The 56929-nt window shown below is 64.9% G+C and carries 53 protein-coding genes and 1 tRNA gene (1 of these 54 cut by a window edge); 26 read left to right on the top strand and 28 right to left on the bottom strand.

The genetic code is table 11. The features are described 5' to 3' along the window. Positions 1-38, top strand: the final stretch of a protein-coding gene (gene rfbB / locus ACYQ00_RS18555; RefSeq protein ID WP_460033556.1) for a dTDP-glucose 4,6-dehydratase. It extends 1063 nt beyond the left edge of the window; the window shows 38 of its 1101 coding nt (coding positions 1064-1101); its start codon lies off the left edge, out of view; its stop codon occupies positions 36-38. A 51-nt stretch (positions 39-89) separates the two neighbouring features. Here rfbB and ACYQ00_RS18550 read toward each other — a convergent pair whose 3' ends face one another. Next, positions 90-773 carry a metallophosphoesterase family protein gene (locus tag ACYQ00_RS18550; protein ID WP_460033555.1) on the bottom strand — a complete coding sequence of 228 codons (684 nt, stop codon included), beginning with the start codon at positions 771-773 and terminating at the stop codon, positions 90-92. A gap of 64 nt (positions 774-837) precedes the next feature. On the opposite strand from ACYQ00_RS18550, the gene ACYQ00_RS18545 reads away from it, so the two are divergent. Both ACYQ00_RS18545 and ACYQ00_RS18540 read left to right on the top strand, forming a co-directional pair. Continuing rightward, positions 838-1470 (top strand): 5-formyltetrahydrofolate cyclo-ligase, encoded by a 633-nt coding sequence (locus ACYQ00_RS18545; RefSeq protein ID WP_460033554.1) that lies wholly within the window; start codon positions 838-840, stop codon positions 1468-1470. Then, complete coding sequence (locus ACYQ00_RS18540; RefSeq protein ID WP_460033553.1) at positions 1455-2201, top strand: purine nucleoside phosphorylase YfiH/LACC1 family protein; 747 nt, start codon at positions 1455-1457, stop codon at positions 2199-2201. Before ACYQ00_RS18545 ends, ACYQ00_RS18540 begins: the two co-directional genes overlap by 16 nt. 190 nt (positions 2202-2391) lie before the next feature. Here the strand turns inward: ACYQ00_RS18540 and hisF are convergent, their stop codons facing one another. The 5 genes from hisF to rlmD all read right to left on the bottom strand — a co-directional run bounded on the left by hisF (position 2392) and on the right by rlmD (position 7425). Further along, positions 2392-3171: an imidazole glycerol phosphate synthase subunit HisF gene (hisF, locus tag ACYQ00_RS18535; protein WP_460033552.1), complete on the bottom strand. Its 780-nt coding sequence runs from the start codon at positions 3169-3171 to the stop codon at positions 2392-2394. After that, on the bottom strand, positions 3161-3802 hold the full coding sequence (gene hisH, locus ACYQ00_RS18530; RefSeq protein ID WP_460033551.1) for an imidazole glycerol phosphate synthase subunit HisH: 642 nt from the start codon (positions 3800-3802) through the stop codon (positions 3161-3163). Before hisH ends, hisF begins: the two co-directional genes overlap by 11 nt. Before the next feature lie 113 nt (positions 3803-3915). Beyond that, positions 3916-4992: a dienelactone hydrolase family protein gene (locus ACYQ00_RS18525; RefSeq protein ID WP_460033550.1), complete on the bottom strand. Its 1077-nt coding sequence runs from the start codon at positions 4990-4992 to the stop codon at positions 3916-3918. Between the two features lie 281 nt (positions 4993-5273). Further along, positions 5274-5663: a hypothetical protein gene (locus tag ACYQ00_RS18520; RefSeq protein WP_460033549.1), complete on the bottom strand. Its 390-nt coding sequence runs from the start codon at positions 5661-5663 to the stop codon at positions 5274-5276. Positions 5664-6003: 340 nt separating this feature from the next. Next, positions 6004-7425: a 23S rRNA (uracil(1939)-C(5))-methyltransferase RlmD gene (gene rlmD, locus ACYQ00_RS18515; RefSeq protein ID WP_460033548.1), complete on the bottom strand. Its 1422-nt coding sequence runs from the start codon at positions 7423-7425 to the stop codon at positions 6004-6006. Between the two features lie 143 nt (positions 7426-7568). On the opposite strand from rlmD, the gene ACYQ00_RS18510 reads away from it, so the two are divergent. Further along, positions 7569-7715 (top strand): hypothetical protein, encoded by a 147-nt coding sequence (locus ACYQ00_RS18510; RefSeq protein ID WP_460033547.1) that lies wholly within the window; start codon positions 7569-7571, stop codon positions 7713-7715. Positions 7716-8120: 405 nt separating this feature from the next. On the opposite strand, the gene rfbA is transcribed toward ACYQ00_RS18510, so the two are convergent. Further along, positions 8121-9017 (bottom strand): glucose-1-phosphate thymidylyltransferase RfbA, encoded by an 897-nt coding sequence (gene rfbA / locus ACYQ00_RS18505; RefSeq protein ID WP_460033546.1) that lies wholly within the window; start codon positions 9015-9017, stop codon positions 8121-8123. 57 nt (positions 9018-9074) lie between these two features. On the opposite strand from rfbA, the gene ACYQ00_RS18500 reads away from it, so the two are divergent. Together ACYQ00_RS18500 and ACYQ00_RS18495 are read left to right on the top strand one after the other, a co-directional pair. After that, positions 9075-9905, top strand: coding sequence for a MogA/MoaB family molybdenum cofactor biosynthesis protein (locus tag ACYQ00_RS18500; RefSeq protein WP_460033545.1), 831 nt, complete (start codon positions 9075-9077; stop codon positions 9903-9905). Positions 9906-9928: 23 nt separating this feature from the next. Further along, positions 9929-10789, top strand: a complete 861-nt coding sequence (locus ACYQ00_RS18495; RefSeq protein ID WP_460033544.1) for a 4-hydroxybenzoate octaprenyltransferase — start codon at positions 9929-9931, stop codon at positions 10787-10789. Positions 10790-10912: 123 nt separating this feature from the next. On the opposite strand, the gene ACYQ00_RS18490 is transcribed toward ACYQ00_RS18495, so the two are convergent. Further along, positions 10913-12091 carry a response regulator gene (locus tag ACYQ00_RS18490; RefSeq protein ID WP_460033543.1) on the bottom strand — a complete coding sequence of 393 codons (1179 nt, stop codon included), beginning with the start codon at positions 12089-12091 and terminating at the stop codon, positions 10913-10915. 295 nt (positions 12092-12386) lie between these two features. Here ACYQ00_RS18490 and ACYQ00_RS18485 point away from each other — a divergent pair, with 295 nt between their 5' ends. From ACYQ00_RS18485 to ACYQ00_RS18475, 3 genes are all read left to right on the top strand, one after another. Then, positions 12387-12725: a TraR/DksA family transcriptional regulator gene (locus ACYQ00_RS18485; protein WP_460033542.1), complete on the top strand. Its 339-nt coding sequence runs from the start codon at positions 12387-12389 to the stop codon at positions 12723-12725. A gap of 224 nt (positions 12726-12949) precedes the next feature. Further along, positions 12950-13291 carry a DVU0772 family protein gene (locus ACYQ00_RS18480; protein ID WP_460033541.1) on the top strand — a complete coding sequence of 114 codons (342 nt, stop codon included), beginning with the start codon at positions 12950-12952 and terminating at the stop codon, positions 13289-13291. Positions 13292-13381: 90 nt separating this feature from the next. Further along, complete coding sequence (locus ACYQ00_RS18475) at positions 13382-14071, top strand: GNAT family N-acetyltransferase (RefSeq protein ID WP_460033540.1); 690 nt, start codon at positions 13382-13384, stop codon at positions 14069-14071. Between the two features lie 16 nt (positions 14072-14087). Here the strand turns inward: ACYQ00_RS18475 and ACYQ00_RS18470 are convergent, their stop codons facing one another. From ACYQ00_RS18470 to ACYQ00_RS18455, 4 genes are all read right to left on the bottom strand, one after another. After that, complete coding sequence (locus ACYQ00_RS18470) at positions 14088-15356, bottom strand: glycosyltransferase (protein ID WP_460033539.1); 1269 nt, start codon at positions 15354-15356, stop codon at positions 14088-14090. Next, on the bottom strand, positions 15353-17356 hold the full coding sequence (gene asnB, locus ACYQ00_RS18465) for an asparagine synthase (glutamine-hydrolyzing) (protein WP_460033538.1): 2004 nt from the start codon (positions 17354-17356) through the stop codon (positions 15353-15355). Before asnB ends, ACYQ00_RS18470 begins: the two co-directional genes overlap by 4 nt. 50 nt (positions 17357-17406) lie before the next feature. Further along, entirely contained in the window at positions 17407-18306 is a 900-nt protein-coding gene (locus tag ACYQ00_RS18460) for a M23 family metallopeptidase (protein WP_460033537.1), read from the bottom strand. A 257-nt stretch (positions 18307-18563) separates the two neighbouring features. Continuing rightward, the gene (locus ACYQ00_RS18455; protein ID WP_460033536.1) at positions 18564-19337 is read right to left on the bottom strand and encodes a tRNA lysidine(34) synthetase; all 774 of its coding nucleotides are present in this window, start codon (positions 19335-19337) and stop codon (positions 18564-18566) included. Between the two features lie 212 nt (positions 19338-19549). On the opposite strand from ACYQ00_RS18455, the gene ACYQ00_RS18450 reads away from it, so the two are divergent. From ACYQ00_RS18450 to ACYQ00_RS18415, 8 genes are read left to right on the top strand one after another with little or no spacing between them, the layout of a single operon-like run. Then, positions 19550-20548, top strand: a complete 999-nt coding sequence (locus tag ACYQ00_RS18450; protein ID WP_460033535.1) for an ABC transporter ATP-binding protein — start codon at positions 19550-19552, stop codon at positions 20546-20548. Then, positions 20545-21312 (top strand): ABC transporter permease, encoded by a 768-nt coding sequence (locus tag ACYQ00_RS18445; protein WP_460033534.1) that lies wholly within the window; start codon positions 20545-20547, stop codon positions 21310-21312. The genes ACYQ00_RS18450 and ACYQ00_RS18445 overlap by 4 nt, the downstream gene beginning before the upstream one ends. A gap of 3 nt (positions 21313-21315) precedes the next feature. Next, entirely contained in the window at positions 21316-22710 is a 1395-nt protein-coding gene (locus ACYQ00_RS18440) for a GldG family protein (protein ID WP_460033533.1), read from the top strand. Positions 22711-22717: 7 nt separating this feature from the next. Beyond that, positions 22718-24151 (top strand): DUF4340 domain-containing protein, encoded by a 1434-nt coding sequence (locus tag ACYQ00_RS18435; protein ID WP_460033532.1) that lies wholly within the window; start codon positions 22718-22720, stop codon positions 24149-24151. Positions 24152-24199: 48 nt separating this feature from the next. Beyond that, a complete protein-coding gene (rpoZ, locus tag ACYQ00_RS18430) occupies positions 24200-24406 on the top strand; it encodes a DNA-directed RNA polymerase subunit omega (protein WP_460033531.1) in 207 nt (68 codons plus the stop codon). A 54-nt stretch (positions 24407-24460) separates the two neighbouring features. After that, positions 24461-25582, top strand: a complete 1122-nt coding sequence (gene dnaJ / locus ACYQ00_RS18425; RefSeq protein ID WP_460033530.1) for a molecular chaperone DnaJ — start codon at positions 24461-24463, stop codon at positions 25580-25582. A 45-nt stretch (positions 25583-25627) separates the two neighbouring features. Beyond that, positions 25628-26143, top strand: a complete 516-nt coding sequence (gene moaC, locus ACYQ00_RS18420) for a cyclic pyranopterin monophosphate synthase MoaC (RefSeq protein ID WP_460033529.1) — start codon at positions 25628-25630, stop codon at positions 26141-26143. Positions 26144-26196: 53 nt separating this feature from the next. Beyond that, positions 26197-27246 (top strand): GDP-mannose 4,6-dehydratase, encoded by a 1050-nt coding sequence (locus tag ACYQ00_RS18415; protein WP_460033528.1) that lies wholly within the window; start codon positions 26197-26199, stop codon positions 27244-27246. 52 nt (positions 27247-27298) lie between these two features. Here the strand turns inward: ACYQ00_RS18415 and ACYQ00_RS18410 are convergent, their stop codons facing one another. Further along, the gene (locus ACYQ00_RS18410; RefSeq protein ID WP_460033527.1) at positions 27299-27529 is read right to left on the bottom strand and encodes a hypothetical protein; all 231 of its coding nucleotides are present in this window, start codon (positions 27527-27529) and stop codon (positions 27299-27301) included. Positions 27530-27742: 213 nt separating this feature from the next. Here ACYQ00_RS18410 and ACYQ00_RS18405 point away from each other — a divergent pair, with 213 nt between their 5' ends. The 6 genes from ACYQ00_RS18405 (at position 27743) to ACYQ00_RS18380 (ending at position 38418) form a co-directional block, all read left to right on the top strand. Continuing rightward, positions 27743-28321, top strand: coding sequence for a hypothetical protein (locus tag ACYQ00_RS18405; protein WP_460033526.1), 579 nt, complete (start codon positions 27743-27745; stop codon positions 28319-28321). Between the two features lie 134 nt (positions 28322-28455). Next, positions 28456-30204, top strand: a complete 1749-nt coding sequence (locus ACYQ00_RS18400) for a glutamine--tRNA ligase/YqeY domain fusion protein (protein WP_460033525.1) — start codon at positions 28456-28458, stop codon at positions 30202-30204. Between the two features lie 19 nt (positions 30205-30223). Further along, positions 30224-31447 carry a glycosyltransferase family 92 protein gene (locus ACYQ00_RS18395; protein WP_460033524.1) on the top strand — a complete coding sequence of 408 codons (1224 nt, stop codon included), beginning with the start codon at positions 30224-30226 and terminating at the stop codon, positions 31445-31447. Positions 31448-31642: 195 nt separating this feature from the next. Next, a complete protein-coding gene (locus ACYQ00_RS18390; RefSeq protein ID WP_460033523.1) occupies positions 31643-34099 on the top strand; it encodes a DUF3536 domain-containing protein in 2457 nt (818 codons plus the stop codon). A 104-nt stretch (positions 34100-34203) separates the two neighbouring features. Next, positions 34204-36282: an ATP-binding protein gene (locus ACYQ00_RS18385; RefSeq protein ID WP_460033522.1), complete on the top strand. Its 2079-nt coding sequence runs from the start codon at positions 34204-34206 to the stop codon at positions 36280-36282. Between the two features lie 315 nt (positions 36283-36597). Then, complete coding sequence (locus tag ACYQ00_RS18380) at positions 36598-38418, top strand: methyl-accepting chemotaxis protein (protein ID WP_460033521.1); 1821 nt, start codon at positions 36598-36600, stop codon at positions 38416-38418. A gap of 86 nt (positions 38419-38504) precedes the next feature. On the opposite strand, the gene ACYQ00_RS18375 is transcribed toward ACYQ00_RS18380, so the two are convergent. Then, a complete protein-coding gene (locus ACYQ00_RS18375; protein WP_460033520.1) occupies positions 38505-40388 on the bottom strand; it encodes a response regulator in 1884 nt (627 codons plus the stop codon). Positions 40389-40499: 111 nt separating this feature from the next. On the opposite strand from ACYQ00_RS18375, the gene ACYQ00_RS18370 reads away from it, so the two are divergent. Together ACYQ00_RS18370 and ACYQ00_RS18365 are read left to right on the top strand one after the other, a co-directional pair. After that, entirely contained in the window at positions 40500-41681 is a 1182-nt protein-coding gene (locus ACYQ00_RS18370; RefSeq protein WP_460033519.1) for a glycosyltransferase, read from the top strand. Between the two features lie 99 nt (positions 41682-41780). Beyond that, positions 41781-42332 carry a hypothetical protein gene (locus tag ACYQ00_RS18365; protein ID WP_460033518.1) on the top strand — a complete coding sequence of 184 codons (552 nt, stop codon included), beginning with the start codon at positions 41781-41783 and terminating at the stop codon, positions 42330-42332. A 119-nt stretch (positions 42333-42451) separates the two neighbouring features. Here the strand turns inward: ACYQ00_RS18365 and thrC are convergent, their stop codons facing one another. Continuing rightward, positions 42452-43912, bottom strand: coding sequence for a threonine synthase (thrC, locus tag ACYQ00_RS18360; RefSeq protein WP_460033517.1), 1461 nt, complete (start codon positions 43910-43912; stop codon positions 42452-42454). A 148-nt stretch (positions 43913-44060) separates the two neighbouring features. Between thrC and ACYQ00_RS18355 the strand changes: the two genes are divergently transcribed. Continuing rightward, positions 44061-44136, top strand: a tRNA-Ala gene (locus tag ACYQ00_RS18355). Between the two features lie 187 nt (positions 44137-44323). Here the strand turns inward: ACYQ00_RS18355 and ACYQ00_RS18350 are convergent. The 13 genes from ACYQ00_RS18350 to ACYQ00_RS18290 form a co-directional block, all read right to left on the bottom strand. Continuing rightward, entirely contained in the window at positions 44324-45055 is a 732-nt protein-coding gene (locus tag ACYQ00_RS18350; RefSeq protein ID WP_460032469.1) for a DNA-methyltransferase, read from the bottom strand. After that, positions 45052-45216, bottom strand: a complete 165-nt coding sequence (locus ACYQ00_RS18345) for a Com family DNA-binding transcriptional regulator (RefSeq protein WP_460032546.1) — start codon at positions 45214-45216, stop codon at positions 45052-45054. The genes ACYQ00_RS18350 and ACYQ00_RS18345 overlap by 4 nt, the downstream gene beginning before the upstream one ends. Positions 45217-45413: 197 nt before the next feature. Further along, positions 45414-45893 carry a hypothetical protein gene (locus tag ACYQ00_RS18340; RefSeq protein WP_460032471.1) on the bottom strand — a complete coding sequence of 160 codons (480 nt, stop codon included), beginning with the start codon at positions 45891-45893 and terminating at the stop codon, positions 45414-45416. Positions 45894-46051: 158 nt separating this feature from the next. Continuing rightward, a complete protein-coding gene (locus tag ACYQ00_RS18335; protein ID WP_460032472.1) occupies positions 46052-47011 on the bottom strand; it encodes a tail fiber protein in 960 nt (319 codons plus the stop codon). A 9-nt stretch (positions 47012-47020) separates the two neighbouring features. After that, positions 47021-49309 (bottom strand): hypothetical protein, encoded by a 2289-nt coding sequence (locus tag ACYQ00_RS18330; RefSeq protein WP_460032544.1) that lies wholly within the window; start codon positions 49307-49309, stop codon positions 47021-47023. 1 nt (position 49310) lies between these two features. Next, positions 49311-50681 carry a phage tail protein gene (locus ACYQ00_RS18325; protein WP_460032474.1) on the bottom strand — a complete coding sequence of 457 codons (1371 nt, stop codon included), beginning with the start codon at positions 50679-50681 and terminating at the stop codon, positions 49311-49313. After that, positions 50678-51784 carry a baseplate assembly protein gene (locus ACYQ00_RS18320; RefSeq protein WP_460032475.1) on the bottom strand — a complete coding sequence of 369 codons (1107 nt, stop codon included), beginning with the start codon at positions 51782-51784 and terminating at the stop codon, positions 50678-50680. The genes ACYQ00_RS18325 and ACYQ00_RS18320 overlap by 4 nt, the downstream gene beginning before the upstream one ends. Then, entirely contained in the window at positions 51781-52119 is a 339-nt protein-coding gene (locus ACYQ00_RS18315; protein ID WP_460032476.1) for a GPW/gp25 family protein, read from the bottom strand. The genes ACYQ00_RS18320 and ACYQ00_RS18315 overlap by 4 nt, the downstream gene beginning before the upstream one ends. Position 52120: 1 nt before the next feature. Further along, positions 52121-52504 (bottom strand): phage tail protein, encoded by a 384-nt coding sequence (locus ACYQ00_RS18310; protein WP_460032477.1) that lies wholly within the window; start codon positions 52502-52504, stop codon positions 52121-52123. Beyond that, entirely contained in the window at positions 52501-53217 is a 717-nt protein-coding gene (locus ACYQ00_RS18305) for a phage baseplate assembly protein V (protein ID WP_460032478.1), read from the bottom strand. Before ACYQ00_RS18305 ends, ACYQ00_RS18310 begins: the two co-directional genes overlap by 4 nt. Positions 53218-53224: 7 nt before the next feature. Then, positions 53225-54505 (bottom strand): phage late control D family protein, encoded by a 1281-nt coding sequence (locus ACYQ00_RS18300; protein ID WP_460032479.1) that lies wholly within the window; start codon positions 54503-54505, stop codon positions 53225-53227. A 9-nt stretch (positions 54506-54514) separates the two neighbouring features. Further along, positions 54515-54730, bottom strand: coding sequence for a tail protein X (locus tag ACYQ00_RS18295; RefSeq protein ID WP_460032480.1), 216 nt, complete (start codon positions 54728-54730; stop codon positions 54515-54517). After that, the coding region (locus ACYQ00_RS18290; RefSeq protein ID WP_460033516.1) for a phage tail tape measure protein at positions 54723-56929 on the bottom strand (2207 nt) is incomplete at its 5' end. The genes ACYQ00_RS18290 and ACYQ00_RS18295, both read right to left, overlap by 8 nt.

Here is a 56929-nt window from a genome sequence, read left to right as displayed (position 1 = left end):
CCTATCGCGAGTGGATCGCCACGCAGTACGGTGCCTGAGGAGTATGGCCGGGAGGGGGGCGCATCCCAAGCCCCCCCGCCCGGTTCCGGTTACTGCTGCAACAGCCTGGCCGTAAAGCCGCCCGGGCTCAGTTCAATGCGGGCATACCCGCCGCCAGCCAGGGCGCCGGGGTTGATGAGGATGGTCCGGCCCAGGCGGTCCTCGCAGGCGCTTTCGTGGATGTGCCCGGTCAGGCAGACATCGGGCTGGACACGCTCCAGAAATTCCCGCACCGCCGGGCTGCCCACGTGCACGCCGCCCCCGAGGGAGTCGGCCAGGGTATCCTTGGGCGGATTATGAATAACCACCAGTAGATGGCGGAAGGTCTGCGCCTGGGCATACGTCGCCTCGATCCACTGCCGCAGTTTATCCTCGCTGACCTCGCTGGGCGTGCCGAAGGGCGTGAAGGTCGAGGCCCCCACCCCCATGACGCCCAGGGCCGGATACTCGGGATCCAGCATCCGCGCGGCGCAATGCAGGTTGATGCCCTCGCGCTGCAACAGGCTGGTGACCACGGGCATGTCCATGTTGCCAATCTGGGCCAGCACGTTGGGATTGGCCTTGCGGGCCGCAGCCAGAATCCTGGCCGCCTCCTTCTCGCCGCCACGGTTGGTCAGGTCGCCGCTTAAGATGATGCCCCGGGCCGCGGCCACGCCGGGAATGCTGGCCAGACGGTCGCTTTGCTGGTGAATGTCTCCCACGCCGATCCAATAGCCGTTTCCTGCTTGCTGCATGGCGCCTTGCTCCGGTATGTCTGGTGCGACTTCACCACGAGACTGTTCCAAAATAGACGCCAAGATGCAAGTGAACCCTGCCGCTCCATCCCCCGAAACCACCCTTCGTCAGGCTGCACGCAAGGCCGCCCTGCGGCGGGAGATCCTCGCACAGCGCAAGGCCCTTTCCCAAGTCGAGCACGCGACCCGCTCCCTGGACGCCCAGGCGCTTGTTCTGGCCCTGGACGCCTGGCGCAACGCCGGCGAGATCCTCTGCTACTGCGCCGTGCGCGGCGAGGTGGACACGCAACGGCTCCTGGACGACGCCTGGGCCCGCAATCTGCACCTGCTGCTGCCCCGTTGCGTGCCCGGCGCACCCGGCGTCATGGAGCTGGCCGGCGTGGCCTGCCCGGCGGAGTTGCGCCCCGGCGCCTTCAACATCCCGGAACCCGATCCCGCAACCTGCCCCATGCTCCCGGCCAGCGCGCCGGACGTGGCCGTGATTCCCGGCCTGGCCTTCGACCGCGCCGGCCACCGCCTGGGCTATGGTGGCGGGTATTACGACCGTCTCCTCGCCCCCGGCCGGGTCCAGCCCCGGCTGCGCATCGGATTGTGCTTTTCCTTTCAGCTTGTTGCAGATCCACTGCCGGCCGATCCCTGGGACGCGGCCATGGATGTTCTCGTTACCGAATCGGAGGTTGTGTGGCCATCCAGGTGATACCCTTTGCTTTCCCGAATATTCCCGGTGTGCGCTGCGCCTTTTCCACCCGCCTGGGCGGCCATTCTGCGGCCCCCTTCGACCGCGCGAACATGAGCTTTGATGTCGGCGACCATCCGGACCACGTCCGCGCCAATCGCCAGGCACTCCAGGAAACGCTGGGCTTCCGCTTCTGGACCGAATGCAGGCAGGTGCACGGCGACACCACCCTCTTTGACCCGACTTTCGGCGATGCAGCCACGCCCGGCAGCATCGAAGCCGACGGTCTGGCCACCGCCGAAGCCGGCCGGGCCCTGGTGATCAAAACCGCGGATTGCCAGCCCCTGCTCCTGGCCCATGCCAACGGCCGCCACCTCCTGGCCCTGCACGTGGGCTGGCGCGGCAACCGCATTGGCTTCATCCAGACAGCCATCCGCGAATTCTGCGAACACTACGGCCTGCTCCCGGCCGACCTCTCCGCCGTGCGCGGCCCCAGCCTGGGCCCGGCAGCCAGCGAATTCATCCACTTCGATACCGAATGGGGCGCGGCCTTCTCCTCCTGGTTCGATCCCAAGACCCGGCGCGTGGACCTCTGGCAGCTTACCCGGGACCAGCTTCAGGCCGCCGGCCTGCCCGCCAGCCAGATCTATTCCCTGGACCTCTGCACCGCCTGCCTGCCCTCCCACTTCTTCTCCTACCGCCAGTCCCGCACCTCCGGCCGCATGGCCAACGTGATCTGGAGAAAAGAATAAGATGAGGAAGAAAGAAAACGAAAAGTCCTGAGAACCAGGGGGGATAATCTCCCCTGGTTCTCCAATAGTGTTGGCCCCCTGGCCCTGTGCATACACAGGGCCAGGGGGCCAACACTATTGGAGGGGGGTTGGGGGAACTCAGTTCCCCCAATCTCTCCCTTGCCGTTTTCTTTTCTTCTCTTCTGCCTTCCTACCACACCTGGCGGACTTTCACGCCCTGGGCGGCGATGTGGTCCTTGAGCTGGCGGATGGTGTAGGTGCCGTAGTGGACGATGGAGGCGATAAGGGCGGCGGAGGCGCGGCCTTTGGTCAGGGCGTCCACCATATGGTCGGGGTTGCCGGCGCCGCCGGAGGCGATGACGGGGATGGTCACCGCGTCGCTGATCATGCGGGTCAGGGTCAGCTCGTAGCCTTCCTTGGTGCCGTCGGCGTCGATGGAGTTGAGGCAGATTTCGCCTGCGCCCAGGGCCTCGCCGGTCTTGGCCCAGTCCAGGGCGTCCAGACCGGTGTGGGTGCGGCCGCCGTGGATGACAATTTCATAGCCGCAGGGAATTTTTTCGGAAACCGGCACCTTGAGCACGTCCATACCCAGGACCACAGCCTGGGAGCCAAAGGCGGCCGCGCCCTGGGAAATGATGTCCGGATTCTTGACCGCGCCGGAGTTCACGGAGACCTTTTCCGCCCCGGCCAGCAGGCAGGCGCGCATGTCTTCCACGGTATTGATGCCGCCGCCCACGGAGAAGGGGATGAAGATCTTGGAGGCGACTTCGTTGACCACGTCCAGAAAGGCCATACGGCCTTCGTGGGAGGCGGTGATATCGTAAAAGACGATCTCGTCCGCGCCCTCTTCGTAGTAGACGCGGGCGGACTCCACGGGGTCGCCGATATCCACGTTGCCCACGAATTTGACGCCCTTGGTCAGGCGGCCGTTGCGCACGTCCAGGCAGGGGATGATGCGTTTAGAGAGCACGGCGATCCTCCAGGCAGTATTCCCAGAAATTTTTCAGGAGCTTGAGACCAGGGCGGCCGCTCTTTTCGGGATGGAACTGCACGGCCCACAGCCCCGGCGCGCCGTGTACGGAGCAGAAGGCCTGCCCGTAAGTGGTGGTGCCGATGACAAAGTCCGTCTTGGGGTTGGGATAGTAGGAGTGGACAAAGTAGAATTCGCTTTCCGGGGCAATGCCCTCGAAGAGCGGACACGGGGCATGGAGGGCGATGCGGTTCCAGCCCATGTGCGGCACGCGGATGGGCGCGCCGGTTTCATCAGTCCAGGCGCTGTTAAACAGCACGCACTCGCCGGGGATGATGTCCAGGGCCTTGGTATCGTTCTCCTGGGAATAGGAGAGCAGAATCTGGCAGCCCACGCAGATGCCCAGCAGCGGCTTGTCGGCCTGGACCATCTCCTTGAGCAGGGTGTCCAGCCCGCGGGACTGCAGCTCGCCCATGGCCTGCCCGGCCGCACCCACGCCGGGAAAAATGATGCCCTTGGCCTTGGCGATCTCGCCGGGATCATTGGTGATGGCGTTGGGGATGCCCAGGTGATCCAGGGCGCGCTTGACGCTCGTCTGATTGCCGGCTTTGTAATCTAGGATGGCAAGCATGCGGCTCCTCCCGAAATGTTAGGCCTCGTGGATAGCAGAGGAGCGCCCCATGGGCAATCCGTCAAAGCAGGATTGCTCCGGAAAACGGCCGACGCATTCACTGTCCGGCACGATCAGTCGCACATTTCCCGAGTATCCTGCAAAAAAAGCATGGCCGTGTCCGGCTCCAGCACATGGCCGCCCTCATGCAGGCGCAGGCAGAGTGTATTCTCCGCAACACCGTCATGCACACGCCAGATGCGCTTCAGTACGGCAATGTCGGCGGCAATCTCCGTGGCCATGACGGGCCGCGTCGAGCCGCTGAATGCCGAGGTAGCCTGCATCGGCGCCGGGCCCGCGAAGAACGGATCCTGCCGGCCCATCTGAAACATGACCGGCCGGGGCGCAATGAGTGCCTGAATGGCCGAATAGGAGCGCAATTGAGGGATATCCCAACAGTTTGGGTGCCCGGCAATGCGGTATTCCCGCCGCAGAAACTCCAGGGATTGCAAGGCCCCCGCAAACACGCCCCGGCTGATGTCCTGGCGATAGGCCATGAGGCAGTAGCCGATTGTTCCCCCAGCCGAAAGACCAGCCACAGCCAGACCCTGATGCGGTATGGCCGCAAGCACTGGGTCGGCAATGGCGTCCAGCGTGTCCGAGGCCAGCCGGGTCCAGGTGAGCGGGTAACTGTACTGTTCTGCAATATCGGCAATTTCTTTGTGATACATGCTTATGGGTGCGAATACCACATAGCCGGCCTCAGCCAGGGCATGCATCCATCGGTGTTCCAGGAAGTTGCTGTAGGGCAGCCGCCCCCAGGCGTACTCCTCATGCCCATGCAACGCCAGAACCACCGGGCGTTCCGGATGCACGGTCCGGGGCACCGCCAGCAGGCCGCCATAGGGCAGGGTCCCGTTGCGCATGGGGAGTGCCACTTCGTGGAGCACGTAGGACGCGCCCTCGACGGTGGCGTTGGCATCGCCCAGGTGGACCGCCTCAATGGGGGGCAGGGGGATTTCGCTGACAAGCGCACGATATTTCGGCAAAAACAACTCGCGCCATGCCGTGTAACCAGGCTGACCCTGCAGTATTGCTTCGAAGGAGAGTTCGTAGACAGCTTGCGAGTAGTCATACGGGAACGGGCCAGCCGGGTGTAGCGCCGGGGACGATGCCACGGCTGACGGCGCAGGGGTGGTGTCCGTAGCCACGGCGGCGGTGTCCGCAACCGCAGTCTGCCGCAGCGCAACGCCCCGGCTCGGGGACTTGTCTCCTGCAAGGGTCCACAGCAGGCAGGCAACAGCAAATACGCCCAGGAGGGCCAAGCCTGCGCGCCTGCACAGACGACTTGCCCGCAAGGGCTCGGGGGTGGGCATTTCGGGCGCTCCTTCTGTTCGGGCAGATATTGCACCAGAGCGCGACCGAGCACAAGCCGCCTCTGGCGCCTGCGCCAGAGGCGGCGAAGGGAGCCTTCAGGCTCTTCCCCTTTTGGCTACTGGCTGACCTGCGTCTGCGTATTTGCCGTACCACCCTGGGGGCCGGTGGTGGTTCCGGTGCGGGTCCAGGTTTTGGTGACCGGATCCCAGACGCCCTGGCCCTGGTGGGTCACGCTGTTGCCCTGAGGGCCAGTGGTGGTGCTGGAGCGCGAGTAGCCGTTGTCAGTCTTCTGCACTGTGGAATCACGCGTTGCCGTGTTGCCCTGAGGGCCGGTGGTGGTGGCCTTGCGTTGCCAGACACCATCTTCGGCGCTGCCGGTGACGCTCTTGGATGCGGATCTGCCGCCAGAGCCTGTGACCGTGGTATTGCGTTTGAAGGCCTCTGCCGGGCCAAATGCCAAGGCAACACAGAGGATCGTCAGCATGAGGACTCGAGACGTGAACATGATGATACGCCTCCTGGGCGTGGGGCTCTGTGCAGCACACAGGGAATTACGCGTCACGAAGCAAAAGGAATGCCGAAGCAAACCTCTAACAATTTCAGCATGTCTTCCCCATCCATGCAGCATGTGGTGCAGTCCCTTGCACTGGCGGCCACTGTCCCGGTGCACATGCTGCGCAACGTCACGCCCGCCCGGTGCTGCGTCCTGAGTTGAGCTATATTGTGAGGACGCAACACCGGGCCGCCTTGCAGGCTCATGCATCGTCCGAAATCCGCGCATTCCGGCTGACGACCCTTCCCGAAATCCGCCACCATTCGGATCAGCTTATTTCGCGGACATCATCCTAGTCCTTGCGCACCAGGAGTACGGCCACCTCCACGTGCGGCGTGTGGGGGAACATGTCCACAGGCTGCACGGCCTGGACCTCGTACGTCTCGCCCAGGCGGGCCAGATCGCGAGCCAGGGTGGCCGGATTGCAGGACACAGCCACCAGCCGGCCCGGCCGCTCCTTGAGCAGCCAGTCGATCACCGCCGGTTCCATGCCGCCGCGGGGCGGATCCACCACCACCACGTCCGGGACAAAGGGCAGCCCCTCCAGCCCACGCCGCAGGTTCACGGCCTTGAAGGACAGCTGCACATCGCCGAGCGTTTCCTTGTTGGCCTGGGCATTCTTCTGGGCATCGCGCACGGCTTCGGCCGAGGCATCCGCACCGGCCACGGCCGCGGCATGCCGGGCCAGCCACAGGGCGATACCGCCGGAACCGCAGTACAGGTCCAGCACCTTTTCCGTCCCGGTCAGGCCGGCCATGTCCTTGATGGTATCGTACAGAAGCACCGCGCCGTGGGTGTTGGTCTGGAAGAACCCGTCGGCAGATACGTGAAAGACCAGATCTCCCAGCGGCATGGGCAGCCGCAACGCGCCGCCATGCCGACGCAGCTCCTCACCCTGGGCCAGAGGAGTGGGCGAGGTGCGCACGTGATGCACCACCGCGGCCACGTTGAGGAACAGGCCCTTGAGCACGCGGCTCAGTTCAGCCACGGCCAAATCCGCATCTGGATGCCGGGCGGTGATGATCTGCACAAACAACTGCGCCGGCAACCCGCCCATCGGTTCCGACTGCCGCACGGTGCAGAAACGCCAGCAGCCGGTGCGGGTGCCCTCGTCCCAGGCCGGAAGGCCGCTTTGGGAGGTCCAGCGACGAATCTGCTCCAGCACGTCCATGACCTCGGGCCGCATCAGCTTGCAGGCCGTGACGTCAATCACCTCATGACTGCCCCGCTTGCGCAGGCCCAGGTTCAGGTGCGGCGGAAGCGCCACGCGGGGCTGCTCGCCGGGCTGGGCGGGCACAAAGGCGAATTCCATTTTGTTGCGGTAGCCATACTCCAGGGGCGAGGCCAGACATGGCTGCACCAGAGGCGCGGCCGCCTTGCCCGTGGCGCCGCCCAGGCGGGAGAGCGTCTCCTGCACCAGGATTGTCTTCCAGCGCAACTGCTCGGCGTAGGCCAGATCCTGCCAGGTGCAGCCGCCGCACGGGCCGAAGTGCGGACAGGCCGGAGCAACCTCGTGTTCCGAGTGCGAAAGCACGGCCACGGCTTCGGCCTCGGCAAAGCGCTCCTTGACCGTGCCGACCAGGGCCTTGACGCGCTGGCCAGGCAGGCCGCGCTCCACGAAGACCACACGCCCGTCCTCGGCATGCCGGGCCACGCCACGGCCTTGCAATTCCAGAGAATCAATATTCAATTCGACGATATCACCGGTGTCCATACCACTCCCGGGCGGGTGCATCCCGCCGCATCTTGATTCTTGACAGATCGGGCCATTCCGGCAAAGATGCCCAACCAATCCCTGTATGTGAAACCATTCACGTCCACTGCTCAGGCGTGTGGACAGTTCGAGGAGCTCTCCCCATGGAAACGCTGTCTGAACTCTGGCACAACATGCTGCAGTCCACCCTGCCCGGCACTCTGGGCGTCATCGGCATTTTCACGTACATGGGGCTTATCCTCACCACGGCCATGTACCGCATTTTCAAGGGCGACCATATGCATCATTAAGAGGCTCCGTATTTGCCCCTCCGGTAGTTAAGGATGGGACCCGGCGGATGGCCCTCTCCTGAGGCTCCGTATTTGCCCCTCCGGTAGTTAAGGATGGGACCCGGCGGATGGCCCTCTCCTGAGGCTCCGTATTTGCCCCTCCGGCCGGTGCGAGGACGAGGTGCCTGATCCTTTTCCAGATACAGACCTGCGCTCCTCCGAGGTGTGAAGAGGGAGGCGCGTTGGTCTGTTGCTTGCCATGTGCGTCCCTTTGGTCTGACGGTATCATACCCACGGGGATGAACGCCCTCGCCAAGGATCTGAAAGGGGAAGCCCTGCCTGAGCGCGGAGCTTCCCCTTTGCCTGAGCAGCAGCCGGGACAGGCGCCGCCTGGATCGCCGGATTTCACCGGCCCCTGCGGCTGCGCTAGGCGTCCTTCCACCACAGGCAGCCTTCCTGATCCTCGGCCACCTGCATCAGATATTTCCCGTATTCGTTCTTGATCATTTCCTGGGCCAGGACTTTCAGCTGGGCGGCGTCGATGTAGCCCATGCGGTAGGCAATCTCCTCCACCGAGGAGATGCGCGTGCCCTGGCGGGACTGCACGGCCTGCACAAAGCTGGAGGCCTGATGCAGGCTTTCGTGGGTGCCCGTGTCCAGCCAGGCGAAACCACGGCCGAGGAATTCCACGCTCAGCTCGCCGCGCTTGAGGTATTCGTTGTTCAGGTCGGTGATTTCCAGCTCGCCGCGGGGCGAGGGTTTGAGCCCCCTGGCCAGCTCGACCACCTTTTCGTCATAAAAATACAGGCCCGTGACCGCGAATTTGCTCTTGGGCGTGGTCGGCTTTTCCTCGATGGACAGCACGCGGCAGTCCTGGTCAAACTCCACCACACCGTAGCGTTCCGGGTCATTGACCTTGTACCCGAACACGATGCCGCCTGCTTCCAGGTCGGTGCAGCGGCGCAGGATGGTGGGCAGGCCGTGGCCGTAGAAGATGTTGTCCCCCAGGACAAGACAGGCCTTGTCCCCGGCCAGGAACTCCTCGCAAAGCAGAAAGGCCTGGGCCAGCCCCTCGGGCTTGGGCTGGACGATGTATGTAAAGGACAGGCCAAACTGCGAGCCATCCCCGAACATGGCCTGGAAGCGGGGCAGGTCAACCGGCGTGGAAATGATGGCAATCTCGCGCAACCCGGCCAGCATGAGCACTGAAAGCGGGTAGTAGATCATGGGCTTGTCGTAGATGGGCAGGAGCTGCTTGCATACGCCCCGGGTGACCGGGTACAGCCGGGTGCCGGAACCGCCGGCCAGGATGATCCCTTTCATATTTCCTCTGCGCGTTGGTAGTTGCAATCACTGCCAAGCCTGATACCCTGTTTCCCCATGGAAGGAAACCCCGCCCGCACCGCGTCCCCTGCGTCTTCTGGCCCTTGGGTCCAGCTGCGCTGCCGTCTTGTCCGTGGCAGCTCCTTCGACGTGGGCGACGTGTTTCTGATGGCCAATTCCCCGGCTGCCGGCGGCGACCTGCTGGCGCTCACCCCCATGCCTCCCCTGCCCGTTGGCAGTTATTGGGGCGATGGCAGCACCCCCTGGCTGCAGATTCTCGGCCGGGTGTATTTGCCAGGCTGCACGCCCCACACCTGCCTGGGCTGGTGGTGCCGCTGTCTGGACCCCACTCCCTTTTTCCATGAGCATATTGTGGAAGGGACCCTGTGGAAAACCGGACTCTCCCTGGCCTGGATCACCATGAGTGACAAGGGTGCAGCCGGCCAGCGCGAGGACCAGGGCGGCCCGCTCATCGAAGAGGTGGCGCGGTCCCATGTGTCCCTGTGTCATGCCGCAGGCTATCTGCTGCCTGACGAGCCGCGCGCCCTGAAGGCACTGCTGACGGATCTGGCCCTGACCCAGGGCTACGACCTCATCTGCACCACGGGAGGCACCGGTCTCTCCCCGCGGGACACCACGCCCGAGGCCACCCTGGAAGTCATCGAACGCCGGCTGCCCGGCTTTGAGCAGGCCATGATGCAGGCCAGCCTGGCCAAGACGCCCATGGGGGCGATCTCCCGCGCGGTGGTCGGCACGCTGGGGCAGTCCATCCTCATCAATCTGCCCGGCAGTCCCAAGGCCATCCGGGAAAACTTCGCCGCCATTCTTCCGGCCCTGCCGCACGCCCTGGCCAAACTGCAGGGCGACCCGGCAGACTGCGCCCGCTAACCTGCAACCCTGCTCCTCATTTCATGAAACAAATCCTTCATGCTGTCCTGGTGTTGTGCCGGATGGTCAAGATCGAGCATTCGGTCTTCGCCCTGCCTTTTGCCTATCTGGGGGCGTTCGTGGTCGCCGGAGGCTGGCCGGGCTGGCGGCCCTTCCTGCTGCTCACCGTGGCCATGGTGGCCGTGCGCTCCTTTGCCATGGCCTGCAACCGTCTGGTGGACGTGCGCTTTGACCGCGAGAATCCCCGCACCCAGGGCCGTCCGCTGGTCACTGGCGAGATCACCCCCACCCAGACGCGGCTCTTTCTCCTGGCCACGGCCCTGCTCTTCCTTGCTGCCTGCGCCGGGCTGAACCCACTCTGCCTGGCTCTGGCCCCTCTGGCCCTGGGCCTGTCCGTGCTGTACAGCTACACCAAGCGGTTCACCTGGCTGTGCCATTTTGTGCTGGGGGTGGTCATCGGGCTCTCACCCTCGGCAGGCTGGATTGCCGTGGCGCCCACGTATTCCCTGCCGCCGGCGCTGTGGTCCCTGGGCGTGCTGTTCTGGATCGCGGGCTTTGATTTGCTGTATGCCTGCCAGGATGTGGAATTCGACCGCCGCATGGGCCTGCATTCCGTACCCGCCCGGTTTGGCCTGCACACCACCCTGGCGATTTCGACCTTCAGCCACGTGGTCACGGCCATTTTCTTTCTGCTGGCCGGCTGGGCCGCGCAACTCGCCTGGCCTTACTACGCCGCCTGGGCCGTGTGCAGCGTGCTGCTGCTCTGGGAGCACACCCTGGTCAAGGCCGACGATCTCTCCCGCCTGACCCTGGCCTTCTTCACCCTGAACGGCATCATCTCCATCGCCCTCTTTGCCGGCGCGCTCTGGGCGCTGTGGGTCTGAAATGAACCGGAGGCGAGCCTTGTCGGACAAGGCTCGCCTCCGGTTCTCCTGCACCTATTTTCCAGAATAAGCCTGTCTTGACGCTCGGCAGCTGATGCGCCTGCCACGCCTGACCGTCCGCTCTCAGCCCAGAAATTCCAGTTCCCGGGACTCAGGCCCCTCGCCCCGGCGGACCCGACGGTAGGTTGCCACGGTATGACGGGCCACCACCACCATGTCGTGCAATGAGGGCATGGAGGCCAGGAATCCCCTGCGCGGCCGGGTGCGGGGTTTGGGTTCCGGTTCGTGCATGATTTCCAGGTACATGTCCGCCGCCGTTTCCCCGGCACCGGCCTTGACCAGGGCGTTTGCCAGCTCGCGGGCCGTGACCTGCGGCGAGGGGGTGAAGCAGCAGGCGCGGCGCGCGGCGTCATAGACCAACGCCGGACGTTTGCTGCGGCGCAAGGTCTGGACCATCAACCCGGCGGCAGCCTCCAGCTCGCCTTCGCGCACGCAGGCCTCGGCCACCACGCAGGCCGGTTCCACCTGTGGATTGGCCTGCCGCAAGGGGTCGAGCATGGCCCAGGCGCTGGCGCCACGACCGGCCCTGGCCAGTTCCCGCGCGCCTTCCTGCAGGTGATGGCGAACCTTGTCCGGCCGGCCCTGTTCTTTCCATTCCCTGGCCATGGCCCGGTGCGTTTCAGCCACGCCGCCTTGCACTGCCCTGACGGCTGGCGCAGGACGCGGCGCAAAGGCCCGTTCCACTTCGACCTGAATCGCCGCCAGGGCGGCCAGTTTGTCCTCGAACAACCCCTCCGAGCAGGCCGGACCCTCCAGACTTTCCAGGATATCCGGCGCCAGCACCGGCGCACGCAGAATGGCCCGCCGGCTTTCCCGCAACAGGGTTTCCGGCGAATACGGCCGCACGCAAAACCCCGAACACCCCGCAGCCATGGCCTGCAGGACTGTGGAAGACCGGCCGTTAATGGAAATGGCCACCACCGGCAGCACGGCCAGACGCGGATGCAGCCGGATGAGCCGCACAAATTCCACACCGCTCATCTCCCGGCACTCCTCATCCACATACACCATATCTGCCCCGTGCTCCGCCAGATACCGGGCCGCTTCCAGACCCGAGGCGAACCAGCGCGGCTGCGGCAGCCCCAGCCGGCGCAACACCTTGGCATCAATCCGGGCGTGGGTTTCCGCCTTGGAAACACAGAGAATCCGCGGCTGGGCCGGCAGACCGTCCAGGATGGACGGTGCGGGGGACTGGGCTGCGGGAACATCGGTAGGCAGGTGGCGGGAGAGCTGGCTGGTCATGGGAAGACTCCGTGGCGAAAGGTCGAGCTGCTTGCGCGGCGCCTCAGGTCGCACCGTGGCCGACATCCTGTTCATCGACCACCCGCGGCAAGAGTTTAGGGTGCACCTGCTGTCGCCTGTTCGTCACTGGTTCTGCGGCCTCTGCCCTGTCTTTTCGGGAGCGAGGCAAAAAGGGCATAAAATCGCCAGGATCGGAAAACTTGTGGAGGAGCCGCCCTTTTTCCATTCCGCCATGTGCCTGTAACAACGCCTTGGTACAAGGTTCCATCCTTTCAATCCGAGGAGGAACACGGTCATGACGCATTCCCATCTCCAAGAAATCCGCTCCTGGCTGGATGCCCAGCTTGCCCGCCTGGAATCTGAACGCTACGACCTGGAAGTGGAATCCTGCGCCGACGAGAACGAATTCGCCTCCCAGGTGGCCGAAGCGCACATCAAGGTGGCGGTGCGCGAACGGGTCTCCCAGCAGGTGCGAGAGATTCAAACTGCCTTGCGCCGCCTCGACAGCACCGACTTCGGCTGCTGCGAGGAATGCGGCTGCGAGATCGGCGTTGCCCGACTCAAGGCCCGGCCAACGGCAACCCTGTGCGTGGATTGCCAGACCGAGCGCGAAAGCCAGGCAGCCGGCTTCTAGCTCGGTTTTTTTTCGCCCGGCGTCCGGCTTGGCCGGCGTGCCGCCTTCGCCCTGCGCTTTTGGCAGGGCCTTATAAATGTTATTCTTTTTAGCCCCCCCGGGTCGCTTCGGCGTTCGGGGGATTTTTATGGTGGAAAAATCAGCACCCGGGCTTGACGATCCCCTTGGATGTGATACTATCTAGGAAACATTCCTGATCGATCCCAAGCGCGAGGAGGCACACCATGCAGCTTGACGCATACAAGGACTGCCAGATCAACTGGGAACTGACGCCCGAAGAAGCAGTCACCCTGTACCTTGAGTGGGGAAACAACAACTGGCACGGCAAGCATGCCCCCGTGCGCTCCAAGAATGACGTGGCCCATTATTTTGTGGTGGACACGTGGGGAGAAACTCCCACCATCCGCTTGGTCCGCCGCAGCAGTGAGGACGCAGAAGACTTGGCCTGCCTGCCGCTGCCCCAGGAATTTACGGAAGGATTCCGCGAAGAGACCGGTGGGCACAAGGGAATTTATCATCCCACCGAACCCATCAAAAACTGGCTGAAGGGGCAACTCCATCATTGACGAGACCGGTTTGATGTCGGAGTATAAAGGGAGGCGCAAGCCTTCCTTTTTTTTGATAATCCAACAGGACGCAGCCCGTCCGGGTGTCCCATGCCCACCCCTCTGCTCCGGCCTGCCACCATGGCAGATGCCGACTTCCTGGCGCAGGCCACCCTGGCGGCCTCGCGCTCGCACCTGCCCTCGGCCTATTTCGACTCCTTTTTCCCCGTCCCGGACGCCCGGCTGCTGGCGCTCCTGGCCCGCGTGCAACTGCACCCTGCCCGGGGCTGGGGCCATTGGACGGAATATCAGGTGCTGGAATCCCGGCCTGTGGAGACTCCCGCCCCCCTCCTGGGAGCCATCTGCGCCAGTCCGGCGAACACCCTGCCCGACTTCCCCTTCCCGGCCGTGGCCCTGCGCGAGGCCGGCACAGCCCTCGGCTGGAGCCCTGCAGAACTCGACACCGCGCAGGATCGCATCGATCTCTACCTGCAACGTCTCGAAGACATTGTTCTTTCCAACGATGCCGAGACGCTGTTTGTCCAGTTTCTCTATGTGCCAAGACCCCACCGCCGCCAGGGGCATGCCCGACGCATGATGGAGGCCGTCACGGCCCAGGCCCGGGCTGCCGGGCGCCAGCGCCTGGAGTTGTTCACCGATATGGGCAACACCCCGGCCGAAATGCTGTATGCCAGCCTCGGCTTTGTGCTGGTGGACGAGTACCACTACCACGACTTCCCGCCCCAGGAGCTTGCCCGCATCGGCCCCGGGGTTCGGCGGTGGCAGCGAGAGATCGAATAATCTCCAATAATACAGGCTAGTCCGCCAAAATCCGCCGCCCATGCGCCCCCTGCAGGAGCGCTTCGTAAATCGCCACCGTCTGCCGGGCCAGGACGCGGGCGTCAAAGGCTTCCTCGGCCTTGCGGCGGGCGGCTGTGGCCATGGACAGGCGCAGGGATGGCGTTTCGGTCAAAAGGCGCATGGCCTCGGCCAGGGGCGGCCATTGCCCGGCCGGGATCAGCAGGGCATGCTCGCCAACGGACTTCCCCAGGGCGGCCTCCTCAATGGTGGGCCTGGCGATTTCCCGGCAGCCAGGCACATCGGTGACGACCACCGGCAGTCCGCAGGCCAGGGCCTCCTGCATGCTCACGGGCAGGCCCTCCCGGTAGGACGGCAGCACCGCAAACTCCGCGAGATTCCAGAGCCTTTCCATATCCTCCTGCCAGCCCACAAACAGGACGTTCCCCAGGGCGGCGAAGGTGCGCGTGTCTGCTTCCGAAAGGGAACAGGGATTGCCCGGATCCGGTCCGCCGGCCACCACCAGACGCAGGGCGGGGGTGGTCCGGGCCAGGGCTTGCGCGGCAAGCATGGTTTCGCGGATGCCCTTGTCGAACAGCAGCCGGCTGGCCATGACCGCAAGGACATGGTGCGGGGCAATGCTCAGGCTGGCCCGCCGGGCCTGGCGTTCCGCGTCCGAGAAAAGGTTCGGACGAAAACGGGTCAAATCCACGCCGCTGCCCGGCACCACCTGTGTGGCCGCCCGGCCCGTGAGCCCATGCAGGGTGAAATAGTTGCGATCGTCCTCATTCTGAAACAGCACGGCCTCGCAGCGGCGGGCGGTGCTGGCGTAGGCCTGATGCATGGCCAGCCGCAGGGCCGTCCCTTTGAGTCCCGGCCGCAGAAAACCGGAGCCCAGACCGGTCACGGAGTTCACCAGCACAGGCCGGTGCCGCAGGGGCAGGGCCAGACGGCACAGCAGGTTCGGCAGGTGGGTGAAGCTGTGCACCAGATCGAACCGCCGCGCCCGAAACAGCCGGGTCAGGGCCGCCCGGGCGTGCCAGTGCCGGCGAAGGCCCCGGCCCAGGCCATGCCCAGGGCCGTGCGCCATGCGAGAGGTCGGGTAGTCGAGAAGTTCCACCCCCAGCAATTCCAGTTCCCCGGCGTATGGCCCGCGAGGGACCACCGCATGCACCCGCCAGCCCTCTTCCACCAGCAGCTGCATCAGGGTGCGGCGGAAACGGGCCAGGTTCAGGTCGATATGCGAAACCAGTGCGATGCTGCGCCCGGCTGGAGATGAGTTGATCACGGCCGCCAGACCTCCAGCCAGCGTTGAAACATCAACACCGTCCAGAGTGCATACTGCCGGTTGCGCCGGCCGGACTGGTGCTCGTCCCAGGCCCGGCGAACCGCGGCCACGTCCAGCATCCCCTGGGTCTTGAGCAGGCGCGGGTGCAGCAGATCGTCTGCCCAGGATTTGAGCGGCCCGCGCAGCCAGTGCTCCAGGGGTACGCCGAAACCCTGCTTGGGCCGGTCCAGGTGTGGCAGCTGATGAAGCGAGGCCAGGATCCGCCGCAGCAGCACCTTGCCTTGCCCGTCGCGAATACGCGCCGCCATGGGCAGCCGCCAGGCCGCCGTAGCCACACGCTGATCCAGATACGGACAACGGACCTCGATGGACGCCGCCATGGACGCCCGGTCCACCTTGGGCAGAATGTCCCAGGCCAGGTAGCCGGCCTGATCCATGGCCTGCATCCAGAAGGCGAAGGGCATGGCGAGACCGGCCAGCTCCCGCGCCATGCCGGCCAGGGGGTCTGGGACCTCGCCAGCGGAGGCCAGGGGCGACCGTTCCCATTGGCAGAGAAAGGAATGGTAGAAATCGTGCGGGGTTTCGGCCCGGAGTGCGCGTCCCAGCTTGTGGAGCTTGTCCCGAAACACCGTCTGCCGCCAGCGCGAGGGCATGCTCGCGGCTACGAGTTCGTACAACGAAGCGCCCAATGCCTCGCCGCCATGGGCCAGCGCGTCGGCAAGCAGGCGGCGCAGTGGCAGGGGAACCGCCGCGATGCGCTGCCACAGCCCCGGCGCCCGCACGTGGCGGGTGTAGCCGGCAAAGAGTTCGTCCCCGCCATCGCCGGAAAGCAGGACCACGGCGTGCTTCCGGGCCAATCGGGAAAGCAGGAGCGCGGGCAGCTGGGAGGCGTCGGCAAAGGGCTCGTCATAGATGTGGGGCAACTCGGCGAGACAGGCCATGGCGTCAGCCTCGGTCACCATTTCCACTATATGCCGCAGGCCCAGGGCGCGGGCGGTCTGGCGGGCCGTCTCGACCTCGTCGTAGCCGGCATGCGGGGACCCCATGGTCAGGGCGATGAGCCCGGCCGCCCTGCCTTCGCGCACCGCCGCCGCAGCCAGCGCGGCAATCAGACTGGAATCGATGCCGCCGGAAAGAAACACTCCCACGGGCACATCGGCCTGCAACCGGCAGTGCACGGCGTCGGCCAGGAGCGGCGCCATGGCCGCTTCCGCAGCGTCCGGCGAGGGAAAGGGGTCGGCGAGGCCATCGCGAATGATCCCCTGCAGCGACCACCATTGCCGCGGCGATGGCAGCCGGTGATCCAGCAGCTCCTCCTCGGTCATGGACAGCATCGCGCCGGGAGGCAGGGAACGCAGGCCCTCCCAGATGCACCAGGGCGCGGGCACGGCGGCGTAGCGGAAAAAGAGCCCCAAAGCCTCGCGGTCCAGGGCCGGCGGCGCGGCGCGCCAGGCCGAGGTGGCGGCCAGAGCCTTCAGCTCCGAAGCAACCCCGAAACTCCTGCCCAGCCATCCATAATAGAGCGGTTTCTTGCCAAAGGCGTCCCGGGCCAGATGCAGGGTCCGGGTGTGGGCGTCCCAGCAGGCCAGGGCGAACATGCCGCGAACGCGCGCCAGGGTCGGTTCCAGACCCCAGGCCGAGATGGCCGCCAGCAGCGTTTCGGTATCGCAGTGCCCGGCAAATGGGGGGCGGGCAGCGGCGCCAAGCTCGGCGCGCAGGTCGAGATGGTTATAGATTTCACCATTATAGACAAGGTGCCACCGTCCATCCGCACTGGCCATGGGCTGTGCCCCTGCAGGCGAGAAATCCAGGATGGCCAGCCGGCGATGGGCCAAAGCCAGGGCGCTGCGGTGCCTGGCCGCAGCTGGCTCCACCCAGACCCCCTGGCCGTCCGGCCCGCGATGCAGCAGGGCGCAGGCCATGGCCTGCGCGTCCTGCTGCAGGGAATCCGGATCAAGGGCGCACGGATCAGGCCGCCACAGGCCGGCTATGCCGCACACAAATCACACGGGGTGGGTCGAAAAAAAGCGGCGAGACTCACGCCGGCCGCCTATTCGAGAATGTAGCGCATGGGATTGACCGGCGCACCGTTGAGCCGGACCTCGTAATGCAGGTGCGGTCCCGTGGAGGTGCCGGAGTTGCCCATGGCCGCGATGAGCTGGCCGCGCTCGACCTTTTCGCCAACTTTCACATTGAATTCAGAAAGATGGGAATAACGCGTCACCAGACCGCCGCCATGCTGGATGACCAGGGTCTTGCCATTGGCAGCGTCGTTGTCGGCAAAGGTCACCGAGCCCTGGGCCGGCGCATAGACTGGCGTGCCGATCTTGTTGGAAATGTCCACGCCCTGGTGGAATTCGTTGCGGCCGGTAAAGGGCGAGCGGCGCGGGCCAAAGGCCGAGGTCACCCAGCCCTGGGTGGGCCAGATGGAGGGGATGGAGGAAAGCTGATCGAGATTGCCCCGAAGCGCATCAAGAATCTGCTCCTGGCGGACCAGTTCCAGCTGGGCGTCGGTGGAGAGGGTGTCCAGAAAATCGTGCATGCGGCGGGCCAGACGCTCCTGGCGGAGCATGGCGGCCTTTTCGGCAAAGTCTTCGGTCTTGTGCCCGCCCACGGAGCCCACGGCTTCCACCTGGGAGTCCAGGTTCATCATCACGCGGAGCTGGGAGTCAAAATCACGGATGCGGGTCAGATCCTTTTCCAGCAGGCCCAGTTTGCTGGAAAGCGCCATCATCTGCTCTTTCTGCTCCTGGACCTTCTTTTGCGCGTCTTCGACGCTTTCTTCCATGTACTTCACGCCGGTCAAGGAACGGATGAACAGCACATTCCCCACGGCCAGCAGGACAAACAACCCGCCCACGAGGAAGAACATCCATGAGTGCAACCGCAGTTTGCTGCACGAGCCCTGGTTATCCTTGAAAATAACGACGTGATATTTACGAAACAGCATAGGCCTCCCGGGTGCGGACGGTTCGGGGCTGCCGAGGCACGGCCGGACCGCGGCAGCTTCGGCGCCTCCAACGAATCGCGCCAGCCTGCCACCGCAATGTCTGGGTGAAATGACTATCTGCGTGAGAAAACTACACTCCGCAGCATAGCGTTTGAGAAAAATCTTCTAGTTGTCATGGTCGTCACTGTCAAGAAACAAACCATTACAAATTATTCATATTATGGCTGTATCACTCTACAATATTTCATGATTCTTTTTTAATTATCCCCGTCCATCCGGGCCCCGCGGGACAGGGCATGGCGGCGCAACGCGTTGTAGACATTGGCCTTGCGGCCCGGGTCTCCAGCCAGTTGCTCCCGGATCCAGCGCGTGGTCCGGGCCCGGTTGCTCAGGGCCAGGCCCTGGTCATCTTCCTTTGAGGCCGGGCAGGGATTCTCAAAAACCGGCAGATCCCAGGCCCGGGCCGCGCGTCTAAGCTGGCTCTTCTCCAGCCACAGCAGTGGCCTGATGACCTGCAACCGGCCGTGAAAAAAGGATTCCACCGGAGCGAGCCCGTCCACGCGGCCGTTGTCGAACAGATTCATGAAGAAGGTCACGGCCTGATCGTCCGCATGGTGGCCCAGGGCCAGATGGGTACAGCCATACTGCCGGCAGAGGTCGAAAAGCCGGGTCCTGCGCCAGGAACTGCACAAAAAGCACGGGGAATTGCTGCGGTTTTCCTCGGAGAATGCCCGGGGGCCGAACTGCGTCAGTTCAAAGACCCCGGCCAGACCCAGGCTGGCCGCCCAGTCGCGCAGCTTCAGGTGCAGGGAGGGATCAAAGCCAGGGTTGATGTGAAAACAAATCAGTTCGATAGGAAAGGGAAGGATTCGCTGCCGCTGCCGCAGCACCTCCAGCAGCACGGCGGAGTCCACCCCGCCGGACACGGCCACCCCCACGCGCGCGTGGGCAAAGAATGTGCCGGACTGATGCAGCAGTTTGCCGGCCGAGGCGATGCAGTTTTTCTGGACGTAGTTGAGTCGCTGACGCATGCTGTTGACGTTACCTGGGGCTGATGGGTATAGAGCGGTGCTGTTCGGGAAAGCCTGCTGGCCTGCTCCGGCGTCAACCGGTTTCAGCCACCGGCCTGCCCGGCCATCTGCGCGGCAACACGCCGCATTCGTTTGCAAACACACACCACATGCAAGGGGCGCACGGCCTCGAAGAGCCTTGCTCGGCGCGCCCCGATCTGAAGGAACGGCCTATGTTGGAAGTCCGCAACCTACGACATCGCTACGGCCCCGTCCAGGTGCTGCATGACGTGTCCTTCACCCTGGGCAAGGGCGAGATACTCGGTCTGCTCGGCCCCAACGGCGCCGGCAAGTCCACCACCATGCGCATTCTCACCGGCTTTCTCATCCCCACCGCCGGCGAGGTGGCCCTGAACGGCGTGAACATCCGCAAGGACCCCATCGGCCTGCGCAAGCGCCTGGGCTACATGCCGGAGAACATGGCGCTGTATCCCGAGCTGCGCGTGGGCGAGTACCTGCAGTGGGTGGCCCGGCTCAAGCAGAGCGCCGCGCCGGCCACTCAGGTGAACGAGGTCATGGCCCGCTGCGGCCTCACGCACGTGGCCGGCAAGCTCATCCGCCACCTGTCCAAGGGCTACCAGCAGCGCGTGGGCCTGGCCCAGGCCATCCTCGGCCAGACCGAGCTGCTCATTCTCGACGAACCCACCGTGGGCCTGGACCCCTCGCAAATCCGCGAAATCCGCAATCTGATCAAGGAAATGGGCCAGGAGAAGACCATCCTCCTCTCCACGCACATCCTGCCCGAGGTGGAGCTGACCTGCAGCCGGGTGCTGATCATCAACAAAGGCCGCATCGTGGCTGAAGACACCCCGGCCAATCTGGCCCGGGCCTTTGGCGGCAAGGGCCGGCACCTGCTGCGTCTGGGCGTTTCCGAACACATGCAGGACAAGGTTCTGGCCCGCTACCGCCAGGAAGCCATCGTCAAACAGGTGGAGCCGGCTGCCCAGACCCACGGGCCAGGGACGTATCTGCTGGAATGCGACCCCGCCAGAGTGGACCGGGACCAGGACGAGCGCGACCTGCTGACCCGCGTGGCTTTTGCCGAGGGCTGGCCGGTCCTGGAATTCAAACCCGCCGACGTCACCCTGGAAGACGCCTTTGTCAACCTGGTGCGCACGGAGCCTGAACCCGAAGCATCCGAAGCACCCAAAGCGCAGGAGGCCGCGGCATGAGCAAGACCCTGCTGCTCGCCCAAAAAGATGCGATGATTCTCTTCCGCTCACCCCTGGCCTGGAGCATTCTGGGCTGTCTGTTTGTGGTGTGCGGGTATTTCTTTGCCTCGTCGGTGCAGTTTTTCGAGCTGGTCAGCCTGCAGCTGCTGCAGAATCCCGGCGTCACCGGCGTCACGCCCTTCGAGTACATCATCTCGCCCTATCTGCAGCAAGCCAGCGTGATGCTGCTCTTTTTCCTGCCGCTGATCACCATGCGCACCTTCAGCGAGGAAAAACGCATGGGCGCGTTCGAAATGCTCATGAGCTACCCGGTCAGGGAATACGAAATCGCCGCCGGCAAGCTGGCCGCGGTGGGGATGTTCCTGCTGGCCGCCTGCGCCGGGCTGGCCCTGGGGCCGGCACTGCTGATGACCATGACCAGCGTGGAACCCCTGCCCGTGCTCTGTGGCTGGCTGGGGCTCCTGCTCATGGGCCTGGCTTTTGCATCCCTGGGGTGCTTCATCTCCTCGCTTACGGAAAGCCAGATCATGGCCGCGGTGTTCACCTTTGCCGCGCTGCTGCTGCTGTGGGTGCTCTCCTGGCTGTCCGAACTGAGGGCCACGGGCCCGGCGGCCATTGCGGCCTCGCTTTCGCTGCTCACGCACTTCGAGCCTTTCACCAAGGGGGTGATTGAGCTCAAGGGTGTGATCTATTATCTGGCCTTCACCGCAGGCTTTTTCTGGCTGGCGGTGCTCTCCCTCGAAAACCAGCGGTGGAGGAACTGATCCATGGCCGCCTGGAAGCGTTATTCCCAGACCATCCTTGCCGGCATCCTGGGCCTTGGGCTCCTGGCCGGCTGTTACGCCCTGGCTGTGAAGCAGGGCTGGCGCTATGACACCACCGCCGCCAAGCAACACTCTTTGGCTGCGGAGTCGATGACCATTCTCCAAAACCTGAACGCCAGCGTGGACGCCGTGGCCTTCTTCAACCCCGAGGATCAGGCCCTCAAAAAGAAGCTGGAAGATCTCTTCGACCTGATTTCCCGGGTCACGGACAAGGTCAAGGTGGACTATGTGGATCCGGACCGGACCCCCTTCCGGGCGCGGGACCTGGGCGTCACCGTCTCGGGCAGCGTGGTGCTCTTGGCCGGGGAACGCAAGGAAACACTGACCCTGGTGGATGAGGAAAAGCTGGTCAACGGCATTGCCCGGGTGGCCAGCGCCGGCAAGGCCGTAGTGTACCACGTGACCGGCCACGGCGAGACCGAGCTGGAAGGCATGCAGGAAACCGGCGCCGGCCAGCTGGCCCAGGCCCTGCGGCAACAGGGGGCGGAACTCAAGCCCCTGACCCTGGCCGCCATTCCCGAGGGCCAGGGCATTCCGGCCGATGCGGATGTGGTGGCCATCCTGGCGCCCACGCGCAATTTCCTGCCCAAAGAGCTGGATATGCTGACCAGATACGTCGAAGCCGGCGGGCGGGTCTTCCTTGCCTTTGCTCCGGAGAACACGGTGAATCTGGCGGACTGGACCGCCGCGCACCTGGGTGTGCGTCTGGAACAGGGGCTGGCCGTGGACGTGGCCGCGCAGTCCATTCTGGGCGACGCGCTGACGCTACTCGTCCAGCAGTATCCCATCCATCCCATTACCAAGGATTTCAACCTCCTGACCCTCTACCCCACCGCCGGCGCGCTCACGGAGACGCCAAACGCCACCCTGGGCAACCAGACCCTGGAAGTCATGCCCCTGGGCATCTCCACCCAACAGGCCTGGCTGGAGCGGGACGTGGAGGGCATCAAGGCCGGGCAGGCGGACCTGGACGCCAGGACCGATCTGCAGGGACCATTGTGGATCGGCGCGGCCGTGTCCACAGTCAAGCAGCTGGAGGCCAACGCCACCACGTCGCCCCTGGATCACCTGCGGGCCGTGGTGCTGGCGGACCAGGATTTCCTGACCAACAGATACGCCAACATTTACGGCAACCTGGATCTGGCCCGCAACGCCATGAACTGGCTGCTGGAGCGCGAGGGGCTCATTGTGGTCCGCAAGCCGGATGTGCCCAACGTCTTTTTGACGCTGACCGGCCCGGATCGGCTGCTGCTCTCCTGGGGACCGGCCGTGCTGCTGCCCCTGTTCATGTTCGGCCTGGCCATCCTGATGACCATGGTCCGCAAACGCTCGCGCTAGAAGGAGCATGCTCGTGAAACGCCTGGCGATTCTCTTCGTCCTGGCCGCCGTGGTCTGGGGAACGTACAGCCTGCTGCCCGAGCCGCAGGCCGAGCCCGACGGCACGGCTGCCTCGTCGGGCAAGGCTGCGGCAAACTGGCCGCGCCTTGCGCCGGAGCTGCTCCAACGGGTGGAATCCTCCGCGGGCAACTCCACCTTTGCCCTGCAAAAGGACGGTGGCGAATGGCACGTCCAGGCGGGCAGCGCCCCTGCCCTGCGGGCCGAGCGGGCCAAGGTCGAGGCACTGGCGAACTTCTTCAACGCCAATCCACCCCGCCGCAGCCTGGACGGCGTCAACCTCGCCGCCCCGGAGCAGGCCAAAGCCTATGGCCTTGATGCCCCGGTCAAGCGCCTGACCCTGGCCGACAAGGCCACGGCCTACACCCTGACCTTCGGCGCGAAAAATCCTGCTGGCGATGCCGTGTATGCCACGCTGGCCGGCGGCAACGCCACCGGGCAGCTCCTGCTTCTGGGCGTGAACTGGCTGGAGCAGGCCGCCTCGGCCACGGCCTATCAGGACCTGCGAATCACGGATCTGATGGCCCAGAATATTACTCGTATCCGTGTGGACAATCAGGATAATCCAGTGGAGCTGGAACGCAGTGGCCCGGCGCAGTACCGCTTTCTGCAGCCAGAGGGCTACGGCAACTACACTGTCTCTTCCCTGGATGCCGAGCGGCTGCTCTATGATGTGACCGCCATAAAGGGGCAACTGGCCCCAGCCGGCGCGCATCTGGGCAATGCCACCCCCACCCTGACCGTGTCCCTGTGGCCCACGGGCTCGGAGACGCCGCAAACGACCCGGTTTTACGCCATCCCCGGCAACCGGACGCAATACCTGGCCCAGAGCGACTGGCAACCGGCGCTCCTGGCCGTGGACCGCGTGGACGTGCTCAAGGCCGCGCCGGATCCCTTCCTGCTGCGGGACCGGCGGGTGCTCTCCTTTGAACCCTCGGACGTGCAGACCCAGCGGCTGACTTTTTTTGCCGCAGAGGATTTGACGCCGCAGGAAGTCGTGCTTATTCGTGGCAATGGGACGCGTCCGGCGGAGGAACTGCCCTCAAGAGACTGGACGCGGCAGGATTCCAACGCTACAGTGCCCGGTCTGGACATGCAGCTGTGGCAGCTCTCGGAGGTGGCCTTCGAGGGTGATGCTGTGACCACCCGGCCCGCCGAGGCCCGGGACGCCCTGCGCTGGACCCTGCTGGACGCCCGCGGCAACGTGCTGGCCACCGCCACCTTTGCCCGGGACAAGACCCTGCTGGACGGCCAGTGCTGGTTGATCGTACAGGACACGGAAAGCCAGGGCAGTGGCGAGGAGAGGTTCTTCCCCGTGGCCGACGATGTGCTGCGGCAGACCGAGTCCCTCGTCCTTCAAGGCAAGGCTGCGGATTCGTTTTAGATTACCCCCGCGCATCCCAGCGATGCGCTGTTTTCTCAAGGAGCATACATGGCCCGCATCACCGTTGAAGATTGCCTGGAAAAGGTCGACAACCGCTTTCTGCTGGTGCAGATGGCCATCAAGCGCGTGCGCCAGTACCGCGATGGCTACGAAGCGCTCATCGAATCCAAGAACAAGGAAATCGTCACCTCCCTGCGCGAAATCGCAGAGGCCAAGGTCCTGGTGACCGACGAATCCTACATGCCCCAGCACTAACCCCGCGCGCCCCGCGCCCGACTTCCAGCATCCGCAACATTATCCGGCTGTTCCATGACCACCACTCGCGATTATTACGAAATCCTCGGCGTCGAACGCGCGGCCACGGAGGATGAGATCAAGAAGGCCTACCGCAAAAAGGCCTTTGAGTTTCACCCCGACCGCAACCCTGGCGACGCCGAGGCCGAACGGCAGTTCAAAGAGGCCGCCGAGGCCTACGAGATCCTGCGCGATGCGGACAAACGCGCCCGCTACGACCGCTTCGGCCATGCCGGCGTGGACTCCAACGGCTTCCACGGCTTCTCCTCCACCGAGGACATCTTCTCCACCTTTGGGGATATCTTCTCGGACTTCTTCGGCTTCTCCTCCATGGGCGGCGGCCGGCGGGGCCCCAGGCCCCAGCCCGGCGCGGACCTGCGCTACAACCTGCGCATCTCCTTCCGCGAGGCTGCCAAGGGCACCGAGGTCACCCTCAATATCCCCAAGGATATTCCCTGCGAACGCTGCGGCGGCAACGGCGCCGAGCCCGGCCACCCGCCAGAGACCTGCAAGCAGTGCGGCGGCGTGGGGCAGATCCAGCAGTCCCAGGGCTTTTTCCGCATCGCCGTCACCTGCCCCATCTGCCGCGGGCAGGGCACGGTGGTGACCACGCCCTGCACCGAATGCCGCGGCCGCGGCGTGGTGCAGCAGACCAAGGAACTGGCCGTGCGCGTGCCTGCCGGGGTGGATAACGGCTCCCGCCTGCGGCTGCGCGGCGAGGGCGAGCCGGGCATCCACGGCGGCCCCCCCGGCGACCTGTACGTGGTCATCAGCGTGGAGGAGGACAAGGTCTTCCGCCGCCAGGGTCAGGATCTGATCTACGGCACGGAAATCACCTTCGTGCAGGCAGCCCTGGGCGACAAAATCGAAGTCCCCACCCTGGATGAACCCCTGCGCATGGAAATTCCCAAGGGCGTGCAGTCCGGAGAGGTCTTCAAGCTCAAGGGCAAGGGCCTGCCTTACCTTGGCTCCACCCATACCGGCAACCTGCTGGTGGAGGTGAAGGTCAAGACACCTACCGGCCTTTCCAAAAAGCAGGAAGAACTCCTGCGCGAGTTCCAGCGCCTGGAAGAGGAACGACCCCTGAAAAAGGTGAAGGACTTCATCAAGAAAGCCGGTGAGGCCCTGGGGGGCTGACTCCCGGGGCGCTAGCCGCCGCACTGCAGACGAAAGGGAGGGGATGTGAGCGATTCCGGCACGCCGCTGAATGCGGACACGGCCCAGGCAGGCTTCACGCACCTGGATGAACAGGGGCTGGCCCGCATGGTGGACGTGGGCGCCAAGGCCGACACACGCCGCCGCGCCGTGGCCGCCTGCCGGGTACTGCTCTCCCCGGCCACCTACGACCTCCTGGTGCGCCAGGCCCTGCCCAAGGGCGACGTGCTCACCGTGGCCAAGGTTGCCGGCATCCAGGCCGGCAAACGCACCTGGGAGCTCATCCCCCTGTGCCATCCGCTGTGCTTGTCCCATCTGGACGTGTCCTTCAGCCTGGATGACGCGGCCCATGCCGTGAACATCCAGGCCGAGGCCTCCCTTTCCGGCCCCACGGGTGTGGAAATGGAAGCCCTCACCGCGGCCTCCGTGGCGGCCCTGACCATCTACGACATGTGCAAGGCCGTGCAAAAGGACATTCAGATCACGGATCTGCGGCTGGTGCACAAGTCCGGCGGCAAGAGTGGTGCGTTCAATGCAGCCTGAGGCTGCGCCGATCAGCTGCTGACCTGCAGCCCCTCAGCCCCCTGGCGGATTCCATGCACGCATCCACAGCCTCTGCAGCCTCTTCGACGCCTGGAGCGTCTGCTGCTTCCGGGGCGCCCACGGCCCTGATCTTCGGCATCACCGGGCAGGATGGCTCCTACCTGGCGGAGCTTCTGCTGGAAAAGGGCTACCGCGTCACGGGCATGGTCCGGCGGGTGGCCCTGGAAGACAAGGAGCACCGCCTCTCCCGCATCGCCCACCTGCTCGACCGCATTGAGCTGATGCCCGGCTCACTGGAAAGCTATCCTTCCATTTACAAGTGCATGCTGGCCATCAAGCCGGATGAAGTCTACAACCTCGCCGCGCAGAGCTTTGTGGGCTACAGCTTTGACGACCAGTTCTCCACCCTGCAGAACAATACCGCCGGCGCGCATTTTGTGCTCTCCGCCGTGGCCGAGGCCTGCCCGAAGGCCCGATTCTACTTTGCCGCCACCAGCGAAATGTTCGGCATGGCCAAGGTCGTTCCCCAAAACGAGCAAACGCTCTTCCACCCCCGCTCGGTCTATGGCATCTCCAAGGTGGCCGGCTACCACCTGACCCAGTACTATCGCGAGGCGCACCACCTCTTTGCCTGCAACGGGATCATGTACAACCACGAATCTCCCCGCCGCGGCTATGAGTTCGTCACCCGCAAGATCACCTCCCACGCCGCGCGCATCAAGCTGGGGCAGCTCAACCGCCTGGAGCTGGGCAACCTGGACACCCTGCGCGACTGGGGCCACGCCAAGGACTACGTGCGGGCCATGTGGCTGATGCTGCAGCACCACACACCGGACGATTTTGTCATCGCCACCGGGGTCTGCCACAGCGTGCGGGAGGTCTGCGATATCGCCTTCGGCCATCTTGGCCTGGATTACCGGGACTATGTCCACGTGAACCCAAGCTTTTTCCGGCCCACGGAACCAGGTGCGCTGCGGGGTGACGCCTCAAAAGCACGCCGCGAACTGGGCTGGGAGCCCGGCATCTCCCTGAAGGAAATGCTTGTGGAGATGGTGGAGCATGACCTCGCCGTGTATGGTCATGCGCTGGCGGGCCAGCCCTGATCGTCAGCGCGCGTGGCTGCCGGCCAAGGCTGGCACTCCCGAATCCGACGCCTCAGGAGGAAGATTCCGCCATGGATTCATGGCCGACCTTCTCCGCCTCGGCCAGCCGCTCCCGCAAAAATTCCACGGTGATGTCGCGCTCTTCAATCCTGCGCAGCAGTACCTCGTTGTCGTTGGTCAAACGCGTGCATTTGACTTCCCAGTGCCGGAGCACCCGCTGGTAGCCCTCCACCGACCGCTTGTGCACCACGAGAAACACGCCCAGCATAAAAAACGTGTACACGCCCAACGCCACCCATTCCATACTGTCCCCCTCACCCTCTTCCTGCGGCACATGCCGCTTCAGTTGCGCCCCGAATAGCGCTCTTCTTCGAGTCCGGCTCCCTGGGGCCTCACCCGCCCAAGGGATACCGTGGACGGGAGCGAATCCGTTTTGTATACTCCACCTGTTGCAAATTTTCCAGATACCACCTCACGCATGACCATGGAGCACTCGATGAAATTTCGTGTGACTGCACTGCTGGTGATCATCCTCTGTGCATGGACAGTCCGCGCCCAGGCTGCGGAGCCGCTCTTTTTTGCCGACTTCAATTCCGGTCCCCGGCCAGAATTCTCCGAATCCCGTCTTTTCCGGCTGGACAAGGCCAAGGTGCTGGGCATTTTCAACAACAAGAACCGCAAGCTCCCCGGCGGCACGGTGCTCACCCTGGACCACCTGCCCACCGGCAAGCCCCTGGAGCTGACCTTCGACCTCTACCTCATTGGCAACTGGGAGAGCCGGGGCCAGTCGCTTTCCGACAGCTTCACCGTGCACGCCGATGATGAACAGGTGCTCTTGCTGAACCAGTTCCCCTGCAAAATCAATAATAATGATGAAGCCCAGGCCGTGGACTCCCTGGGCCTGATCACCATCAGAGACCACACGCTGGGCTATTGGATGGTCCCGGTCAACGTGGAAATTCCGGCCGCCCTCGTGGCCGACGGCAAGGTGGAAATCCGTTTTCACGCCCGCCTCACCGGTCAGGGCACGGAATTCTGGGCCTTGGACAACGTCCGCGTGACCGTCGCCAACTAGGCGCACGTCTTCAGCCCCGGAAGCCCTGCCGGGCCCGGGACCGGCAAGCGCATTGACCACCCCGCGGGAATTCCGTATCGCTTGTTGTTCCGCATTGTTCACGTTCAGCCCCAGCCCGCTTTCAGGATTACTGTATGGACACCCGAGACCCCGCCGCGCCCGCCACTCCCGAAGCCGCCTGTTCCCCCGCCGCCACCGTCGAAACGCCTTCCAAGGACTTCATCCGCCTCATTGTGGACGAAGACAATCGAACCGGCCGCTGGAACGGTCGCGTGCAGACGCGTTTCCCTCCCGAGCCCAACGGCTACCTGCACCTGGGGCATGCCAAGTCCATCTGCCTGAACTTCGGTCTGGCCAGGGAGTACGGCGGCAACTGCAACCTGCGCTTTGACGACACCAACCCCCTCAAGGAAAGCGACGAGTACGTCCGTTCCATCCAGGCCGACGTCAGATGGATGGGCTTTGAGTGGAGCGGCATGTTCTATGCCTCGGATTACTTTGAGCAGCTGTACCAGTTTGCCGAGCAGCTCATCCTCAAGGGCAAGGCCTATGTGGACAGCCAGACGGCCGAGGAAATCCGCGCCACCCGCGGCACCCTGACCGAACCCGGCACGGACAGCCCCTGGCGCAATCGCAGTGTGGAGGAGAACCTGGATCTCTTCCGCCGCATGCGGGCCGGCGAATTTCCCGATGGGGCCCACGTGCTGCGGGCCAAAATCGACATGGGGCATCCCAACGTGGTCATGCGCGACCCGACCATGTACCGCATCCGCCACGCCCATCATCACCGGACTGGCGATGCCTGGTGCATCTACCCCATGTACGATTACACGCACTGCATTTCCGACTCCCTGGAAGGCGTGACGCATTCCCTGTGCACCCTGGAGTTTGAAAACAACAGACCCCTGTACGACTGGGTGCTGGACGAACTGGGCGTGTACCATCCCCAGCAAACCGAATTTGCCCGCCTCAACCTGACGTACACCGTGCTTTCCAAGCGCCGGCTCATCCAGCTGGTGGAGGAAGGCCATGTGGACGGTTGGGACGATCCGCGCATGCCCACCCTCTCCGGTGTGCGCCGCCGCGGGGTTCCGGCGGCGGCCCTGCGCAACTTCTGCGAAAAAATCGGCGTGGCCCGCTGCGACAACCTGGTGGATATCGCCCTCCTGGAACACTGCATCCGCGAGGAGCTCAATGCCAGCGCCCCCCGGGCCATGGCTGTGCTCAAGCCCCTCAAGGTCACCATCACCAACTATCCGGAAGATCAGGTGGAATGGTTCGACTTCCCCTGGCACCCCGAAAAGCCGGAAATGGGCACGCGGCCCCTGCCATTCTCCAAAACCCTCTGGATTGAGCAGGACGACTTCCGCGAAGAGGCTCCTAAAAAATGGTTCCGCCTGGCGCCGGGCAAGGAAGTGCGCCTGCGCTACGCCTATTACATCACCTGCACCGACGTGGTGAAGGATGCCGAAGGCAATGTGGTGGAACTGCGCTGCACCTATGATCCGGACACCAAAGGCGGCTGGAGCAAGGACGGCCGCAAGGTCAAGGGCACGCTGCACTGGCTTTCCGCCCAGCACGCCAAAACCGCCGAGGCCCGGCTGTACGACAGGCTCTTTACCGAGGAAAACCCCATGGACAAGAAACGCCATGGCAAGGAATTTCTGGAGTGCCTGAACCCGGACTCCCTGGAAATTCTGTCCTCCATTTTCATCGAGCCGGCACTCCTGGAGGCCAAGCCGGGATTCGCCTGTCAGTTCGAGCGGTTGGCCTACTTCTGCGTGGATAGCAAATACAGCCAGCCCGGCGCGCCGGTCTTCAACCGCACCGCCACGCTGAAAGACTCCTGGGCCCGCGCCGAACGGGCCGATCAGGCCAGATAAGCCGCAGCGCACAACAGGCATGCACTACCTCTCCCTGTGCATCATCGTCAAAGATGAAGGGCGGGCCATCCGGGAATGGGTGGCCCACCACGCCCTGCTTGGCGTGGAACACTTCTATATCTTTGACAATGAAAGCCAGGAGCCCGTCCCCGAAACACTCAGGGACTTCCCCCAGCACCTGTTTTCTTTTGCCTCCATTTCCGGGCAGCAGATGCAGATCCCGGCCTACCGGTGGTGTCTGCAAGAGCACGGCGCCAACAACCGCTGGATCGGCTTTCTGGATGCCGACGAGTTTTTGTTCCCCTGCCAGGGGCAGGACCTGCGACCGGTTCTTGCCGAGTTCGAGCCATATGCCGGCCTGGCCGTGCCCTGGACCATGTTCGGCGCCTCCGGGCATGAGACCCGGCCGCAGGGCACGCTCATGGAAAGCTACCTGCATCGCTACCCGGAATACAGCACAGGGTGGCACAAGGTGATCAAGTGTCTGGTGGATCCCTCACGCATTGAACGCGTGGACGACCCCCACCGTTTTTTCCCTGTTCCGGGGCAGCATCTGGTCACCGAGCACCATCTGCCCGTGACGCCGGGCAGCAACCAGGCCCTGCGCTCCTGCACCCGGCTCCAGTTGAACCACTATTTTTTCAAGTCCCGCGAAGACTGGGACGCCAAGCTCGCTCGTGGCCGGGCCGACCGTGCAGACGAGCAAAGCCGGTACCCGGTTTCAATGTTTGAGCATCAGGCCCGCCACGCCACGCAACTGGACAAGAGCATCCTGCGCTTTCTGCCCGGCGTGCTGCGGGCATTGCGGACACCGGCATCCCTGGCTGCCGTGGAGACCGGCCCCTTGCTCCTGCACGAGGCCGTGCGCCGCTGTATGACGCTGCTCCAGCATCCGCAGCCGGATCGAAAAGCCCTGGAGGAAGCCGGGGCGCTGCTGTGCCGGGCTGCAGCCGATCCCGTTCAATCCAAGGTTGCCTGCATCTGGCTCATGCGGGCCATGATGGCGCGCGTGGCCGGCCAGCTGGAGCAGGCCCGACGGTTTGCGCTGCAGGCCCTGCTGCGGGAAGAATCGGCCGAAGTGTTCCTGGAGCTGGTCACCATCGCCCGCGCCTCCGGCCAGCGTGACGACGCCCGGGCCGCGCTGCTGTGCCTGACCCATGCCGTACGCGACATGCAGGACCAGGGCGACTGGCCGGCCCGTCTTGCCGAGACCACCCGCCAGGTGGAAGAGATGGCGGGGTAAGGGTTCTTCTTCCCTGACGCCATTGCAACAGTTTTGTCCCTCTCCCCGCTTCCGCTCTCCGCGAATTTCCGCTACCTTGGCGCTGGAGCTCTGTAGCCGTCAGCCAGGACGCGCCATTGTTGTCAGCAGCATGGGGCGCTGGCATTCTGACACCACCTGACGACATCTTCCATCGCAAGCACAGGGGAGTTGCACATGCCCTCTCGGTACATTTGCATTCACGGCCATTTTTACCAGCCGCCGCGGGAGAATCCCTGGATTGAGGAGGTGGAGGTTCAGGATTCCGCCGCCCCCTATCACGACTGGAACGAGCGCATCACCGCCGAATGCTACGGCCCCAACGCCACCGCCCGCATCCTGGACGACAAGGGCCGCATTCTGGAAATCGTCAACAATTACTCGCGCATCAGCTTCAACATGGGCCCCACCCTGCTCTCCTGGATGGAGCGCGAGGCCCCGGATGTCTATGCCAGCATCCTGGAAGCCGACCGGCTTTCACTGGAGCGGTTTCACGGCCACGGCTCCGCGCTGGCCCAGGTCTACAACCACATGATCATGCCCCTGGCCAACGCCCGGGACAAACGCACCCAGCTGGTCTGGGGCATCAAGGACTTCCGCAGGCGCTTCGGCCGGGAGCCCGAGGGCGTGTGGCTGGCGGAAACCGCCGTGGACACGGAAACCCTGGACGTGGCCGCCAGCCTGGGGATTCGCTTCACCATCCTGGCCCCACGGCAGTGCGCCCGGGTCCGTCCCCTGGCTGGCAAGACCCTCGCCGCGCCAGTGCATGAGGAATCGTGGCAGGATGTTTCCGGCGGCCGTGTGGATCCCACCACGCCGTACAAGGTGTTGCTCCCTTCTGGCCGCAGCATTGTGGTCTTCTTTTATGATGGTCCCATCTCCCAGGCCCTGGCCTTCGAGGGGCTGCTCAAGAATGGCAGCCAGTTCTACCACCGCCTGAAAGGAGCCTTCAACGATTCTCGCCCCTGGCCCCAGCTGGTGCACATCGCCACGGATGGCGAATCGTATGGCCACCATCATGCCTTTGGGGAAATGGCCCTGGCTTGGTGCCTGGAGGCGGCGGAACAGGATCCGGATGTTGAAGTCATCAACTACGGGGCGTTCCTGGACCTCCACCCTCCCATCATGGAAGCGCAGATCGTGGAGGATTCCTCCTGGAGCTGCATCCACGGCGTGGAGCGCTGGCGTAGCGACTGCGGCTGCAACACTGGCGGGCACCCCTCCTGGAACCAGGCCTGGCGCAAGCCCCTGCGGGAGGCCATGAACTGGCTCCGGGACCAGGCCGCCAGCATCTTTGAGGAACACGGCGCGCCCTTGCTGAAAAATCCCTGGGCCGCGCGGGACCGGTATATCGACGTCATCCTGAACCGCTCTCCCGCCGCGGTGCAGGCCTTTCTGCAACAGGAGGCCCGCGGCGCAGTCACCCTGCATGATAACGTCAAAATCCTCAAGCTGATGGAAATGCAGCGCTTTGCCCAGCTCATCTTCACCAGCTGCGCCTGGTTTTTTGACGAGATTTCCGGCATTGAGACCGTGCAGAACATGCAATATGCCGTGCGGACCATCCAGCTGGCCGAGGACATTTCCGGCAGGATTCTGGAGGAGCCGTTCAAGGCCTTGCTCAAACAGGCGCCGAGCAATGTCATGTCCAGCGGTCTTGAGGTGTACGAGTCCCAGGCCCGGCCGGCCCAGGTGGACATGTTGCGCGTGAGCGCCCACTTCGCCATCGTCTCCCTCTTTCAGGAAGCGGATCAGGATCACGACTTTGCCTGCTATGCCATCGAGGCCGATGTGTACGAACGCACCCGCTACGGCCGCTCCAAAATGGCCACGGGCAAGGCCTCCATTACCAGCCGCATCACCGGCGAGCATGCGGTCATCCAGTTCGCCGTGTTGCACCTGGGCGACCACACCGTGACCTGCGGCGCCACCTTCTATAGTGATCCCGTGACCTTCCGTAACATGGTCCAGGCCCTGCGCGAGCCCTTTGACCGCGGTGATATCGTCGAGGCCATCCGGCTCCTGGACAAGCATTTCGGCCGCAACACCTATTCCATCAATCACCTGTTCCGCGATGAGCAACGCCTGGTGGTCAATCAGGTCCTGGCCCCGGCCTACTCCCTGGCCAAGGCCAGCTACCGCCAGATCTTCGAGTCCAATTATTCCGTCCTCAACTTCCTGGACTGGCTCCACATCCCGCCTCCAGCCCATGTGATCGACGCGGCGCGCTATGTGGTCGGACGCGATTTGATGGCCCTTTTTGCCGGCGATTCGCTTTCCCTGGAAGAGCTGCGCTCCGTGGTTGCGGAATTCCGCCGCTGGGGCCTGACCGTGGATGATGAGGAAATGAACTTCACCATTGTGGACTGGGTGCGCCGGCAGCTGGCCGCCTGCCTGCGCGACCCGGATGATCTGCCCAGACTGCAACTCGTCCGTGACGCGTTGGAACACGTGGCAGACCTGCCTTTGAACCTGGCCTCCTGGAGAGCGCAGACCTTTTTCTTTGCCTTGTGGAACCAGCAGCAGCGCATCATGCGCAAAAAGGCTGCGGCCACACCGGCTGACCCCAATGCGCAACAATGGCTGGAAGCCTTTTCCCGCATCGGCAAGCAGTTGCGCGTAGAGTTCGCCTGAGCCCGGCGGGTTGCACGTATGGCGCAAGGCGTTGCGCATGATGTCTTGCGCCATTGTATCGATTGGTGTATTTTGGGGCAATTGTCTGTTGCATCGGGGGGTGCATGGCCGAGCCAGAAGACATCATGCCGGAGCTGCCCTTGCGGCCTGCATCGGAACGCAGCCAGGGAGCCGGAACGAATTGCGAGGCCCCTCCAGAACTGCACCTGAATCTGGTGGATAGCCTTCCCATCTCTATCATGGTCTTCAATGCGCAAGGCCGGGTGGTGTCCGTCAACCGCTGGCACGTCGAGATCTTCAATCACAACAAGCTGCCGGTCTCCTTTTTCCTGGGGCAGACCATGCACGAGCTGCCCGGCCTGAGAAGCGCCGGCGTGGCCGATGCCCTGGCCGTGGCGTTCCAGGGCAAGCGGGTGTTCATGGACGAGGTGCATGTGCCCCGCTTCGCCAGTGGCCGCAGCGGATACCAGCGCATTCGGTGCTTTCCGCTCTTCGAAAACAATGATCCTCAGGCGGCCATCTCCGGCGTGGTGCTGATCCGCGAGGATATTACCGCCCAGGTACTCAGCAAACGCCGGCTCCAGGAAGCGGAGGCCAAGTACCGCTCCCTCTTCGAAACCGCGCCGGTGGGCATTTTCATGACCACCATGGAAGGCAGATTCCTGGAGGTGAACCGGGCCATGGCGGCCATGATGGGCTACGACTCTCCCCGTGAGGTCATCGAGCACATCACCGACATTGCCAAAGAGTGCTATGTGCGGCCCGAAGAGCGCATCTCCTTGTTGCAGGAGATCCAACGCCGGGGCGGGGCGATTCTGGGCGTGGAAAGAGAGTTCAAACGGCGCGACGGCACTGTCTTTACCGCCACCCTGCACGCCCGCTGCATCGCAGACGAGCAAGGCCTTCCCCTCCGCCTGGAGGGCCTGCTCACGGATACCACGGCCCGGCGGCAGGCCGAGGAGGCCCTGCGGCAGGCCAAGCGCGAGGCAGAGAAGGCCAATACCGCCAAAAGTGCCTTTCTGGCCAGCATCAGCCACGACCTGCGTACGCCCCTGCATCACATCCTGGGCATGGCCGATCTGGCCGCCGCAGAAGCCACCAGCCCAAACCAACGGGAATATCTGCACCTGCAGCAGGCCGCCGGGGGCCACCTGCTGGCCCTTGTGGACGATCTGCTCGACCTCTCGGTCATTGAATCCGGCAAGCTCGAGCTCACCATCGCGCCTTTATCCCTGAAAGCCCTGATGGAGGATGTGCGCAACCTGTTCCAGATGCAGGCACAAGCCAAGTCCCTGGAGTTTTCCGTTTTTCTGGAACAGAATCTGGCCGACATCCGCCTGGGGGACAGCTTCCGGCTGCGTCAGGTGCTGGTGAATCTGGTGGGCAATGCCATCAAATACACCGTCAAAGGGTCTGTGCAGCTCTACCTGGGCGCTGACCCGGGCACCCCCGGCCGGCTGACGTTCCGGGTGCAGGACACCGGCCCCGGCATTCCCAAACGCAAGCAGCGTGAGATTTTCGCCCCATACGTCCGCCTGCAGCCCTCGGCCCGCACTGGCGGCACGGGGTTGGGCCTGGCCATTGCCCGCCGGCTGGTGCAGCTCATGGGGGGGGAAATCCTGTTGCACAGCGCCGTCGGCAAGGGATCAAGGTTTGAGCTTCTCCTGCCGCTGCCCGTGGCCCAGGCCCCGGCCGCGCCCATCGTGGCCAGCGCGCCCGGTGTTTCGGAGCAGGCCAGTTCCCGCCGGCCCCCCTTGCCCGGCACCCCCTCCACGCCCCTGCCGGAACACCTGCCGGCGCGGGTGCTTGTGGTGGAGGATGAGCCCGTCAGCCGGCTGTACAGCCGGACGGTGATGGAAAAAGCCGGCCTCCGCGCCGATACCGTGGCCGACGGCGCAGAAGCCCTGCAGCGCCTGACCGCCTATCACTATGATGCGGTCATGCTGGATATGCACCTGCAGGACATGGATGGCCTGGCCGTGCTGCGCAGCCTGCGAAACGCCGGCAACTCCTGGGCCACCCCTTCGGATGTTCCCGTGCTGGTGGTCACGGCGCTGGCCATGCGGGGCGACCGCAAACGCATCCTGGCCGCCGGGGCGAACGGGTATCTGGCCAAACCCGCCAGTGGCGCCCAACTGCTGGAAGCCCTGGCCAGATTGTCTGGTGCTGCCCCCTCTTCCTGAGGCGGCTGCAGCGCCCCGGCCAGCTGGGTGTCAGGCTTTGGCTGTGCGCCTGTGCCCCCACGCGCTGGAGGCCCGGGCCCGCCCGGAGCGTTCCGAATTCGTGTGTCGTCGTGGGGCCGCGTCTTGTTTTATGGAGATGTTGTCTGTTTTTTCAGACACTCGCCCTTCTCCGGCGGAGCCAGAACCATGTAACCGCCCTTCTGTCAGGCATTTTCTCCAATAAAGCGCTTGCATGGATTTTGCTAGCATGAGATTTTTGCCTTACTGTACTGTGAAACCCATTTCGCCGACCAACGGGATCCAGGGGAGGACTGCATGATCGACAATATCTCTGTCCAGACACGGGTGCTCTGTCTGCTCGGACTGATGCTGCTCAGCGTGGCCGGCGCCATGGTCCTCGCTTCCAGAGCCATGGACGAGATTGCCGACATTGGCGTGGTGGAGACTCAGAATACCATGCTTTCGGGGGAGCGGCAGAAAATCAAGGTGGCCACCGACGCCATGGCCGCATCCCTGGGGGATTTGCTCAAGGCCGTGCCCGAGGGCGAGGCCCGCATTGCATTCATTCGCCAGTCTGTGGACAGCTTCCGCTTTGAGGATGACCAATCCGGCTACTTTTTTGTCTATCAGGGTACGGTAAACGTGGCCCTGCCTCCCAAAAAAGAGCTCCAGGGCAAGGACCTGAAGGACACCAAGGACGTCAATGGCGTCTATTTTGTCCGCGATCTGGGCGAAAAAGCCGCGCGCGGCGGCGGGTTCGTGGAGTATATTTTTCCCAAGCCCGGCAAGGGGGACCAACCCAAGCTGGCCTATGCCGCCATGATCCCCGGCACGAACATCTGGATCGGCACCGGCATTTACATCGACAACGTCGAGGAAGCCAAGACCAGAATCCGTAACGACATCACCGCAGCCGCCAGCTCCTCGTTGCGATCCATCATCCTGCAGCTGGCCGTCTTCTTTTGTGTGCTGGTCCTGCCTGTGGCCGTGCTGCTGACCCGCAGTGTGGTGCGTCCCGTCAGGGAAGCCACCATCGCCGCCCAGGCCGTGGCCGCCGGCAAGCTGGACATCGTCATCACCCCCAAGGGGACCAGCGAAATGGGCCGGCTGCAGGCTGCCCTGCGGGACATGGTGGTGACCCTCAAAAAAAATCTGGCCGAAATCACCCAGCAAACCCGTTTGGCCGAGGAAAAAGCTGCCGCGGCTGAACGCGCCACCGAAGAAGCCCGGGCAGCCACAGCCCTGGCCGAACGTGCCAAGGCCGAGGGCATGCTGGATGCGGCCAACCGGCTCGATCAGCTCACCTCCCGTCTGGCCGCGGCCATGGAAGAAATCGCCGCCCAGTCCGACATCGTCCGCCAGAGCACCTCGCAACAGCAGGAACGCATCCACTCCACGGCCACGGGCATGGAAGAAATGCGCGCCACGGTGGTGGAGGTGGCCCGCAACGCCGCCGACGCCGCCCGGCAGAGCGCACAGACCCAGGACGAAGCCCGGCGCGGGGCGGACGTGGTCGGCAAGTCCATTGCCGCCATGAACGCCACCCGGCAGAAGGCCGAACTGCTCAAGGAATCCATGCGCCAGCTGGACCATCAGGCCAAGGACATCGGCTCTATCCTGACCACCATCAACGACATTGCCGACCAGACCAACCTGCTGGCCCTGAACGCCGCCATTGAGGCGGCCCGCGCCGGGGACGCCGGTCGCGGCTTTGCCGTGGTGGCCGACGAGGTCCGCAAGCTGGCCGAAAAGACCATGCAGGCCACCCGCGAGGTGGGCCAGAGCATCACGGCCATCCAGAACGCCGCCACCGGCAACGTGACCGGCATGGATGAAGCCGTGCAGGAAATTGTCCGTGCGGCGGAACTGGCCGACGAGTCCGGCAGCTCGCTTTCGGCCATTGTCCAGGCGGCCCAGACCACCGCCGGGCAGGTGCAGTCCATCGCCACCGCGGCTGAGGAGCAGTCTGCCTCCACGGAAGAAATCAGCCGCGCCCTGGATGAGATCAACCTCCTGGCCGAGGAGACGGCCACGCACATCTCCGGCACCACGGAGGTGCTGCACGAACTGGCCGAGCAGTCCAGCACCCTGACAAACCTCATTGAGAATCTCAAGCGCGAGAGCCAGGGCGCGTAAACCAGGCCCGGAGCCGCAGCCTTCATGCAACACGGGGAGCCGCATGCCGGGCTCCCCGTGTCTTTATGCGGCCCACATCGGGTGCCTCAATCCATACCCAGCACGGTGCGGGCCAGCACGAGCACCTCTGCCGGGCGGAAAGGCTTGGTCATGTATACGTCCGCCCCGACCTCCATGCCGCGCTGGGCGTCAAACTCCTGGCCCTTGGCCGTGAGCATGACCACGTATACCCCGTCCAGGGAAAGCTTGTTCTTGACCCAGTCGCACACGTCAAAGCCGTTCATGCGGGGCATCATCACGTCCAGAAAGACCAGATCGGGCAGCTCGTCCTTAATCAGCTGCAGCCCCTCTTCGCCATGTTCGGCGTAAAGGAGGATGACGCCTTCCTCTTCCAGGCTCTCCAGGGTTTCCTCAAGCAGCATGCGAATGTGCGGCTCGTCATCCACAATAAGCACCTTGCGCGGCCCCGCCGGGCGCGGGGCAGGCGCGGCAACCGCTGCCGCAGTGACGGCCTCCGGCCCTGGTCCGGGCGGCACCGCCTGGGCAGTGCCGGCAGCCATGTCCAGCGGCTCCCCGAACGGCGTCTGCTGCGGGGCGTCACCATCCAGGAAGAGCACCGGACCGCTGGCCTCCAGATCCTCGCACACCGCCAGGGAATCCACCTCCCAGATTTCCGGGCCTGCCTCGCCAGCGTCCGGCTGGTGCCAGTCCTTGCCGGTCAGCTCGGCATACAGGGCCAAGGCAGCCTCGTGGCGACCATCGCGCTGAAGCACGGCGGCCACATGCTCCAGGGCGTCCTCAATGCGGCCGGCCTTGCGATACAGCCGGGCCAGCACCACCCGCACCCCGGCATCATCCGGGTCCAGGGCCTGCGCTTTTTCGTAAATGGTCAGCGCCAGTTCCGCCCGCCCTCGCTGCAGCAGCACCTCCCCCACCGCCTGGTAGGGGTTCAACGCCCGGCAGCGGTGCCGGACCATGTTGCGAAACAGCGACTCTGCCTCGGCATTGTTCCCCCGCCAGACATACCCCTCGGCGGCCTTGTTCAGATAATGCGCGAACCGGGCCACATCCCCCTTGCGCTGCCAGGCGATGGCCAGCCCCCGGCACACTTCCGGAAACCTCCCGCGCATGGCCAGAATCTTGGAAAATGCGGCGATAGCCCGATCATGATCCCGGGACTTGAGCGCCTCGCGCCCTTCGCCAAAGAGTCGCCGGGCCTTGGCTGCAGGCGTCTCCTCGGGCTGGGATGGCGGCGGCGCCGGGGCGACGGCGGGCGGATCGACGGACAGTTCCGGAGAAAAAGAGGACGGCGGCGAGGGTCGCGTTGCCGACGACGACGGCGACGCCAACTGACTGGCCCCCCCCGATACGGGGGCTGATACCGGCGCCGAGACTGGAGGCGGCAGGTGGATCGGCATCAGCATCTCGGCCCCAGGGGCAAATGACGGGCCGGCGTGCGCGCTCATCTGACTGCCCGGCATTGCCGGCGCCACGGGCAACTCCCTCGCAGGGGGTGCAGGCGTCTGCTGCAGCTGGCTCTGCAGCCATTGCCGCCGGGCCGGCACTGCGGCCTCGGCCGCAGCCAGGACCATCCTGTGCAGTTTTTGCGAAGAAAACTGCCGCGGCAGCACCGTGTCGATCCCCATGCTGCGCAGTTGCTGCATGGGTTCCGCATCCGCTCCCGGTGCGGCCGACACATGCACAATGCAGGGAATGCGCAGACCCTCCGGCTGGCGCAGGAACTGCCAGACTTCGGCAGAATCCGCCATCAGGCTGCTCCATCCCAACAGCACCAGATCCGTTTCGGCTTCTGCGGCGGCCAACGACCGGGCCACACTGCCCGCTGTGCCGGAATCCACCGGCACCGGCCGGGCAGCCATGCCACAGCAGACCACAAGGTTGCAGAGAATCTTCTGAAGAACGGGCTGCTCTTCAATGACGAGCACCCGAAGGCGCGGCAGATGTTGCATGCGAATCCTTCTTCCGACACATCGGACTTGCTGCCCCCCGGCGGCTCCTGTTACCTAGCAGCAGAATACGTAGATTTGGTGACAACTCGTCTCACGTCCTCCGCATCCGCCATGCCAAACAGCCACTCCCCCCACACCCCGCTTCGCCTCCTGCACGTCATCACCGGCCTCAACCCCGGTGGTGCGGAAACCATGTGCGTGGCCCTGGCGTGCGCCCTGGCCCGGCATACTTCGCCGACCTTCGAGCAGACCGTCGTCAGCCTGCTGCCCGAAGGCCCCCTGGCCGAGCCCCTGCTCCGGGCTGGAATCCCTGTGGTTTCCTGCACCATGCGCCGCGCCTGGGACGCGCCGGCCAGTCTGCTGCGCCTGCATGAGGCCCTGGGCTTCTTCCGTCCCCATGTCGTCCAGAGTTGGATGTACCATGCGGATTTCATGACGGGAATAGCCCTGCGGCTGCGGCGCCGAGGACCGGATGGCGCACCGGCTCTGTTGTGGGGCGTACACAACGGCTCCCTGGAGCCCGCCGTGCTGCCGGCCTCCACCCGCCTCATCATCCGGCTGCTGGCCTGGGCTTCCTCCTGGATCCCAGATGCTGTGGTCAGCTGCGCCCAGGCTGCCGCCACGGCACACCGGGCCGCCGGGTACCGACCCACCCGTTGGGAGATCATCCCCAACGGCGTGGAGACGGACCGCTTTCGCCCCGATGCGACCTTGCGCCACGAGACCCGCCGCACCTGGGGCATTCCAGGGACCGCGCCCGTGCTGGGACTGGCCGCGCGGGACCATCCGGTCAAGGATCTGCCCACCTTTTTCCGCGCTGTGGCCCCGCTTCTCCAGCACGAGCCAGACCTGCGCTGCGTCTGCTGCGGTCCGGGGCTGACGGCGGACAACTCCCGCCTGCGCGCTCTCTTCGGGGAACTGCACCTGGGCGAGCGCTGCCTGCTCCTCGGCCCACAGCAGGACATGCCACGCTTCTGGAATGGCGTTGATGTGGCCGTCTCCAGCTCCCGGGGCGAGGCCCTGCCGCTGGGGCTGGCCGAGGCCATGGCCTGCGGGGTGCCGGTGGTCGCAACCGATGTGGGAGACACGGCGCAACTCGTCGGCAGCACCGGCGCCATTGTGCCAGCCGCCAACCCCAGGGCCCTGGGCGAGGCCATCCGGCGGATGCTGACGCTTCGCCCCCCCGGACAGCTGGGACAGGCCGCCCGTGCCCGCATCCTTGAACTGTACAGTCTGGAAACCTGCGCCGCCCGCTACGCGACGCTGTACGCCACAATGGCAGGTTGCCGATGAGCCTTCCGCAGTCGTCCGAAACCGCTGTCACTCTTGCAGTGCAGGAGGAAACGCGGTAGGAATCTGGATCAATTCACGAACGCTTCACAAGGAGCGAGCATGGCTGATCCCAAGGAATTCACCCTGTTCAGTGGCGGCGCGGCTGGCGCGGAAGCCTGCTTTGGCGAACTGGCCGCCCAGTACGGCCTGGCTGAAGTCAACTTCACTTTCGACGGGCACCAGCTGGCCCGCACCCACGGCGCACGCATGCTCACCCCCGAGGAGTTGGCCCGCAAGGACGTGAGCCTGGCGTACGTCTCCAAGCTGCTCAACCGCCGGTTCACCAACGCCCCCCTCATGCGCAAGGTGCTGCAGACCATCATGCATATGGTTGAAAGCGGCCACGAGATCTTCGTCGTCGGCACCATTCAGGACGACAACACCGTCAAGGGCGGCACCGGCTGGGGCGCGGAGTTCGCCAAAATCTGCAACAAACCGCTGTACGTGTACGGCCAGGGCCGCAACTGCTGGTTCAAGTGGGATGGCGATGTCTGGCAGGCTGTGGAAGCGCCGGTCGTCACTGCCCGGCATTTCTGCGGCACGGGCACCCGTTTTCTGGAAGACCAGGGCCGCAAGGCTATCGAGGATCTCTTCACCCGGTCCTTCCGTTAGCAGATCCGCCTCGCGCATCGCGTGTACCATGCAAAACGCCCGCGGGAGCAGCACTCCCGCAGGCGTTTTCCATTCCAGGCCCAGCTCCCGGCTTGATTTCCGGGTGCACAAACACCGCGCTAGCTGCGGGCCTTCAGTTCCAGGCGGGCCACCACGGCGGCCGCGGCTTCCTGGGTATAGGCCTCAGGCGAAAGCGCCTCTTTGCGGGCCGGCGCAATGACCAGCTCCGGCAGGTTCTGCAGCGCCTTGCGCGGGAAGATCTGATAGTCCATGGGGAAGGAATCCTCAAAATACATCCGCTGAAAATCGATGAACTTCAGGGAATGCGCCGTGGCGTCCAGAATGGCCAGCTCGCCGGGCTCCAGGATGCCCTTGGCCTTGGCCTCGATGAGCCCGGCCAGACACTCCCCGCCCTGGGTGCAGACAATGTGCCCATGGCGATTGGCCCGCAACATGCCTTCAATGACCGCCTGCTCCGTCACCTGCACCACCTGGAAGCTGCCGCTGCCGGCCACCTTTTCGTACTGCTCCTGATAGTGCCTGACCCGCGGGAAGGACACGGGATTGCCGATCATGGCCGCCTGGGCCACGCTGGGCTGCACGGCCACGGCCTTGTACTCACGCGTGGCCGGATCCTGCGCATAATACTTGTAAACAGGATCCGCATGGTGCGACTGCACGCCCACAATGCGGGGCAGGTGTTCAATGATGCCCAGCCGATGCAATTTAAGGAATCCGGCCATCACTGCAGTGATGTTGCCGGCGTTGCCGATGGGAACAAAGATTGCGGTATTGTCCATGTTCCAGTCGCGCCACTGGGCCACTTCAAAGGCATAACTCTCCTGCCCCAGGATGCGCCAGGCATTCTTGGAGTTCAGCAGGGCCACACGATAGCGTTCTGCAAGGTGCTCCACCACCTTCATGCAGTCATCGAATACGCCGGGAATCTCCAGCACCACGGCCCCGCTGCCCAAGGGCTGGGCAATCTGCTGGGCCGTCACCTTGCCTTGCGGCAGCAGCACCACGCTTTTGAGCGGTTCGCCCACGTACGCGGCATAGAGCGCGGCAGCTGCGGAGGTGTCGCCGGTGGAGGCGCAGATGGTCAGCACCTCATCCCAGTTATTGATGCGAACCAGATGCTTGAGCACGCTGAAGGCGCAGGCCATGCCGCGGTCTTTGAAGGAGGCGCTCGGATTCTGGCCGTCATGTTTGAAGGCGAAAGGGTGGCCGACAAGGTCGGTCAACTCGGCATTGGCCGGAATGGTCGGCGTCAGCCCCTCGCCGAGGCACACGATGTCGCCATCTTCAAGAATGGGGGCCATCAATTCGTAATAACGGAATATGCCGCGCAATTCCGGGCGCTTGGTGGCGGCACGGGCGTCAAAGAGATCCCGCCAGTCCTGGGCTGTAGTCTGCTGCAAGGAATCAAAGGTGGTGTCTTCGAGAATAAAGACGCCGCCGCAGGAAGGGCAGGTGTAGAGCAGCTCATCCACGCCGTACACCGCCTCGCAACCCAGACAGCGGTATTGCATCCGACCGCGATACTGCGGAAACATGTAGAAATCGCTGGAGAAATACATGAACTATCCCGTGGTGCCAAAAGGTGGAAAGGCGAAACAATCTCAGCTGGAAACAATACCTTCGGCCGTACCCGGACGCAAGCGCGAAAATTCCTCAAATTTCCCGTTGACATCCCCAGGCCAAATCCGTAAACACCTCTTTCTGCACGGGGCTGTAGCTCAGTTGGGAGAGCGCTTGAATGGCATTCAAGAGGTCGTGGGTTCGATTCCCTCCAGCTCCACCAAATTTCCTAAGGGTTTCGGTTAATTACCGGGACCCTTTTTTCTTGGTTTAGGGCGGATTTTCGCCGTGTGTCCGCTATGTGTCCGCCGGGACAGTGGGCTGTACGCCAGCGATTGCTTTTATCACAACCTGCACGTGCTTTTATCACCTCCTGTTGCGGGATGGATTATGCACGGCATGGTGTTTGCTCAGTTTCCCATCCCCTCTTCCGCCTGTCTGATCCGGTCTGCCGCCAGGGCTGCGTACTCTGGTGACAGCTCCACGCCCACGAACTGCCTGCCGGTCTCGATGCAGGCCAGGGCCGTGGTGCCGCCGCCCAGGAACGGGTCCAGGACGGTGCCGCCCTCGGGCGTTACAGCTAGCAGATCCTTGATGAGCGGGATGGGTTTGCTGGTCAGGTGCACCTTGGCGGCGGTGTTGACCGCGTGGCGGAAGATGCCGGGCAGGCAGCGATCGTGCACCCGCTGAAACGGCGGCTTGACCGCATACACCACATATTCGGCGTCCCGTCTGAACTCCCCGAGCATGGGGCGGGCGCTGGGTTTGTGCCAGATAACCAGGCCGCGCCATTCCCAACCCGCGGCCTGGACCACGTCCGAGGCCAGGGGCAGTTGCCGCCAGTCCGTGAACATAAGCAAGGGTGCGCCAGGCCGGGCGATGCGCCAGCACTCTGCCAGCCAGAGCGTGGCCCACAGGGCGTAACTGCGCTGGTCTTTGCTGTCGCCCAGCATGGCTGGGTAGCTCTTGGCAGTCCCGGTGTTTTGATATTTCGTCGCCGGATCACGCCGCCGGGCGCTCGCATGGGTGCCGCCGCTGGAATACGGCGGGTCTGTCACCACGGCATCCACCGAGGCCGCCGGCAGGTCCCGCAACACCGTGACCGCCTCTCCTTGAAACACTTTGCCATTGTCAAAGATCATCCGCACTTGCCTGCTCCCGTTGGAGCCTCTCGGGCCTCTTGCCTGGGGCTCGCGGCCCGCACGTGATTCATGGCCCCGCAGCGGGGGCATTTGATGGCGAGGTTCAGGGCTTCGCCTTTGGCCAAGAGTTTATTGCACTGTCCGCATCGGATTTGGTCCATATCCCTGCTTGATTGTTGGGCCTTGGGCCTGCTACCCATGCGGCGTCCGGGGGTACGCTCTGGACTCCGCATGGCGCAGCGGCCTCGGCCGTGGTCCGGTGTTGTCGCACCGGGCCGGTGGGGTGTGTCACCACCCCGCCTGCGCCTCCGTTTTGGCGGGCGTTAACGCGCTGTTAACGCCCGCAACTCATCTCACCTCATGCCAGCACCTGTGCGGCCCGCTCGCTGGTCAGCACCCCGGCCTGTACGGCCACAGCCAGGCCGGCCTGGGTTTGGGCGTCGTCCAGGTCGATTTCCGCGGCCGCTAGAACCAGGTCCGTGAAGTACATCACTTCCGGGAGGCTGCTGGTTTTGGCCGTGGCCCATTCCTGGGGCGACAGGCGGCGGATGAATTCGACCCGCGTCAGGATGCGCGAGCGGTCCATGGGTTCGGGCTCGGTCGTGTCGGGCTCTGGCTCCGGCTCTGGAATGGCCTCCAGGATCCAGGCCCCGCCGGCCTCCCCATTCTCCCCGGCTTCCCCGGCCTCCCAGCGCGCCCGCTGGCCCTCAGGGATGGCCGGCGGGGGTGTTTCCACACAGCCGGCCGGGATGAGCCATACGCCAGGCTCCAGGGGCGATTCGTCGGCCACCGCCTCGCCGAGGTAGTAGCCGGCGGCGTCTAATTGGTACACGATCACAAGAGGCTCCTTTTTAAGAGTTTCTTGGGGAAACTGAGTTTCCCCAAACCCCTTCCAACTATGGGTTCACGCACAACACTTGCCTTTCCTTCCCCCCCTATCCGGGGGGTTCGGGGGGACGGTGTTCCCCCGAGAGCCGTTTCTTTTGTGCCGTTTCCTCAGTATTTCACGCAGTACAGCAGCGCGATGTTGCGGGGCCTGGCCTCGGACGCGCCGTTGGCCGCAATGGAGATGCCGGTGACGCTGAATTCGCTGACACTGTTGACGCCGAACAAATAGTTGCCGACGCTGGTCATCACCTGGTTGGCGGGGGTGCTGCCGGGGTTGTAGCCGCTGTAGTTGGTGGTGTGCCGGTGTGATGGATCATTCACTCCATGGGAGTGCGAGAGGTTGGCCGAGGCCTGGGCGCTGCCCAGCGTGCGCCCGGCGTCGGCCCCGCGCCCGTCATCCCAGCCGCGCACGAACTCGCCGCGCAGGTCCGGCAGATTGAAGGTGGTGGAGCCGTCGCCCGCGCCGAATACCGTGCCGATGGCCGCGAACAGGGCGGCATAGGTGGTGCGGCTGATGGCCGCGCCGTTGCATTTGAGCCAGCCCGCCGGCGCGGCGGCCATGGCGAAGGCCAGCACCGCGCCGGCGGGCAGGATGGCGGCCAGTGCCGTGGCGGCGGCTTCGGCAGTGGCCACGGCGACGGCCACGTCCTGCCGGGCCTGGTCCACGCAGGCGGCCACATCGGCCTGGGCCTGGGCAATGGCCGCGGCCAGGTCCGCCGTCAGCTGGGCCTGGGCGGCGTCCACCTCGGCCAGCTTGGCGTCCACGGCCGCGCCCCAGGCGGCCAGGGAATCGGTCACGGTGCCGTTCCAGGCCTCCAGGTTGGCGTTGCCCACCTCGATGAGGGCGTCCAGGTCCGCGGCCAGATCGTCCACCAGGGGGATGACGGCGGAGTTGATGCGTTCCAGGCCGGCGTTTTGCAGCTCGGCCACGGCGGCCTCCCAGTCCACCTTGAGCTGCTCCAGCTCATGGAGCCGGCGGACCAGGCTGTAAAAGCGCCGGTTCAGTTCCTCGGCACTGAGGGGCGTCTTGCCGTCGATGAAGACGAATTTTTCCAGGTCCAGCGTCATTGCGGCCTCCTACAGCGCCACGTCCATGCGCTGGGCCACGTGGAAGCAGCTCAGGGGCGTGGTGGTGGTGCCTTCGATCTGGATCTTGTAGGAGGCGATGCCGTCCGGGACTTCCGGAGAGGTGGGGGTGAAGGTCACGGTGCGGCGGATGGTGGTGGCGTCCAGGGCCTGATCCTGCACCGTGCCGGTGTAGGTTTCCGCGCCACTGCGCAGTTTGACCTCGCAGGTGTGCTTGGCCGCGTCCCAACCCTCCAGACGCAGGATGACCTGGATTTCCGCGCTGGGTTGGGTCAGCGCCCGTTCGGTGGAAATGTGCCGGAAGGAGGTCCCGGCGCGCCTGGCCCGCAGCTTGCTGCCGGAGCAGCCCAAGGCCGGCATGACGTCGGAAGAGCCATTGAACACGGCCCGCAGCCGGCACATGGCCGGCAGGCCCAAGAGGCCGTCGGTGGTGCCGTCCACCAGGCGCACCCATTCGGCACTACCGCTGGCCTGGTATTCCAGGGTCAGGTCCGTGGCGTCGGGCACGATGGCCTCGTGCAGCAAGGAAAAGACGGCGATGCCGTCGGACAGGGAGACCGGGGTCAGGTCCAGCACCGTGCGCGGGTTCTTGAACTGGGCATAATACAAGGAGAACATCAGATCCTTGGTGAAGTCGCCCTGGAAGTATTCGCCATCGGTGGAATAAAACAGCGTGCCTTGGCTGTACTGGGTGCCCGAGACCAGGGCCACATAATGGTTGCCGCCGGTGACCAGCACCAGGGCGTAGCGCCGGCCGTTTTGCAGGTACACGGGTTCGGCGAACTCGAAACGCGTCTCGCTGCCGAGCTTGATGGCCTCGGGCTGGACCACGGCCCGGCCGATGGTCCGGTGGTGGTTGGGCAGGCCGTTCAGGGTGTCCATCAGATAGAGATAGACCGGGCCGGTGGAGGCCTTGGCCGTGAAGGTCAGGCCCACGCCGGTCAGCCAGCCGTTGGAGCTGTTCAGGAAGGTCTGGGCGTTGGTCGAGCCGTTGACGCTTTCGGTCACCGAATCGATGACCGTGTACTGCTCCTGCCAGGTGTGCACCCAGACCTGCCGGCCCTGGGTCAGCTCATGGCCCGGCGCGCCGCCCGCGCCCCAGGCCTCCATGTAGGTGGCATCGCCCAGGGTGACGCCCGCGGGCACCGCGCCTTCAAAGACCTCTTCGACCACCCGCGCCTGATCCACCTCGGCCCAGTACTGACCATTGGTACAAGATTGCCACGTGGGCGAGTACTCGATGCGCCGCCGGGTGCGCGTGCACTGGCGGGTGGTCACGGTCTGGAACTGGTACTGGCTGAGCGCCAGGCTGCCGGATTGGCCCGTCAGCTGCACGCGGGGCACCACCTCGTAGGCCGGCAGGATCAGGCCGTTGTGGTCCTTGACGCTCGTATCGTTGGGGTTGAAGGGGGCCAGCTGCATCTCGGTTTCCCCGGCCCAGGGGAAGCGCGCCCCCATCTGCACCAGGGCGTGGAACTCGGGATTGGTGGTGTCGGATTCGTCCTTGACCAGGAAATTATCCGCCTCATACTCCATGAACGTGGCCGGGAGCGCCAGCTTGTCCCGGATCACGGCCACTTCGGCGGCCAGCTGGGCCAGCAGGGGGCTGGTGGACTGGCTCTTGATCAGGGCGGCCAGGGCGGCCAGGTCGCTCATGATGGCGGCCAGTTTGGGGCCGGCCTCGGCAATCCAGGCGGCGTTGGCCAACGTGCTCTGCCAGACGTCGAAGAGGCGCATGAGCCGGGTGTTGTCCGCAATGCGCACCTCCTGAATGCCCGAGACAGTGAGGAGCACGGCGGCCACCTCGGTGTAGCCCGTGGGCGCCACGGGCTGCTGCGGGTCCGTGGACTCCAGGCCCGGCGTGACCAGCACGGCGATGGTCCGGGCGCGCTCCATGGCCACCACGCTGGGCTCGGTCTGGCCGCTTTGCAGATCGATGAGGAAATCCCGCGGCTGCAGGTCGGTTTCCACCTCCTGGCCGATGACGGACAGGGTCAGCCAGCGGGAATCCTGCAGGGGCAGGTGGCTGAAAATGCTGATGGTCTCGGCCTGATCCTTGCGGTAGATGATGCCGGCCTGGCCGTCCCAGAGGCGGCCGGCGGCCATGTCCAGCTCCGTGGCGCTCTTCTTGGAAACGGTCAGCCCGACGAACATGCGCTCGGCGGTGATGGCGTCCATGACCAGATGCTGGTGCATCTCATCCATGAAGGTCTGGGTGTTATTCAAATCAGCGGCCTGGAACTCCTGGCGGTCCCGGAAGACAACGAATCGGGATGGCATGTTAGACAACCTCCAGTTGTCGCTCGCCCACCACCGTCGCGCCGGCCTTGAGGCTGGCGCTGCAGGTCACGGTGCGGCGGTTGGTGATACGGACGTCAATTTTGTCCGAGAGGCGCACGGCCTCGCGGCCCACGCGGCGCATGCGGTCAATCCAGCCCTGGGCGTCCACGGTGGCCAGGAAGCGCCGGCCGGAAAAATGGCGGCCCACAAAGGCCACGTGGCGGGACTGCGGCCGGAGCAGGTCCACGGCGGCCTCCCCGTGATGCGCCGGGAAGCCGCCCAGGCGGAAGGCCCCCAGGAACAGGGAGGCGTCGCGGGCCGGGAAGGCGTTGCGGGCCGGGTCGAAGAGCCTGGTGCGCCGGTAGATGCGGTCCGCGGCGCGGCTGGCGTGGGGAAAGCACCTGGCCAGGCAGGCCCCGCCCTTGTCGGGAAAGACGTCTGTCCAGCGATTGCCCAGGAAGACCACCTGGCTGCGGTGGCCGGGCTGGGCCACCAGCTCGTAGCCCACCCGCACGGGCTCCAGGGAGGGCTGCACGGCCAGCGCCCGGCGGCGGTCCAGCTCATCGGCATACGGCGCGGCCTGCTCCAGCAGGTAGTAGCGTGATGCGGCGTCCAAGTTTGCCAGGAAGCCATGGAGCAGCCCGCCGCACATGACGGCGCGGCCACGGCTGTCTCCGCGCCCGGCATCGCCCGGCAAGGCCACCTGCACCGTGCGCGTGGCCTGGCGCTCCAGGCGCTGGCGCTCGGTCTGCAGGCTGTGCAGGGGCGTTTCCCGTGCCGTTTTGGGATCATACAGCGTCACCTGATCGCCGATGCGCAACAGGGCATCGCCCCGCGCCAGGAACCGCGCCCGGCCATATCCGAACGTGTCCCCCACATGCGCCCCCACGGCCACCCCGGCATGCCGGTACGGGTAGACCCGCACTTCCGGATGCGGGGCCAGCCAGGCGGCCCGCTCGTCCGCCGTCAGGCTGCCGCCCAGATAGCTCTTGGTGGGCGGCGAGGCGGCGAGCAAGTTACGTTTCAGGAAGGTGCGGAAATAGAGGGCCAGGCCGGCCTTGGTGCCCTTGAGGCGGTGGAATTCCACAAACCGCCGCGTGACCTCCAGGCGTTCCGGGGTGGACTCCAGCAGGTCATACAAATCCACGTGCCAGCCCCAGGCCACGGCGTCGAGGACCTGGCCGCCCAGGCGCTGGGCATAGCCGGACAGGTCCGCATAAATGTCCAGCAGGTCAATGGCCGCAGTCACCCCGGCCAGCTCGCCCTGCACGGCCGCGGCCGAGGTCTGGATGGTCGGGTCCGCGGCGATGGAGCCGGGCAGCAGGTCCGCAAGGGCCAACTCTCTGATGGAGGTCTTGACGGCAGGCGTCATGCTTCCATCCCTCCGAAGACCACTTGCATCTCATCCACCTGGGCCACCTCCCAGGCGGCCAGGGCGCGGGGGGCGGGACTGGTCACCTCCACCCGCGTGGCCCCGGCGTCCATCAAGAGCGCCGTCAAGCGGCTGGGGTTCAGGTCCCGCCCAAGCTTCGCAGCCTGCCAGGTGACGTACTCCTGGGCCGCCTGGGCCACGCGGGCCGTGATGGTCCCGGCCTGGGCCGCCTGGGCCGGGTCCAGCCACCAGGTGGCCGCCACGCCATAGGCCACGGCCACGGGCGTGCACACCTGGACGATGTCCGTCAGCGGCCGGACGTCCTCACGGTTCAGGGCCGCGGCAATGGCCGCGATGACCTCGGCCGCGGGCAGCGCCCCGCCGCACAGGGGATAGACGTCCACCTGGCCCGGCGAGGGCGAGACCACGGCCACGTCCGTCACCCCCTGGTGAGCGGACAGGGCGTGGTAGCGGTAGGCCTCGGCCGGGCCGCAGATGCCCAGGGCCTCCGGGGCCAGCTGGACGCGGACCCGGAAATGGTCGTCAGACTCGCCATCGCAGCCGCCGTAGGACGGGGTGACGTTGGCCACGCGGTCCACGTAGGCGATGGGTTCCACCATCTTGTTGATCTGCCCCGGCACAAAGCCGTTGCCCACCGCGCCGGCCGCGCTGCAGGTGGCCACGCCTTCGGCGGCCAGCTGGCCGGGGGCGATGACCAGCGTTTCGGCCAGCACAAACACGGCCGCATCCGCGCCATTGCCGGCCACGGCCCGCGCCCCCGCCGGCACGGCCACGGCCCATTCCAGGGGAGCCACCAGGCTGTAGCGCAGGGTGGTCCGGGCCGGCTGGGACGGCAGGCGCACCGTCTGCAGCAGCTCGCCCAGGGCGTCCAGGTACGGCCCCGAGGCGTACCGGACCAGATTCTGCTTGGCCGTCCAGTCGATCAAAAAGCGCTGGTGCGACAGGGTGTAGGCCACGCTCTCCAGGAACAGGCGCACGGGGTCGCCGGGATAGAGCGTCTTGCCCGCGGCCAGTTCATAGGCGGCCATGACCTCGGCCTGCACCCGGCTGGGGTCCGTATCCACGAACATGAGCTCGCTCATAGCGCCCCTGCCTTGATGGTGATGGTGACCACGGGAAAAAACGCGCCGTCAGCATTGGCGGCCTGGTCCGCGGGCAGCTCGATGCGTTTGACCCGCACCCGCGGTTCATGGCGCTCGATGGCCTCTGCCAGGCTGGCCATGGCCCGCGCCGCGCCCATGGGGCCGGGCTGGTCGATGTAGCTGCCGTCCCCGGCAAAGGTGCGGTCCAGGACCACGCTGCCCAGATGGGTCAGGATGATCAGCTGCACGCACTGCATGATATCTTCCACGCCCGTGGCCCCGATGAGCAGCGCCTCGGGCCGGCTGCGCAGGATAAGCGTCGTTTCCATGCCCATCTTAATGGTGTTCCTTCAGAGACAGGTTCACCCGCAGCACCTGAGGGCGGCCCCGGCCATCCGTGCGCAGGCGGGTCTCGGACAGGCTCTCCAGGACATAGCGCCCCCACAGCTCGCCCCCCAGCACCAGATAGTGCGGCGCGCCGCCGTCCTGCAGGCCGCGCAGGTGTTGCAGCTCCTCGGCGGGGTCGCACCAGGGGGCGCAGAGCAGGATGTCCAGCCGGGACGTTTCCAGGCCGTAGCCCAGCCACTGCAGCCGGGCCTTGCCGTCCACCACGGCATGCTCGGCAAACTGCACCTTGCGTTCCCGGGAACAGGCTTCCCAGGTGCGGATGGTCTCGCTGGAAACCTCAAAGGCCACGCTGCCCAGGCTGCCGACGTTCATTGCCCACCCCCGCCGTCATCAATCTTTTCCGACCAGATGCCTTCCTCCAGCAAATCTTTGCGAAAGGCGGCCTGGGACATGGCCCCCATGATCAGCACCTGCGGGGCGTTCAGGACGATCATCCGCGGGGCCTCGATCACCACGTAGCCCTCGCCCTTGAGCGCCCGCCAGTCCTCGGCTGCCGGTGGTTCCGGCGGTTCCGTGGGCAGCTGTTTTTCTTCCTTCAATTTGATGAGCAGGTTTCCTTCAACAATGCGCAGGGTGCACAGGTCGCCCTGCAGCTGCTCGTCAATACCGCCACCCTCCGCAGCACCCTGGACGTGCCGAAACAGCCGGTGGGACCGGCGGTCATACCCGGTTCTTGAACCGTCCTTGAAGGCCCGTTCCTGGACGTCCGCCCCGCCCGCCGCGGCCAGGGCCGGCACCGGGTCCGGCCCGGAAAAGATGGAGCCCAGGTAGACGCCCTGTTCCTGGCCATACGGCAGGGACAGGATCACGCCCTGGTCGCCCACGTCGGGCAGCCAGGCGTCCTGGTCCGCCGTGGCCTTGCGGCAGAGCACGGGCACGGTGTGCGTGACCAGGCCGTCCTGATCCTGCATCTGCACCCGCACCCGGTGCCGGGCCGGCTCCAGGCCCACCACCAGACCAATGCGGATGACGTGGTTGGTCTCGCCCCGCTGGCGGTGCAATGCGTCCATCAAGGTGCCCAGCATGATAGCCTCAATAGTTGAGCGTTTTGCGGATGGAGATGGAGGTGGTGTAGCCGGCGGATCGGTTCAGGGTGTGCGTGGCCGTCTCCACCATCCAGGCGCCGTCAAAGCGCCCCCAGCCCTGGACCTGCACCACCAGGCCGGCGTACAGGCGCGGGTCGCCCATCAGGTCCAGGCTGCCCGTCCATTCTTTCTGATTGGCCTGGCGCAGTTCGTTGGCCGCCACGCGCTCGGCCTCGGCCTGGCTCTCCACCCGCGTGTTGATCTTGAGCGTATGGCCCACCTGTTTGTCTGTTTCGGCCCGTTCCGGGGCGCAGCCTGCGGACTTGAGGGCCTTTTCCTCGGGCTCCCAGTAGTCGCACGAGGCGTCGCCGTAGGTTTCGGAGGATTGCGTGGAAAACTGGAAGCGGCTCACGGCCGTCACCCCGCGGGCAATGGCCAGGCTGGGCGGCTGGGCGTCGGCCTCTTTGGCCGACCGGATCACCAGCCGGTCTTCGCAGACCTTGACCGTCAGCCCCTGGCGCTCGGCCACGCGCTTGATCAGGGCCAGGTCGCTTTCCTGGCGCTGGTCCAGGCGCACAAAGGCGCATTCGTCCCCCTCATAGTGCAGGGCGAGCCCATGTTCCGTGGCCAGATCCCCGGCCACGGTCTTCAGGGATGCGTGCTCCCAGGCCCGGCTTTTGGCCTCGCGCCTGAGCGGCGTATCCACCGCCGCGGACACGGCCCGCACCCGGACCACATCCGGCGGGCCGCTCAAATCAATCTGGTCGATGGTGAAGCTGCCGCAGGCAAGCTCCAGGCTGTCCCCGTCCGCAAACCAGTTGCGGCACTGGATGGCCGCGCGCAGGCGGTCGCCCTTGTCGGGCATCCAGCCCATGGCCCAGGCGTGGTCCCGATCCTCGAATTCCAGCTGCAGATCATCGGCCTGGCCGTGGGCGTTGTCCGTGTAGGTCACGGACAGGCAGTACGGGGCCACGTCCTGACTGACGTCCGCCAGGTCCGTCTTGGATGCCGAGGCCTGGGCCATGAGGGACAGGACGGCGTGGCGGGATAAAGAAGTGGAAGGAAAGGACGGGGGAACTGAGTTCCCCCGCGCCCCCTCCCATTGGGTGGACGTTTGGGTGGACGCCGTGGAAGAAGTGGATGAAGCCGAAGGGTTGCCTTCGGGCGTCTGCTGCGGCGCGGCCACGGGCACGGCGTCCGCCCGCTCGGAGGCCGAAAAGGAAAACGGCTCCCGGCTGCCGGTGGCAGGCGTGGTCCCTTCGGATTTGGAAAAGGAAAAGTCGCTCACCGCCGCCTCCTACCGCCGCCATGGCGGGCGGGTGTCCGCCGTGGTCAGTTGGGTGCCGGCCGGCAGCTCGGGCACCGTGAGCACCACCCCCGGCCCGAAGACCACGGCCTCGCGGTGGGCCGGGTTGGCGGCCAGCAGATGATGGAAGAGCGTCTCCCGGCCCCAGAGCCGGAAGGCGACCAGGTCCCACATGTCCCCCTGCTGGGTGGTGTAGGTGCTAGGCATAGGACAGCCTCCGCTCCTGGTGGAGCAGCTCCCGGATCAGCCGGGCCAGGGCCTCCTTGTCTTGCGCCAGGGCCTGGGCCAGGCCTCCGGCCGCGTCCTGTCCCGTGCCCTGTCCCGAGCTCTGCACGGTGATCTGCGGGGCATAGTGGATGGTCAGGCCGCCGGGGCTTCCTGCCCCGCCGGCTGCTCCCGGGCCAGCCGGCACGGCTGCGCCGCTGCCCGCCGCATCACCAGTCGCCGCCCCCATTGCACCACCTGACGCGGGGTCAAGGAGCGCTGCAACCGCGCCCAGGTGTTGCCCCAGGGGATCCACCAGCGGCCCGGCCCCGGCACCCTGGATGCCGGCACCCAGGGTGCGCACAAGCATGCCGCCCTGGTGCGTCACGTTGGAGAGTGGCCCTTCCTTGGCATCAGATCGATTGAATAAGCTTGGAATTTTGGACAGCACGCCCTTGACGGCGTCATAGGCCGCCCCCCCCATACTGGTGATGCCCGAAATAAAGGTATCGATCAGCCGCCGCCCGGCCCCGGACAGGTCCAGGGTGGAGAGGTACTGCAGCGCCTGGCCCAGTGAGGTCTCAATCTTCCCGGGTACCCCTGCCAGACTGGCCAGGGCCGAATCCCACATGCCGGTTACACTTTTGCCCAGCCCGCTAAAAAATCGCCCCACTCCGGCCCAGGCATCCTGGATGCCCTGCACGACACTGAACACCGCATACACACCCCAGTCGATGAGATTCACCCACCCCGAGATGGCTGCGCCCAGGGTCTGCCCCACGGCCTGCCCCCAGGTCCGCGCTCCTTCCGAGGCCTGCATATTCGCTGGTCCACCAAAAAGATCACCCAGGAAATTGGTCACACTGGAAAACGCGCTCTTGACCGGGGCCAAGGCCTCCCCCCAAGCAGAGAGCGCCTTGCCCACGCTCTCGAGGGCTGGACCAGCCTCATCCTTCAGGCCTTGCCAGACACCCTGAAAAAAACTCTTGAGCGGTCCCCAGTGTTGGTAGACCAGGTACCCAAGCCCCGCCAAGGCGAGCACCGGCAGGAGCGCAGGACTCAGCGCCAGGAGCCCGGCCTTAAGACCGGAGAGCGCTGCCCCGACAGACCCCAGCGCCGGCACAGCTCGGGTCAGGGAAGACAGCCCCCCGGCGGCCGAGGCCAGGCGCATGGTCTGCAACAGGGCGAGGCCCGCGCGCAGCGAATGCAAGGGGCCGGTGACAAAGGTCAGGGCGTAGCCAAGGCCGATTGAAGCCACCTTGAAGGCCATCAGTCCTGCTACCGCGCCCACAACCACCTTGGTCAGTTCAGGATGCGCATTGGCAAAGGTGTCCACAGCGCTGGCCGCTCTGGTCAGGATCGCAGTCGCCCCCCGCACCACCGGCGCAAGCACATTGCCAATGCTGATCGCCAGGGACTCCGTGGCGCTCCCCAAGGCCTTAAACTGCCCCATCAGCGTTTCCTGCTGCTTGCGGGCTACTTCGGCCGCGGCCCCTTCCTCCTTGATTTGTTCGATAAACGCCTGCAGCTCTCCGGAACTGGACTTGTTCATCAGTTCCGTGGCCGCAGCCAGGGCTTCCACGCCGAATATGGTGGAAAGCACATCCGCGCGCTGGGCCGTCCCCAGGCCCCGCTTGGTCATGGCGGCGTTCATTTCCGCCAGGATGGTCGGCATATCCCGCAGGTTGCCTTTGGCATCTTTGGCATGTACGCCCAGCCGCTGCATCATTTTCGCGGCTTCCTTGGGCGGCGAGGCCAGACGGGCGTACATGGCCCGCATTGCCGTACCAGCCTCAGAGCCCTGGATACCCACGTCCCCCAGCTTGCCGGCCATGGCCGCCACAGTCTCTACCCCCACCCCGAGACTTTTGGCCACCGGGGCCACATACTTCATGGTATCGCCCAGCATCGCGAGCGAGGTATTACTGGACGTGAAGGTGTTGGTCATCACATCGCCCAGGTATCCCATCCGCTCGGCCGGCAAACCAAACCCGGACAGAATATTGGAGGCGATATCCGCAGCCTGGGCCAGATCAATATTGCCGGCTGTCGCCAAATCCAGCATGCCGGGCATGGCGGCAATTATGTCGTTGGCCTTGAATCCGGCCATGGCCAGATACTGCATGCCACCTGCGGCTTCCGAGGCGCTCCAGGCCGTGGTGGCCCCCAGCTCCCGGGCCGTGGCTGTCAGACGCCTGAACT

The sequence above is a fragment of the Megalodesulfovibrio paquesii genome (assembly GCF_054653055.1).
Note: the sequence above shows the minus strand (reverse complement) of the source record. Positions and strands in the feature narration are given on the sequence as shown.

Bases quoted from the DNA above. Each gene is read 5' to 3' on its own strand.
- ACYQ00_RS18335 (WP_460032472.1), bottom strand. From the start codon at position 47,011: ATGACGCTGGACCTGGAAAAATTCGTCTTCATCGACGGCAAGACGCCC.
- ACYQ00_RS18325 (WP_460032474.1), bottom strand. From the start codon at position 50,681: ATGACGCCTGCCGTCAAGACCTCCATCAGAGAGTTGGCCCTTGCGGAC.
- ACYQ00_RS18520 (WP_460033549.1), bottom strand. From the start codon at position 5,663: ATGTTCACGTCTCGAGTCCTCATGCTGACGATCCTCTGTGTTGCCTTG.
- ACYQ00_RS18500 (WP_460033545.1), top strand. From the start codon at position 9,075: ATGGAAGGAAACCCCGCCCGCACCGCGTCCCCTGCGTCTTCTGGCCCT.
- ACYQ00_RS18405 (WP_460033526.1), top strand. From the start codon at position 27,743: ATGAAATTTCGTGTGACTGCACTGCTGGTGATCATCCTCTGTGCATGG.
- ACYQ00_RS18365 (WP_460033518.1), top strand. From the start codon at position 41,781: ATGGCTGATCCCAAGGAATTCACCCTGTTCAGTGGCGGCGCGGCTGGC.
- ACYQ00_RS18485 (WP_460033542.1), top strand. From the start codon at position 12,387: ATGACGCATTCCCATCTCCAAGAAATCCGCTCCTGGCTGGATGCCCAG.
- ACYQ00_RS18545 (WP_460033554.1), top strand. From the start codon at position 838: ATGCAAGTGAACCCTGCCGCTCCATCCCCCGAAACCACCCTTCGTCAG.
- ACYQ00_RS18380 (WP_460033521.1), top strand. From the start codon at position 36,598: ATGATCGACAATATCTCTGTCCAGACACGGGTGCTCTGTCTGCTCGGA.
- dnaJ (WP_460033530.1), top strand. From the start codon at position 24,461: ATGACCACCACTCGCGATTATTACGAAATCCTCGGCGTCGAACGCGCG.
- ACYQ00_RS18375 (WP_460033520.1), bottom strand. From the start codon at position 40,388: ATGCAACATCTGCCGCGCCTTCGGGTGCTCGTCATTGAAGAGCAGCCC.
- ACYQ00_RS18330 (WP_460032544.1), bottom strand. From the start codon at position 49,309: ATGCCATCCCGATTCGTTGTCTTCCGGGACCGCCAGGAGTTCCAGGCC.
- ACYQ00_RS18480 (WP_460033541.1), top strand. From the start codon at position 12,950: ATGCAGCTTGACGCATACAAGGACTGCCAGATCAACTGGGAACTGACG.
- ACYQ00_RS18395 (WP_460033524.1), top strand. From the start codon at position 30,224: ATGCACTACCTCTCCCTGTGCATCATCGTCAAAGATGAAGGGCGGGCC.
- rfbA (WP_460033546.1), bottom strand. From the start codon at position 9,017: ATGAAAGGGATCATCCTGGCCGGCGGTTCCGGCACCCGGCTGTACCCG.
- ACYQ00_RS18440 (WP_460033533.1), top strand. From the start codon at position 21,316: ATGGCCGCCTGGAAGCGTTATTCCCAGACCATCCTTGCCGGCATCCTG.
- ACYQ00_RS18320 (WP_460032475.1), bottom strand. From the start codon at position 51,784: ATGAGCGAGCTCATGTTCGTGGATACGGACCCCAGCCGGGTGCAGGCC.
- ACYQ00_RS18390 (WP_460033523.1), top strand. From the start codon at position 31,643: ATGCCCTCTCGGTACATTTGCATTCACGGCCATTTTTACCAGCCGCCG.
- ACYQ00_RS18495 (WP_460033544.1), top strand. From the start codon at position 9,929: ATGAAACAAATCCTTCATGCTGTCCTGGTGTTGTGCCGGATGGTCAAG.
- ACYQ00_RS18445 (WP_460033534.1), top strand. From the start codon at position 20,545: ATGAGCAAGACCCTGCTGCTCGCCCAAAAAGATGCGATGATTCTCTTC.
- ACYQ00_RS18415 (WP_460033528.1), top strand. From the start codon at position 26,197: ATGCACGCATCCACAGCCTCTGCAGCCTCTTCGACGCCTGGAGCGTCT.
- ACYQ00_RS18385 (WP_460033522.1), top strand. From the start codon at position 34,204: ATGGCCGAGCCAGAAGACATCATGCCGGAGCTGCCCTTGCGGCCTGCA.
- ACYQ00_RS18460 (WP_460033537.1), bottom strand. From the start codon at position 18,306: ATGCTGTTTCGTAAATATCACGTCGTTATTTTCAAGGATAACCAGGGC.
- ACYQ00_RS18345 (WP_460032546.1), bottom strand. From the start codon at position 45,216: ATGGACCAAATCCGATGCGGACAGTGCAATAAACTCTTGGCCAAAGGC.
- hisH (WP_460033551.1), bottom strand. From the start codon at position 3,802: ATGCTTGCCATCCTAGATTACAAAGCCGGCAATCAGACGAGCGTCAAG.
- ACYQ00_RS18490 (WP_460033543.1), bottom strand. From the start codon at position 12,091: ATGACCAGCCAGCTCTCCCGCCACCTGCCTACCGATGTTCCCGCAGCC.
- ACYQ00_RS18510 (WP_460033547.1), top strand. From the start codon at position 7,569: ATGGAAACGCTGTCTGAACTCTGGCACAACATGCTGCAGTCCACCCTG.
- ACYQ00_RS18435 (WP_460033532.1), top strand. From the start codon at position 22,718: ATGCTCGTGAAACGCCTGGCGATTCTCTTCGTCCTGGCCGCCGTGGTC.
- ACYQ00_RS18350 (WP_460032469.1), bottom strand. From the start codon at position 45,055: ATGATCTTTGACAATGGCAAAGTGTTTCAAGGAGAGGCGGTCACGGTG.
- ACYQ00_RS18400 (WP_460033525.1), top strand. From the start codon at position 28,456: ATGGACACCCGAGACCCCGCCGCGCCCGCCACTCCCGAAGCCGCCTGT.
- ACYQ00_RS18550 (WP_460033555.1), bottom strand. From the start codon at position 773: ATGCAGCAAGCAGGAAACGGCTATTGGATCGGCGTGGGAGACATTCAC.
- ACYQ00_RS18455 (WP_460033536.1), bottom strand. From the start codon at position 19,337: ATGCGTCAGCGACTCAACTACGTCCAGAAAAACTGCATCGCCTCGGCC.
- ACYQ00_RS18370 (WP_460033519.1), top strand. From the start codon at position 40,500: ATGCCAAACAGCCACTCCCCCCACACCCCGCTTCGCCTCCTGCACGTC.
- rlmD (WP_460033548.1), bottom strand. From the start codon at position 7,425: ATGGACACCGGTGATATCGTCGAATTGAATATTGATTCTCTGGAATTG.
- ACYQ00_RS18315 (WP_460032476.1), bottom strand. From the start codon at position 52,119: ATGGGCATGGAAACGACGCTTATCCTGCGCAGCCGGCCCGAGGCGCTG.
- ACYQ00_RS18295 (WP_460032480.1), bottom strand. From the start codon at position 54,730: ATGCCTAGCACCTACACCACCCAGCAGGGGGACATGTGGGACCTGGTC.
- ACYQ00_RS18450 (WP_460033535.1), top strand. From the start codon at position 19,550: ATGTTGGAAGTCCGCAACCTACGACATCGCTACGGCCCCGTCCAGGTG.
- thrC (WP_460033517.1), bottom strand. From the start codon at position 43,912: ATGTATTTCTCCAGCGATTTCTACATGTTTCCGCAGTATCGCGGTCGG.
- ACYQ00_RS18305 (WP_460032478.1), bottom strand. From the start codon at position 53,217: ATGCTGGGCACCTTGATGGACGCATTGCACCGCCAGCGGGGCGAGACC.
- ACYQ00_RS18475 (WP_460033540.1), top strand. From the start codon at position 13,382: ATGCCCACCCCTCTGCTCCGGCCTGCCACCATGGCAGATGCCGACTTC.
- ACYQ00_RS18310 (WP_460032477.1), bottom strand. From the start codon at position 52,504: ATGAACGTCGGCAGCCTGGGCAGCGTGGCCTTTGAGGTTTCCAGCGAG.
- rpoZ (WP_460033531.1), top strand. From the start codon at position 24,200: ATGGCCCGCATCACCGTTGAAGATTGCCTGGAAAAGGTCGACAACCGC.